Consider the following 57,671-nt stretch of genomic DNA (forward strand, 5'->3'; position numbering starts at 1 on the left):
ACAAAAAACGGATGGGTACAAAGTTACGGCAGCCGTTGCGTGAAACCTCCGGTTATTTATGGTGATGTGTCGAGACCAAACCCAATGACGGTAAAATGGTCCCAATATGCGCAATCCCTGACGCCAAAATGGGTAAAAGGAATGCTTACCGGACCGGTAACCATCTTACAGTGGTCCTTTGTTCGTAACGATCAGCCGCGTTCTGAAACCTGTACGCAGATTGCTTTGGCGATTCGTGATGAAGTGGTGGATTTAGAAAAAGCCGGAATCAAAATCATTCAGATTGATGAGCCTGCGATTCGCGAAGGCCTGCCTTTACGAAAAGAAGAATGGGCTGCCTATCTGGATTGGGCTGTAAAAGCGTTCCGAATTTCTGCCAGCGGTGTAAAGGATGATACGCAGATTCACACCCATATGTGTTACAGCGAATTCAACGATATTATCCAGAATATTGCCGACATGGATGCCGATGTGATCACCATCGAATGTTCACGCTCCCAAATGGAACTTTTAGATGCTTTTGCCGATTTTAAATATCCAAATGAGATCGGACCCGGAGTTTATGACATTCACTCCCCGCGTGTTCCGTCAAGTGAAGAAATGGTAAAACTGCTTGAAAAAGCGGCGAATGTTATTCCGACAGACCAGCTTTGGGTCAATCCGGATTGTGGTTTAAAAACACGTCATTGGGATGAAACCAAAAAAGCACTTATCGAGATGGTAGCTGCTGCCCAGGAAATGAGAGCTGCAGTAGAAAGTGCTGTATAAGTAATGCCTTTTATTTAGATAATTTTGTTTTTTAGTGTCAACGGTGAAGTCGAAAATCTTGTAGTTATGATTTATTTCGGCTTCACTTATGTTGGCATTTTTTTAAGCAAATTATTTGTCAAGCGTTAAACATTTTCCAGAGCGCTTTACTAAAATTTATTTCAATTTTCAATGTATCACAGATTTTGTTACAAATAAATTTTATTTTTATTTTGCAACAGAAAGCGTTGCAAAATTATTTTTTTACTTTTTTGTAACAGTTTCAAAAAAGGATAATGTAGGAGATGTATCAGTGGCAAATTATTTCATGGAACATCGGAGAAAAGGTTTCAAGTAAACATTATTAAGCTTTATTGAATAAGCACCAATGCTTACTTTATACTATTTGTATCTGAATATAAATAGTTAAACTTTTAAAAAACCAGATATTACTTAAACAGCCTCAATTATAACATAAAATAAATCGAATTTTTCAAGTACAATATTAGTAAAACCTGAATTTAATATATTTATCCAGGCAATAAAATCGTTTTAGGACATTCTTATTTAAATAGAAAATTAAAAGAAGTAAGGTTTTATTCAAATGGTTGTAAATATAGAGTACTAATAATTTAAATAAATACAATTATGAAAAATTCGAAATCACTTTTGGCCCTACTGCTTTTTATCAATTTATTTTTTTCATGCGATGACAATAAAGAAAATAGTACAGGAAATGACACGGAGCAATTAGATTATTCAGAAATTAGATTATATACAAAAAATAAAATTGCTGAAATTGACAAAATAGCAATCGATGAAACTGCCCTAAAAAAAGAAATATCTAAATATTTTACTTTAAAAGAATCTAGTGAGAAACTAAATTCCTCAACAAATACGAGTTCGGAATTCAAAATTAATTTAGCCCCACATTATAATGTCAATGAAGCAAACTTTATGTTGCTCTTTTATCAGGATCTTGCCAATAGCTATGATAGTGATATCGATGATTTGATAAAATCGAAGAGAAAAATCCTTAATGGAAAATCTTTTAGCAATGCTTTTAAACAAGAGGCTAACCTTATTTTTGATGTGATTCATGAAGTGTCTGACAAAGTTTATTCCATCACAAAGAAAACAACTAAAAACACTTCTTATTCAAAAAGCAATGGCTTTTGGAGTTGTATGGCCGGTCAGGGTAAAAATATTGGAAGGGGAATAGCAGGCGGGGCTTTAAGTGGTGCGTATACTGGCGCAAAAGCTGGTCTAATAGCTGGTTCATTTACAGTTCCTGGACTAGGAACTGCAACAGGTGTAATTGGAGGTGCTGTGTTTGGGGCAGCAGCAGGGGCGGTTGGAGGTGCAGCAGGAGCAATAACCTGGGCTGCTGCTGATTGTCTTTCAGAAATAAAAAAAATAGAGACTTTTCCAGATGAAAATTTAAAATTAGCGGCAAAGGACATTCGCTTAATTAATTCTTTATTAGAAGTACCGGAAGACTCATCGATAACTTTTAAATTGTAAAAATGAAACTAAATTTAAATAAGTTTAATTTCTCAATATACTGGTGGATTTCTTATATACTTATTGGGACATTAGCCATGTTTTGGGCATACTTCTTTTCTGATAAAGAATTTAGCTGGAATACCATAATAAAACATTCCAACGACCCAAAAATGTATTGGTGCTTACTCTATTCTTTATTTTCAGCAATATTCAACTTTTATTTTGTGACTTTTTGGACAAAACCCACCCCCCCACAAGATCTATCAGAATAGGAATAGTATAATTTAATAGATATTGTTTCCCGTAAAACTTTTTTCAAAACACTTTAACCAGAAAACAAAAAAAGCACCCCAATGGAGTGCTTTTTTTTTGAATAAAGATCGATTAAGATTAGAAGTTTTTAGAAACTCCAATATTAAATGTTTGTCCAAAGTTGAAGTAAAAACTACTAACATCAGGACCGTTATTATCATAGCTTAATGTTTCGTAACCTAATCCTCCAATACTGAAGTTTAATCCGAAACCATCTTTCATATTAATGAAAAGAGCCGGAGTTACACCAACATACATACCATCTGCTTTAGATTTTGAGAAAGCATTTAAAGGACCGTATACTTTAGATTTAACATTTTGGAAACCAGCGCCCATATCTGCAAAAACAGAAAAAGTCTGGCTTAATGGCACTGAGTAACGAACAAATGCACCTGCTTTGAAACCATTATTTTTTATTTCTCTTGCACCGTTGTCATCATTTGATGAAGCTACTGTAAATTCACCCCCAACAGTCCAATTATCATGAAATTGGTAACCTACTCTTGGAGAAAAACTAAATGTATTTGTTTTTTCTTCGCCAAATTGGTCTTCTGTTTTATCAGAAGTGTATCCGATATTACCACCAACTAAGATTGTTCCTTTTTGAGCATTTGCAAAACTGCAGATAGCCAATGCAGCCATCACTAGAATTTTTTTCATTTTGAATTTATTTTAATTTTAGCAATGGTTTAACAATAACAATGCCGTCGTATCTGGGAATTTATATTTTTTTTAAGAGTTCTTTGAAACACAATTTCTAGCAATCGAGCATATTTCTGTTTACTTTTGCAGTAAATAAAAAGTTATGTCGATAGAAGTAAACAGTATATCAAAAAGTTACGGAGCACAAAAAGCCCTTAATGAAATTTCATTTAAAATTGAGAAGGGTGAAATCGTTGGATTTCTTGGTCCGAACGGTGCCGGAAAATCAACTTTGATGAAAATTTTGACTACTTATTTACTTGCCGATGGCGGCTCAGCCCTTGTAAATGGTCATGATGTCATGACAGACACTAAAGCGGTACAACTTTCTATCGGGTATTTACCGGAGCATAATCCGTTGTATCTGGATTTGTATGTTCGTGAGTATTTGGCTTTTAATGCCGATGTTTACCATGTTGAAAAATCAAGAATCGAAGAGGTAATTCAACTGACAGGCCTGTCAGCTGAAAGTCATAAAAAGATCGGACAACTTTCTAAAGGATACCGTCAGCGTGTTGGATTGGCCAATGCTTTACTGCACAATCCCGATGTTTTGATTTTGGACGAACCGACTACCGGTCTGGATCCGAATCAGTTAATGGAAATCCGAAATGTAATTAAAAATGTTGGAAAAGATAAGACCGTTTTTCTGTCAACTCACATCATGCAGGAAGTGGAAGCCATCTGCGACCGTGTCATAATTATTGACAAAGGACAAATTGTGGCCGATAAAAAACTGGATAAGTTAATTTCCGAAAACAAAGAACAGGTTATAGAAGTAGAATTTGATTATCAGGTAGAAGAACAGTTACTGGCCAAACTGGAAAACATCAGTTCTTATAAAAATACGCACGATATGACCTGGGAGCTTACTTTTGTTACTGAAAAAGACATGCGTCCGGCTATTTTTGATTTTGCCAACGAAAATGGTTTAAAAACACTTCAGTTAAATCAGAAAAATAAAAATCTGGAAGCGGTGTTTAGGGAGATTACTAAATAAGTTTGCAGTCGCAGTCTCAGGATTAGTTTACAGTCTCAGTCTCAGGGAGCAGTTTTGAGTACTCATAAAAAGAAGGCTAGTTTAAAATAAACTGGCCTTCTTTTTAAAATTATTTTTTGTTTTAATTATAAATTTAACTCCGAAATAATTGCTTTCATTTCTTCTATTACTATTTTAATATCTTTTTCAGAAGTTCTCCAATTGACAAACGAAGCTCTGATTCCTTTTTTGTTTTGATAAACTGTTGGGGTCATAAACACTTTTCCGCTATCATTTAAATGTGTCAGAAACGAAGCAACTTTTTCCTGATTATGATTGCCTTTCAACGTAAAACAAACGTTATTAAGACGAATTGGTGCTAAGAGTTCAAAATGAACGTCTTCAATAAGCGCATTTCCGAAATGTAATGCCAGATGCACGCTGTTTTCTACAATATCACAAAAACCTTCTTTCCCATAGGCCAATAAAGAAAACCAAACCGGCAAAGCTCTCAGACGTCTTGAATTTTCCGGTAATACATTCAAATAATTGAAATTCTCCAGCGGATTTCCTAAATAGGGTGCATTCGAGTTCTGGAAAGTTTCAATCTGCAAATTCACATGATCGTTTTTTACCAGATAAAAAGCACTTTCATACGGTACGTTAAGCCATTTATGACAATCAATTGTGATACTGTCTGCGTTTTCCCAGCCTTCGACCAAATGTTTGAATTTATCCGAAATAGCTGCAAAACCTCCAAAAGCAGCATCAATATGCCACCAGAAATTGTATTTCCCATTTAGTTTTGAAATCGCTTTAAAATCATCAAAATCTGCTGTATTTACTGTTCCTGCACTTGAAATTAAAACAAAAGGCTTCCCGTTTAATGCTTTTATTTTTTCTTCTAAATCAACAATATCAATAGCTTCCCTATTTCCTTCTATAGTTTTAATAACAGTATAATTCTGGCTTCCAATTCCCAGCATCGCTAATGATTTTACAGCCGAAGAGTGCGGTGTTGCCGTTAAAATATTTAGGATTTCAGAAATTCCGTTCTTAGCAAAATCTTTTCCAAATTGCGCTCCAAACCATTGTCTTGCAATTCCCAGACAGGTAAAATTAGACATCGTGGCTCCTGTTACAAATCCGCCTAAAAATGTTTTGGGCAGATCAAACAATTGTAACAACAGATTGATGGTTTCAAATTCAATTAATGCTGAAACTCCGCCTTGTGCTTTTATCGCCTGCGTGTTCTGGTCATAAACAGAAGCCAGCCAATCCCCGACAATAGATGCCGGAGTCGATCCTCCGGTTACAAATCCCCAGTATCGTGGTCCCGGTGAAGCAACCAGCAATGGCGCCAGTCTCTCGTTAAATTCTTTTAAAGCTGCCAGAGATCCTAAGCCTAATTCATTTAAGGCACGCGTCGGATCAATCGTTTCTTTGTTTGATGTTGGACTATTTTCAAGATTATTAAGAAACCCTAATCCCTGTTGTTTTGTTTTTTCAAGTATATTTTCTAAATCATTTAGATCTTGCTGAAGTACCGAATTCATTATATATTATTTTATGTGCTTAATCAATCGCTAAAGAAATTAGCGGGCGCATACTGCAGATTAAGCGGATTAACACTGATTTTTAATTATAAAAAAGATAGAAATTGAAGACTATTTATTACCATTTGGTTTTCTCGGAAAACCTGGAAATCATCATGGAGCAGATTAAATCGCCGTTTACGTTTAATAAGGTTGCAATCGGATCTACCAGAGTTCCCAGAATCATTGCTACCGGAAGCGCCTGTTCCATGGGCAGGCCGTAAACTGTAATGGCCAGAACCTCGCCGATATAACCTCCGTTTGGTATTCCGCCTTCTACAATAGAAACAATAACCGTAATTCCTAATGCCAACAGAATGGTACTCGGCTCTGTAAAATCTTTTCCGAACATGGCGAAAAGAACCGTAATTTTCAGAATGGAGGACATACTTGAACCATCCTTGTGTAATGGCGCACCAAGCGGAATCACTAAATTCCGGACATGATTCGGGATGTTCATTTTTTCTGCTGCTTCGAGATTTGCCGGGATTGTGGCAATGCTGCTGCAGGTTCCGACAGCCGTTAAAGCCGGAGTGATATTATTACTCCAAAACACAACAAATGCGCGTTTCCCTCCCGCTATAAGAGCGTATATGCTGAAAAAAGTAAAAAAGTAAAAGATACATGCCCCGTAATAAATACCTAAAGGTTTTGCATAAACCCCAAACAACTGCGGGCCAAAAACACCTACCTGATAGGCAAAATATGCCCCCAGACCTATTGGTGCCAGCTTCATAATCATATTCAGCAATTGTTTCATAACTTCATTTCCGGAATCCAGAAAACTTCTGAAACTGCTGCCTTTTTCTCCGGACTGCAAACTGGCGAAGCCGATTAAGAAAGAAAAAATAATAAGCGCCAGCATACTTTTTCGGGACAATAATTCGAAGAAATCATTTACGGTCAGTAATTGTGCTATTTGTTCTCCAATACTTCCGGATTGAACGTTCTCCAGAGGAATCTTAGAAATTATAATACTTTGATGAATCGGAAAGAGATAAACCGCCAAAATCATAATGATTGCTGATATCAGAACAGTTCCGAGGAAAACAAGCATCATAATGGTAAACAATTTTCCTAATTTTTCGGTTTTCTCTAGATTGGCAATGGAGGAAGAAATTGTAAAGAAAATAAGCGGAATAATTGCCGTAAAAAGTAAATTCAAAAAAATATCTCCAAGCGGTTTGATTACCTCAACGCCTTTACCAAATAATAATCCTAAGATACTTCCTGTAATGATACCGCCTAAAAGCAGTAAAATGCTGCTGTAGCTTTTTAGAAAATTGATTTTTTTAACTTCCATAATTTTAAAAAAGTATTAGGATTCAGAAATAGAAACGTGAAATAAAAAATCAATTAAATTACTTAAAAAAAGAGCACTAAAACGAAGACGCTGTTTTTTTTGTTATTTTTCTAATACAATAGTTGTAAAAGCCCTGTCCACCAATTCGCCCATTTTGCTTTTTACTTTTTCGGTTAAAGTTTCCGTATAAACAATTTTGAAAGCTGTTTTTTCGATTAACTGCTGTACTTTTTCGGTGCTGTAAAGGGTAAATTCGTATGCTGTAAACGGAAGCTGCTTCATGAAACTTTCCTCTGCAAATGTTAAGCAGAAATTGCCATCCGGTTTTAAAATCCTGTAGATTTCCAAAAGAAATTTTTCAGGCTCCTGCCAAAAATAAATGGTGTTTACGGTGAAAATCTTATCAAAAAATGAATCCTGAAACGGAATGGCATTTCCATCATAAAGCGAAAAGAAAGCCTGTTTTTGGGAAACATAATTCCGATTGATCTGTCTTGCTTCCTGAAACATTAACTCCGACATTTCGAGTCCGTAATAGGTTAATTTTCCGGCTTGCTGCATTACAAATTCCAGATGGGCGGCGTTTCCATGACCCAGTTCCAGAATTTTATTTTCTGCGGCAATATTGAGATTCTGAATCGAATGACGTGTCATATTGATGTTGGTTTCATGCATCATGTTGGCCATTTCAATTCCCTTTTCTCCTGTGGGATGTTTTAGTTGTGCCGCGATTGCTTGTAATTCTTCTTTTTTCATAATGGTAAAAATTAAATTCCAAATTAATCCAGAAGCTTCATGACCAAATTCCAAGCGGTTTTGTCATTTCGACAAAGGAGAAATCACATAAGAAACTCCTCAAAGAAAATTGTCAATCTTTGTCGAATCCCGAGTGTGATTTCTCCTTCGTCGAAATGACAACTTTGAACTCAAAATCCTAAAAAATACGACTCGCAATCTGGCGAATATTCTCTGATTTCCCCATTGAATAATAATGCAATACCGGAACTCCGGCCGCTTTTAATTCTAAGGACTGCTGAATTGCCCACTCAATTCCGACTTGTTTTATCGCTGCATTATCTTTGCATTTATCGACTTCATGAATTAAATCTTCCGGTAAATCTATTCGGAAAATCTGTGGTAAAATCTGTAAATGCCTTTTAACAGCGATGGGTTTAATTCCCGGAATGATCGGCACCGTAATTCCCATTTCTCTCGCTTTTGCTACAAATTCAAAATATTTTGTATTGTCGAAAAACATTTGCGTTACCACATAATCAGCTCCGGCATCTACTTTTTCTTTCAGTCTTTTTAAATCCGACTGAAGCGATGGCGATTCTAAATGTTTCTCCGGATAACCCGCAACCCCAATACAGAAATCAGCTTTGTTATCGATATCCATTACTTCATGCAGGTATTTTCCCTGATTCAGTAAGCTGATTTGTTTTACCAAATCGATTGCATAATCATTCCCTCCTGCTTTTGGGATAAAATATTGTTCGTCTTTCATGGCATCACCACGCAAAGCCATGATATTATCAATTCCTAAGTAATTACAGTCTACCAGAAGATATTCTGTTTCTTCTTTGGTGAAACCTCCACAAAGCACATGAGGTACGGTATCTACATTGTATTTATGTTTTATAGAAGCGCAAATTCCAAGCGTTCCGGGACGCATACGAGTCAGTTTTTTATCTAATAATCCGTTGCCTTTATCAATGTAGATATATTCTTCGCGTGAAGTGGTTACATCAATAAATGGTGGTTTAAACTCCATTAACGGATCGATATTGTCGTATAATTCCTGAATGCTTTTCCCCTTTTGAGGCGGAATAATTTCAAATGAAAAGAGTGTATTTCCTTTGGCGTTTTCTATATGTTCTGTTACTTTCATTCTTTAAGTTATGAGTTATGAATTATGAGTTTTGAGTTGTTTGTGTAAAAAATCTGAATCAAAAAACGTAAATCAATAATTTATGGTCAATAGTTTTTGGTTGATGGTTGTTGGCTCATTTTGCAACTGAAAAATAGCAACCTCAACTATATTAATTTTTTATAATAGTTAATAAACCCGTTTAATAACTTTTTACAAGTTTGAATCTGTTCAAGTGCAATCTTAAAGTTGCTTTCATCAATATATCTTTGATCCAATGCTAAATAATACTGGGTTTCTAATTCATACAATGACCCTCTTGAAATGTGAAGAAAGTGTATTGTTTCTTTTGATGTTTGTCGTCCGCACCCTTCAGCGATATTTGAAGGTATTGAAATTGCTGCCCTTCTCATTTGATTAGTCAATGCAAACAATTCTTCTTTTGGAAATAGTTTAGATGAATCATATAATAAATTCACCAATTTTCGTGCTTCCAGCCAAACTCCCAATTTACTGTATTCCATTTTTATTAGTTGTTTGTTGATGTTTGATAGTTTTGGTTTATATGCTAAAACTACATTCAATTATAGTTGAAAGTTTGTAGATCCTCAAACCTATCAACCAAAAACCATCAACCATCAACTATTTTTAATCTGCTATATTAGGATTTAACCATTTCATCGCGTAATCTGTGGGAACATTGCGTCGTTTGGCGTAATCGACCACCTGATCTTCTTTTATTTTTCCGAGTCCGAAGTACTTGCTTTTTGGATTTCCGAAATAATATCCCGAAACTGATGAAGCGGGCCACATCGCCATACTTTCGGTTAAGGTTACTCCAATTTCTTTGTCTACATTTAAGAGTTTCCAGATTGTTGGTTTCTCCAGATGATCCGGACATGCCGGATAACCTGGTGCCGGACGGATTCCTTTGTAATTTTCTTCAATCAGATCTTCTGTCGAAAGCGATTCTTCAGCATCATAACCCCAGAAATCCTGACGTACTTTTTCATGTAAATATTCGGCGAAAGCCTCTGCAAAACGATCGGCTAATGCTTTTACCATAATCGAATTGTAATCGTCAAGGTCTTTTTCAAATTCGGCTGCCCATTCGTCTACACCAAAACCGGTTGTCACACAAAAAGCGCCTATGTAATCTGTAATTCCTGAATCTTTTGGTAAAATAAAATCGGACAAAGCGATGTTTGGTGCCCCTTTTGTTTTTTGTGACTGCTGACGAAGTGTTAAAAATTTCTCCAGTACTTTTCCATTTTCATCACGCAATTCGATATCGTCGTCATCAATCTGGTTTGCCGGGAAAATACCGTAAATTCCTTTTGCGGATAATTTTTTCTCTGCCAGAATCACTTTCAGCATTGCCTGAGCATCAGCAAAAAGGGATGTTGCTTCTTTACCGACAACCTCATCCGTTAAAATGGCCGGATATTTACCAAACAATTCCCAGGTTCTGAAAAATGGTGTCCAGTCGATATACGGAACCAAAACGTCCAGTTCTACTTCAACAATTTGTTTGCCTATTACTTTTGGTTTGGTTGGCGTGTATTCATCCCAGTCCAATTGTAATTTATTTTTACGCGCTTGTTCAATCGTCAGGAAGTTTTTATCTCTCGAACGATTTAAAAACGTTTCTCTAAACGCGTCATAATCTGCCCGAATATCGCTTGCATATATTTTACGGTTATGATCTAACAGGTTTCCTGCCACAGTAACAGCTCTGGAAGCATCGTTGACGTGGATTACCGTTTCGCTGTATTGAGGTGCAATTTTCACGGCGGTGTGCGCGCGCGAAGTGGTTGCTCCACCAATCATAATCGGGATTTTAATTCCTTGTTTGTCCAGTTCTTTGGCCAGATAGACCATTTCGTCAAGCGAAGGGGTAATCAATCCGCTTAAACCGATTATGTCTACGTTGTGTTCAATCGCCGCAGCAATAATTTTTTCCGGGGGCACCATAACACCAAGATCTACAATCTCGTAGTTGTTACAAGCCAATACTACCGAGACAATATTTTTTCCAATATCGTGAACGTCACCTTTTACGGTTGCCATCAATATTTTTCCATTTCCTTGTTTGTCACCGGCTTGTTTGCTGGCTTCAATATACGGTAATAAATACGCTACGGCTTTTTTCATTACACGAGCCGATTTCACTACCTGAGGCAGGAACATTTTTCCGCTTCCGAATAAATCTCCTACGACATTCATTCCCGTCATCAAATTGATTTCGATCACTTCAATTGGTTTTGTTGCTGCTAAACGTGCTTCTTCGACATCAATTTCTATAAAAGCATCGACTCCTTTTACCAATGAATGCGTTATACGTTCCTGGACTGTTCCTAAACGCCATTCCTGAATCGCTTTCTCATCACTTTTTACTTCGCCTTTTACGTTCTCAGCAAAGTCCAAAAGTCTTTCCGTTGCGTCATCACGTCTGTTTAAGATTACATCTTCAACGTGTTCTAATAAGTCTTTTGGAATATCATCATAAATCGAAAGCATTTCCGGATTCACGATTCCCATTGTCATTCCGTTCTGAATCGCGTGGTATAAAAACACCGAGTGCATCGCTTCACGAACGTGATCATTTCCTCTAAAAGAGAACGAAACGTTACTCACTCCACCACTAATATGTGCGTGTGGCAAGTTATCACGAACCCATTTTGTCCCTCTGAAAAAGTCCAGCGCATTCAGGCGGTGTTCTTCCATTCCGGTTACAACGGGGAAAATATTCAAATCGAAAATAATATCCTGTGGAGGGAAACCAACTTTATCAACCAGAATATCATACGATCGCTGACAGATTTCAACCCTACGATCAAAATTATCGGCCTGACCTACTTCGTCGAAAGCCATGATAATAGCCGCCGCTCCATAGCGTTTGATTAATTTGGCGTGGTGAATAAAGGCTTCTTCGCCTTCTTTCAAAGAGATCGAGTTGACAACGCTTTTTCCCTGTACTACTTTTAGACCTGCTTCGATGATTTCCCATTTCGAGCTGTCAATCATAATCGGCACTCTCGAAATATCCGGTTCGGATGCAATTAAATTCAGGAATTTTGTCATTGCCTGAACCCCATCCAGCATTCCTTCATCCATATTAATATCGATGATCTGTGCTCCTCCTTCTACCTGCTGTCTTGCAATATCAAGCGCCTCGTCATATTTCTCTTCCTTGATCAAACGAAGGAATTTTCTGGAACCTGTTACATTCGTACGCTCGCCAATGTTTACAAAAACACTTTCGGGTGTAATAATTAAGGGTTCTAATCCTGCTAATACAAGGTCTCTTCTTTTTTCTGCCATTTTTTTTTAAAGTTACTAAGGTCCTAAGTTGCTTAGGTTCTGAGTTTTTTATTTTTATTCCTGCAAGGTTTTCAAAACGTTGTAGGTATTTTTCGTGTGCATGTCCGGTAAAAATCCGTTTAATCTGTGGTAAAAATTTAACGGTTTGTTTTATTAACTTATGATAAAATGTTTGCCACGAATTCCTCTAATTTCAGCTAATTTTTTTCTTGCCACAGATTAAAGGATTATTGCAGATTTTTTTTGTGCGTTTCCGATAAAATCCGTTTAATCTGTGGCAAAAACTTAACGTTTTATTTTATACCAATATTGGCGCTACTCTAGGTTTATAATCTTTCGCAACCTCAGCGATCAATCGAATATGATCCGGAGTTGTTCCGCAACAACCGCCTATAATGTTGATTAAATTGTCATCCAAATATTCTTTGATTAAGGCTTGGGTTTGTTCCGGTGTTTCATCGTATTGTCCGAATGCGTTTGGCAATCCTGCGTTTGGATGTGCCGAAACATTAAACTGTGTATGTTGCGATAATGTTTTTAAATAGGGCTTCAATAAATCGGCTCCAAGAGCGCAATTGAATCCCACACTTAATAACGGAATATGCGATACTGAAATCAAAAAAGCTTCTACCGTTTGCCCGGAAAGCGTTCTTCCGGAAGCATCGGTAATGGTTCCCGAAACCATGATCGGAATATCGATATTGCGTTCGTCTTTTACTTCTTCGATCGCGAAAAGTGCTGCTTTGGCATTTAAAGTATCAAAGATGGTTTCTACCAAAAGTAAATCGCAGCCTCCATCCATTAGGGCTTCTACTTGTTGTTTGTAGGCGATACGTAAATCATCGAACGTTACGGCTCTGTAACCCGGGTCGTTTACATCGGGCGACATACTTGCCGTTCTGTTTGTTGGTCCGATTGAACCGGCTACGAAACGGGGTTTGTCCGGGTTTTTAGCGGTGAATTCGTCGGCTACTTCACGGGCAATTTTAGCCGATTCGTAGTTTAATTCATAAACCAGGTCTTCCAGGAAGTAATCGGCCATACCGATTGTCGTTCCTGAAAAAGTATTGGTTTCTACAATGTCTGCGCCGGCTTCGTAATAAGCAGCGTGGACATCGCGGATGGCTTGTGGTTGTGTTATGGATAGTAAATCGTTGTTTCCTTTTAACGGATGCTGAAAATCTTTGAAACGCTCTCCGCGAAAATCTTCTTCGGAGAAATTATAGCGCTGCAGCATGGTTCCCATTGCTCCGTCAAGGATTAGGATATTTTTTTTTATTGCTTCCTGAATTGTTGTTGACATATTATTTATCTTTTAGCTGCTAAGACGCTAAGGTGCTGAGAGGCTAAGTTTTTATTAAATTATTAATTCCGATTAAAACCTGTCGGGTTTAAAAAAGCGTAAACAATTGATGGCAAAAATGCGCCAATGATTCGCTCGTGATACTGAATTCAGTAAAATAATAGTATAAGTTGTCAGGAAGAGTTTTGAGAAATACGTTTATGTATTTGTGTTATCTATCTTTAATACTAAGAATTAGTATAAAGTAGAATGTAGCACCTTCTTTATGATAAAGGGTTGCTAAGGTTTCATTGGGTCTTTCCCTCCGCCTTTCGTGATAACTTTCAATAATTTTAAGAACAGTGCAAAGGTATGAAATAGCATTGCTACTTGCAAGTTTTTTTTTCCAGACTCTCAGGGGCTGGGGTACTAAGCGCCTAAGGTTAAAATTTGGGGTATGTTTTTTTAAATATAGCGCACGATTTCAACCGTGGAAGACGGATCGTGATTATGCAACGTGACAATGCGTTTTGATATAAATTACGCTGCAGTGGTTGAAACCACTGGCTGTTTATCCTTTTCCCAAAAGCATTGATGTTTAAAAAACGAAAAAACTCAAATCATAAGCTCCAGTGGTTGAAACCACTGGCTGTTTATCCTTTTCCCAAAAACATCGATGTTTAAAAAAACGAAAAAGCCCAAACCATAAGTTTGAGCTTTCTGTATAAAAATCTTAGTGCCTTAGCAACTTAGAACCTTAGTACCTCCAAAACTAAACTATCGCTTTCACAACTGCTTTTGGAGCTTCTTTACGAGTTCCGTCGAAACCGTCGACACCTGAAACTGTGGTATATTTCAATACATATTTTTTTCCCGGATTGATGATTTGGTAGGCCGCCTGACACATTAAAGTGGCTTCGTGGAATCCGCAAAGAATCAATTTTAATTTCCCGGGATACGTATTCACGTCCCCAATAGCGAAGATTCCAGGAATGTTAGTCTGGTAATCTAATGCGTTGTTTACTTTAATGGCATTTTTCTCAATATCTAATCCCCAATCTCCAATTGGACCTAATTTAGGCGTTAATCCGAAAAGTGGAATAAAAAAATCCGTTTCGATTTTACGGTGTGCTCCGTTTTCTTCGATATCTAAAGACTCAACATGTTCAGCACCATTGATTCCGATTACTTCTGCAGGAGTGATTAATTTAATTTTTCCGGCTGTTTTTAGTTCCTGTACTTTTTCTACAGAATCTAAAGCTCCTCTGAATTCATTTCTTCTATGAATTAAGGTTACCTCTGAAGCTACGTTAGAAAGGAAAATACTCCAGTCTAAAGCTGAATCTCCTCCTCCGGCAATTACTACTCTTTTGTCCCTGAATTTCTCCGGGTTTTTGATGAAGTATTTTACTCCTTTGTCTTCATAAAACTCAATATCTTCAATAAGTGGCTTGCGGGGCTCGAAACTTCCTAAACCTCCGGCGATAGCAATTACCGGTGCGTGAAATTTAGTTCCTTTATTTGAGGTTACGATAAAACTTCCGTCTTCTTGTTTTTCGATCGTTTCAGCACGCTCTCCTAAAGTATAACCTGGCTCAAACTGTTTAATTTGTTCCTGAAGGTTATCAATTAAATCTCCTGCTAAAACTTCCGGGAATCCGGGAATATCATAAATCGGTTTTTTCGGGTACAATTCTGAAAGTTGTCCGCCTGCTTGTGGTAAAGCATCTAAAATATGACATTTTAATTTTAATAATCCTGCCTCGAAAACGGCAAATAAACCTGTTGGTCCTGCTCCAATTATAAGTATATCTGTTTTAATCATTATGCTTGTTGTTTATAATCATTCTTAATAATACAAAGAAACGAATAATTTATTCTTCTGACAATGATTTAAGTCATTGATTTCTTTGTGCAATTTTTTACTCTTTATTTTTTAATGAAGCCGTAATTTCGTTCATTCTTTTTACCTTTTCTTCAAAATCACCTTTCAGTGTTTTTCTGTATTCATTGAGGTTTTCAACCATTTGATTGATATCTTCCGGAATCACTTCTTCGAAAAACTCCCGCAATCTTTTGGCGGTTGTAGGTGATTTTCCGTTGGTTGAAATTGCGATTTTTACATTTCCTTTGGTGACGATTCCGCCTAAGTAATAATCACATAAATCCGGCGTGTCGGCAATATTACAAATCAAATAACGCTTTCGGGATAAATCGTATACTCTTTTATTGACTTTTAAATCATCGGTACAAGCGATTACCATGTGACGCTTTTTGAGCATTCTTTTTTTAAACTTCGCTTCGGTCAATTTAATTGACGGGTGCTTTTCGGCTAAAACTTTAATTTCTAAATGAAAGTCCGGCGCTACAACCTCAACATTGGCATTTGGACTCGACTTTAACAAAAAAGAAAGTTTTTCTAATCCAACGTTTCCTCCGCCCACAATCAACACGTTCAGATGGTGAAGTTTTAGGAATATGGGATATAATTCGTTTTGTTCCATTTTAATTTATTTTCATCCAATCAAAATTAGATGATTTTTATTTTATCGAACAATTTCCTGTGATAGAAATTCTTCGTAAAAACCTTTTAGTTTATTGCTTTCCCGTACCACTTCTCCCAAAACAATAATCGCCGGGGAACTTAATTGTTGTTCTTTTACTATATCCAAAATCGAATCTACTCTTCCAATACCAACTTTTTCTTCCGTTGTGGTTCCGTTTTGAATAATCGCTACGGGTAAATTTCCTTTGCCTTCCTTTTGAAACAAATCGACAATTTGAGGCAATTTGTGCATTCCCATCAAAATGACCACTGTCGCAGAGGATTGTGCTGCCAAAGCTACATCTGAGGATAATTTCCTGTCGGAAGTGGTGCCTGTAATGGCCCAGAAACTTTCTGAAACACCTCTTTTTGTAATCGAAATTCCCTGACTCGCCGGAACGGCAACTACAGAAGAAATTCCGGGAACGACAACTGTCGGGATTCCAAAACTTTCAACAAATTCTATTTCTTCGCTTCCACGCCCGAAAATAAAAGGATCTCCGCCTTTTAAACGCACTACATTTCCATACGTTAAAGCATTATCAACAATCAGCTGATTGATTTGATCCTGCGTGTACGCGTGATTTCCTATTTTTTTTCCCACAAAAATTTTGATGGCATTTTTGGGAGCGTGTGCTAATATTTCGTCATTGGCCAGGGCATCGTACAAAACCACATTTGCCTCAGCCAGCGCTTTTACCGCTTGGAGCGTAAGCAAATCCGGATCGCCGGGACCTGCGCCAACTAACGTTACTTTTGGTTTAATATTAAGCATTTGCTAATTCCTGGGCTCTGTATTTTTCTATAATATCAAAAAATGAAATTCCTTGTTGAATGTATTGTTTTGCAAATACTTCTGAAGGTTCATTTTGATTGATTTGATATACTAATTCTCTAAATGATGCAGGCGACAAATCTTTAGAGGTAACCGCTCCATTACTTTTATCTGATACCTCTATAAATGTTGTTGGCAATTTTATTTTTGAACTTGTAATGAAAACATTATCAAACAAATCAACAATTCCGGCGTGATGGTTTGTTTTTTCATTTTCTGAAAGTAATAATGCTTTTGCACCATTTACAAATCCGGCGTAAGCATGATAAATAGCATCTGACCATTTTCCTTCGTCGAATGATTCCTGAGCGAAAGTCAGTTTATCTTTGGCTTCCAGTAATAAAGTAGCAACCAAATCTATGACAACTCCAGCACATTCTCCTACTCCAACTGCTTTTACATAGTTGTCTGCATTCCCCCAATCAATAAAATCAGCTTCGGTTAAATTGGTTACATCTGCAAATGGTTTTAAAATTTCATAGAAATATTTCTCCCCTTTCAGATCGTAATAATTCAGGAATTTTTCTCCGTTGGCATTCGCATCAAAATCATTTAAAATGGTACGCAATGCATCCGGTCCTCTTCGGCTTGGAATTTTAATCACTTTGTCGGCAAAACGTCCTGCTCCGTTTCCTAATTTCCCACCGCCTAATAAAACCTGTAATGCCGGCGCTACCAGCTTTCCGGAGTTGATAGACATTCCCTGAAAACCAATTGCCGACATATTGTGTTGTCCGCAGGCATTCATACAACCACTGATTTTGATTTCAATTTCACGGTTGTTTTTGTACTGAGGATATTCTGCATTGATTACTCTTTCTAATTCTTCAGCTATACCGGTACTACTTGCAATCCCCAAATTACAAGTATCAGTACCCGGACAAGCTGTAATATCCGCTGTCGAATTATAACCTAAATGAACAAAGTCCAATTTGGCTAATTCCTGATAAAAGAAAGGAAGATTCTCTTCTTTTACGTGACGGATTACAATATTTTGACGCAATGAAAAACGCAATTCATTCGCAGCGTAATTTTTAATTAAATCGGCTAACAATCTCGCTTTATCGGTATAGAAATCCCCTAATAAAACTTTAATCCCGATCGCGTAATAGCCTGTTTGTTTCTGAGCGATTACATTCGATTCTTTCCACGCTTCATAAGCGGCTGTATCTTCGATTGTAACTTGCGGCACTTCTAATAATGGTTCCGGAATCGGGCCATCAAAAGCAGTTGTATCAATTTCGTACGTTTCAAAAGCAATTGCTTTTTTCTCTTTTTCAACCAAATCAAGGAAAACATCTCTTCCCATTTCTTTGATCAGGAACTTCATACGTGCTTTCATTCTTTTGGCACGCTCGCCATATCGGTCGAAAATACGGATGATTCCTTCTGCTGTTGGAATAATCTGGTTTACGGGAACAAACTCTGAAAGTAATTCCGCATGGGCCGGCTGGGAACCTAAACCTCCCCCGAACATGATTTTAAATCCTTTTTCACCATTTACAATTTTAGGAATAAATCCTAAATCGTGTAAATAACTCAAAGCGGTATCTTCTTCTGATGATGAGAACGAAATTTTAAACTTACGTCCCATTTCCTGACAAATCGGATTCCTTAACAGGTATTGAAAAAGTCCGTGTGCATAAGGCGAAACGTCAAACGGTTCGTTTACGTCTACACCTGCCAGTTCGCTTCCTGTAATATTTCTAACGGTGTTTCCGCAAGCTTCACGTAACGTAATATCGTCTTTAGCCAGATTTGCCCAAAGTTCCGGAGTTCTGTCTAAACTTACGTAGTGAATCTGAATGTCCTGACGGGTTGTAATGTGCAAACGCCCTGTTGAATATTCATCAGAAACTTTGGTAATACGCACCAATTGTTCGCTCGTCACTTTACCGTATGGCAATTTAATACGAATCATTTGTACACCTTCCTGACGCTGACCGTAAATGCCTCGCGCTAAACGAAGACTACGAAAACGCTCATCATCAATTTTTCCTCCACGGAATAAGTGAATCTTTTTTTCAAGATCGATAATCTCTTTCTGAACTATCGGATTTTCTATTTCTGTTCTAAAACTTTCCATTTCTCTTAGTTTATAGTTTATGGTTGGTTGTTTATGGTTGGTTGTTGGCAGGATAACTATCAACTAAAAACCAAAAACTATCAACTATCTAATAAATCCTACTCCTGCTGTGGTGTTTGTCGCTGTATCAATCAGGATAAACGCTCCGTTTGATTTATTGTCGTTGTAGGCATCAAAATATAAAGGCTTGCTTAATTTGATTGTTACTTCTCCAATTTCGTTGATGGCTAATTGTGTGGCTTCTTTGGTTCCGGAATAGTCCGTTGAGATCGTATTTTTGATACTTTCCACTTTCGCCAAAACGGAGTTGGTATTATGTTGTACAATATATTTGGTACCCGCAACCAGTTTTTTACTATCCATCCAACATACTGTTGTGCTGATTTCTTTGTCAATTTTTGGAAGCTCAGATGACTTTACAATCATATCGCCTCTTGTCACATTGATATCATTTTCTAATTCGATGGTGATAGATGAACCTGCAACGGCTTCATCATATGTTTTATCGAAAAAGTGAATTTTAGATACTTTTGATTCTGTTAAAGAAGGCAAAACTGTAACCGCATCTCCTACTTTTATTGAATTACCGTACAGTTTTCCGGCATATCCTCTAAAATCATGATACTCTTCTGTTTTAGGACGAATTACAGTCTGAACCGGGAAACGGGCTTTTCCGGCTTCAAAAACATCCGAAGAATGCAATCCTTCTAAATGTTCCAGAACCGTCTGACCGTCGTACCAAGTCATGTTTTCTGATTTATCGACTACATTTCCACCGTTAATCGCACTTAACGGAATGTAACTTACGTTTTGTTCTTTGAAAGTACTTTTAGCGTTTAATGCCTGGAAATCGGCTTTGATTTTATTGAAAACTTCTTCCGAATAATCCACTAAATCCATTTTGTTGATCGCTACAATCACCTCTTTTACTCTCAATAAATTATTGATAAAAAAGTGACGGTAAGTTTGCTCAATTACCCCTTTTCTGGCATCGATCAAAATAATAGAAACCTGAGAAGTTGAAGCTCCCGTAACCATGTTTCTGGTATATTCCACATGACCCGGAGTATCGGCAATGATGTAACTTTTCTTTGCAGTCGAAAAATAAATATGCGCTACATCAATCGTGATTCCCTGTTCCCTTTCGGCTACCAAACCATCTGTTGCCAATGAGAAATCAAGATAATCGTATCCTTTTTGTTTGCTGCTTTTTTCGATTGCTTCAATCTTATCCGTAGTCAATGATTTTGTATCGTACAATAATCTTCCGATCAAAGTACTTTTTCCGTCATCTACACTTCCTGCTGTTGCTATTTTTAAAACTTCCATTTTTTTTGTTATTGGTTGTTGGTTGTTAGTTGTTTGCTTCAAGCCGTTAACTAAAACCTTCAAATATTGAAACTACTTTTTATAAATTGGTTGGGCTAAACGATAAAACTATCAACTTAAAACTATCAAGTTAAAACCATCAACTGTCAACTACTAAAAGTATCCCTGTTGTTTTCTTTTCTCCATTGCGGCTTCAGAACGCTTATCATCAATTCTGGCACCTCTTTCAGAAATGGTTGAAGTTCTGATTTCCCCTACTACTTCCTGAATGGTTGCGGCATAAGAATCCACTGCGGCTGTACAAGTCATATCTCCAACGGTTCTGAAGCGAACAATTCGTTCTTCGATTTGTTCGTCTTCTTCCTGGTACACAAAAGGAGAATGTGACCAAATTAAACCGTCTCTCAAAAAAACCTTTCTTTTATGTGAAAAATAGATGGACGGAATTTCGATGTGCTCTTTCTCAATATAGCTCCAGACGTCTAACTCTGTCCAGTTTGAAATTGGAAAAACACGAACGTTCTGACCATTTTCTATTTTTCCATTCAAAATATCAAATAACTCCGGACGTTGATTTTTTTCGTCCCACTGACCGAAATCATCACGAACTGAAAAAATACGCTCTTTTGCTCTTGCTTTTTCTTCATCACGACGCGCTCCACCGATGCAGGCATCAAACTTAAATTCTTCGATGGCATCTAAAAGTGTGATCGTCTGTAAGCTGTTTCTACTGGAATATTTTCCGGTTTCTTCCACTACTTTTCCTTCATCAATAGCATCCTGAACATTACGAACGATCAGCTCTAGCCCTAATTCTTCTACCAATTTATCTCTGAAAGCAATGGTTTCAGGAAAATTGTGTCCCGTATCAACGTGTAAAAGAGGAAACGGAATCTTTGCAGGAAAAAAGGCTTTTTGGGCCAAGCGAACTAGTGTTATAGAATCTTTCCCTCCCGAGAAAAGTAAAACCGGTTTGTCAAATTGCGATATTACTTCTCTGAAAATGTATATGGCTTCACTCTCTAAAGCGTTTGTTTTTAATACTGAACTCATTGTGTTTTTTTGTTTCAGGTTTCAGGTTTCAGGTTTCAGGTTATTTTACCTTGTCTAAAATCTTAAACTCTCGTTATTCTGTTTTTTTGTTTCTTTTTGTTCAACAGGTTAAAAATCCGTTGCTCCAATCTTAATTCTTGATTCTTTACTCTTTGTTCTATTCTCTTTATTCTTTCCTCTATTTTCTCCAGCTGACTACTCTTTCTTTGCCCCATGCAAACCACATTCCTTATGACTCGATTCCCACCACCATCTTCCGGCTCTGATATCTTCTCCAGGAAAAATGGCTCTGGTACAAGGCGCACAGCCAATACTTACGAAACCTTCTTTGTGCAGGGCATTCTGCGGAACATTAAATTCTTTCAGGTGATTTTCTACTTCTTCTAAACTCCATTTTAATAGCGGATTGAATTTTATGATTTCAAAACCTCCGTCATATTCAAACAGATTTAAATCATGTCTGTTTTCGGATTGCTCGGCTCTTAAACCTGTAATCCAGACTGCATTTCCGGATAAAGCTTTTCTTAGCGGAACGACTTTTCGGATAAAACAGCATTCTTTTCTGTTTTCAACCGAATCATAAAAACTGTTCGGGCCTTTGGTCTGAAGTAAATTTTCTACCGCTGCTGCTTCCGGAAAATAAACCTCAATCTGTTTTTTATACTTTTTTAATGTTCTGTGAAAAACATCATATGTTTCCTGAAATAATCTTCCGGTATCCAAGGTAAAAACCGTGATTGCCAAATCATTTTTAAAGATAAAATCAGTAATTACCTGATCTTCCTGTCCAAATGAAGTTGAAAAAATTACTTTCCCCGGATATTCATCAGCCAAAAAAGCCAATGTTTGCTCCAGTGTAAAGTCTTTCGTTTTTTCTAATAATAATTCTGTAACTGTCGTACTCATATTCTCTTTCCCTTCTAAACTTATTTTATAATAATTTAGATAATGTTTTTAAACTCAATAAAATGATTAGTATTCCAACCGCAATCATCATTGGTTTTCTTTTGATTTTATTTATTAAAAATGCTGCTAATGGTGCCGAAATTACGCCTCCCAAAATCAAACCGATAATCACCTGCCATCCGTGGATTCCGCCAAAGAGCATGAAAGTGATACCACTTGCAAATGAAATCGCAAACTCTGCTGCATTTACCGAACCAATAGTGTATCTCGGATTTCTTCCTCTTCCTAATAATGTTGAAGTCACAATTGGCCCCCAGCCACCACCGCCAACTGAATCCATAAAACCTCCAAAAACAGCTAAAACACTTAATTTTTTAGTTTTCTTTTTTATAATGTTTTTTTTCAGGGCCTTTTTGATAATGATAACAGCCAAAATAATCATGTAAACTGCAATAAAAGGCTTGATAACATCGCCATTAATGACATCTGCCAATAAATACGCTCCTGTTATGGAACCTAAAACTCCCGGAATCAGCAAATGTTTTACCAGCTTTTTATTGATGTTCCCAAATCGGTGATGTGAAAGTGCCGATGCTCCCGTTGTAAACATTTCAGACACGTGAACCGCAGTGCTGCTCACAACCGGCGGAACTCCGTAAGCCAGTAAAAATGAAGTGGAAGTTGCTCCGTAACCCATTCCTAAAGTACCGTCTACCAATTGGGCAAAAACACCAATTAAGAAAAAAACCAAAAGCTCCTGATTAAATCCTGCTACAAATCCATTCCAGGTAAATTCCGAATAATGATTATAACCCAGTGTTATCAATAAACCAATTAATAATACAACCGGAATGATAATCCATAATCTCTCTTTTAAAGAAACTTCAGACTTTACTTCAACTGCGTTTATTTCCAATCCTTTCTCCATATTTTTTTTGAAATGTCTTTTTTTTAATCCATTACCCTATCGGCTTAGTAGATTACTATGCAAAAATAGTATTTATTTGTAAATAACAAAATAATATTTGGATTTTTTAATTCAAAAAAGAGCTGAATCTCAAACATTTAAAATAAAACTTACTTTTCTTTATAAATTTGATAACAATTCAGAATCACATAGCCTATTAAAGAACTAAAAAACACAGGCTTAGCAAAGTATTTACGTAATACTTCATATAATGTCTATAAAATCGATAGGATTATAGTGAATTAGTTGTTATTTTTGGCAAAATTTTTATTTATGGATTTTCAAATAGGACTTGTAATCGCGGGTTTATTCGTGGGTTTTATAGTAGGATTGACTGGTGTGGGCGGCGGTTCTCTGATGACTCCGATTTTATTGTGGTTCAACATTCCTCCTACAACAGCAGTTGGTACTGATTTATTGTATGCCGCTTTTACCAAAATGGGCGGTGTATATGTCCATAATAAAAAAAGCAATATTAACTGGAAGATTACAGGCTGGCTTTCTCTTGGAAGTGTCCCGGCTGCCTTACTCACTTTATGGATATTAGAAAGTATCAAAACCGATATTACAACACTAAATGCTTTAATTAAATACAGTTTAGGCTGGGCATTGCTTTTTACTTCTGTAGCGATTTTGTTTAAGAATAGAATTATGAAGTTTTCAAAAAAACATGCCGGCGACAGATTTCACAAAGAGAGTACTACTCAGAATGTACTGACTGTTGCCATTGGTGTACTATTAGGCGCTACGGTAACGCTTACTTCGATTGGTGCGGGTGCATTAGGAACAGTGACTTTATTTTTCCTGTATCCTCTGCTGCCTACTCCTAAATTAGTAGGAACTGAAATCGCGCACGCTGTACCCTTAACGCTTGTGGCAGGAATAGGGCATGCCTCAATGGGAAATCTGGATTTGGTTTTACTTGGACAATTACTATTGGGTTCTCTGCCCGGAATTTACATCGGAAGCATGCTAAGCGGAAAAGTTCCTGATTTATTCCTCAGAAACGCTATTGCCGTAATGTTGTTTATGGTAGGTTATAAATTGATTTTTTAAACCTTTTTATTTTTATTTCTTAGAAAAGTTTTATGAATCTTAGAAAGCAATATCTGCCAACGAATTACTTTCCAGTATTTTAAGTGTATTATCTCTAACCTCAGTCATTAAGCGTCTTGCTGCGCAGTTTGTTTCATCATCGCAATCATCGCATTTTTCATAAAAATTGTGGCTTGCACACGGAAGCAATGCAATCGGACCTTCCAAAATACGGTACACTTTGGCCATACTGATATCTTTCGGATCTTTAATTAAGTAATACCCGCCGCCTTTTCCTTTTTTAGCACCAAGAAAACCGGAGTTTCTTAGCAGCAACAAAATACTTTCCAGGAATTTAATTGAAATATGTTCGCTCTTTGCAATTTCAGCAATTTGTACAGGTTCGTTATTCTCGCGTCTTGCTAAATAAGTTAAAGCTTTGATTCCGTATTTTGTTTTCTTTGAAAGCACTTTTAAATATTTTAGATTTTAGAGTGTTGATTTTAGATTTTTATCCAAATCATCAAACTGTATATTTTAAGTAACAAAAATATGCTTTTTATATGAGAATAATAAAAATATGAAATTTAAATTCTACTTTACCTATCAAATTACTTCTTTAACTCCAATTAAATTCAAATCCTGTAATTTCATTTCATCCTCTAAGACATCTTTTTCAACTACATATGTATTAGAAAGAGAATCATGCCACATTCTTCCTGATTCTCCTAAAAAGGATAAAGCATCAAAAGGAATAAAACGACATAATGTTCTTTTGAAAATAATACCAAAACCAGGTTTTAATCCATATTCATTAATTACAATACTACCTGTCATTATTTTACCTAAAGTTCTGCCGGAAAAACTCTCAAAAATAAAATAGTAAACCATTGCAAAAGAAAGATACGTTCCTACGAAGCCAAGATGAATCAGAATTTCTCCCCACATTCTATATATATCCAATTGTAAAATATTACCCGTAATTACAACAATCAATGTAACAAGGAATATAGTAATAAGAATAAAAGCAAAATCAATAATACAGTTAAAGAAGCGATCACGATCAGAAGTTAGTAATTTCTTTTCAAGAATATCTATAAAAGCACTCCCGTTTTGATCTTTATTTTTTAATCTAATAATTTTCATTTTTTTATGCTTCTATTTCCTGAACACCAATTAAGTTAAATTCATGGAATATTTTTACTTCTTCATCTAAAGCTTTTTTATTCACTACATAAGTATCAGACATTGAATCATGCCATCCTCTTCCTGAACTTCCTAAAAACGAAAGCCCGTCAAAAGGAATTATTCTGCATAAACTTCTTTTAAGAATAGTCCCAAAATCAGGTTTTTCACCATTTTCATCCACTACAATTGTACCTGTGATTAGTTTAGCCAGAGATCTTCCAAACAAACCTTCGGTAACGGTGTAATAAATAATCGTGAAAAGAATAAAAAGTATTCTTCCTTCTAAATCACCAATGTTACCCATCCGGTTCACGAATCCGTTCAACCCTAAAAGAGCTCCGAAAAATCCTAAAAAAGCAGCCAAAAGAAAGAGTAAGGCGAGAATAAAAATATTATCCAAAAGATAATTAAGAAATCTTTGTCCGCCTGAAACTAATAATTTGTCATCAAGAATGTAAGTAGCGTTACTCATGTTTGGTTTGGTTTTAAGTTTGTGATTACTAATACTATTTAAATTTTAGCCCAAACAAAAATATACTTTTTAGCCAAACCACAATAAAAAGAATAACGATTTTTAACCGTAATTAAATTACAGCCAAAAATCGTTATTTATAATTTGCTTTATGGATTTCTAACAATCTAAAATCAGAAATCTAAAGTCTGAAATTTATTTAAGAAAGCGCCTGCTCTAAATCGGCTATTACATCCTTTACGGTTTCTAAACCTACGGAAACACGCACTAAACCTTGTGTAATACCAACCGCCAGTTGATCTTCTTCAGACAACTTGCTGTGTGTTGTTGAAGCCGGATGCGTAACAATTGATCGGGTATCTCCAATGTTAGCAGAAAGTGAGCAGAGTTTTATTTTATCTAAAAACTTTCGTCCGGCTTCTATTCCGCCTTTGATTTCAAACGCAATAATATTACCTCCTAAAAGCATCTGCTTTTTGGCGATTTCATATTGGGGATGTGATTTCAAAAACGGATATTTGACACTACTCACATTCGGATGCGCTTCTAAAAATTGCGCTACTTTTAAAGCATTTTCGCAGTGTTTTTCTACACGAATGGCGAGAGTTTCCAAACTTTTAGATAAAATCCACGCATTAAACGGAGACAAAGCCGGACCTGTATTTCTTGAAAATAAATAAATCTGTCGGATCAAATCTTCGCTTCCTACTGTCACTCCGCCTAAAACACGACCCTGGCCGTCAATTAATTTGGTTGCTGAATGCACTACCAAATGCGCTCCAAACTTAATTGGCTGCTGCAGATAAGGTGTTGCAAAACAGTTATCAATAATTAAAATCAGATTGTGTTTTTTGGCAATGTCTCCCAACAATTGCAGATCAATTATATCTACACCGGGATTTGTAGGGGACTCCGCGTATAATATTTTAGTATTAGGCTTAATGAAACTCTCTATCGTTTCCGGTTTGTTGATCTCAAAATACGAAGTTTCGATATTCCATTTTGGGAAATACGTCATAAACAACGCATGCGTCGAACCAAACACACTGCTCGCAGATACAATATGATCGCCTGCATTTAGCAAGGCTGCAAAAGTGGAATAAACGGCTGCCATTCCGGTAGCAAAGGCATATCCGGCTTCAGCACCTTCCATTTTGCATATTTTATCTACAAATTCAGTCGTATTCGGGTTACTGAAACGGCTGTAAATATTCCTCTCTTTTTCTTCTGTAAATGAAGCTCTCATATCTTCTGCATCTTCAAATACAAAGCTTGACGATAAGTATAAGGGCACCGAATGCTCCAGATACTGAGATCTTTCTAATTGTGTTCTTATGGCCTGTGTTTCAAAACCAAATTCTTGTTCGTTCATTTTTTTTTTGTTTAACATGAATTGCGCTAATGAGTACAAATCATCACTTTTTAAATTTCACAAAGATTCACTAAGGAATTTGATGCGAATTTTCATTATTTGAGAATTATCTAATTCTCTAATTTCCTAATTCTGTATCATTCAGTACAACTTTGTATTGTATTGTAGCAGTTGGTTCAACCGTTTTGGCTACTGAACAGTATTTCTCGAAAGAAAGCTGTGCAGCACGATGTGCCTTTTCCGGATTGATGTCACCTTCTAAGTAGAAAACCACATTGATTTCCTTAAAAGGTTTTGCTTCGTCTATCTGAACACGAAGTCCTTCTACCTCAGCATTAAAAGAGGTTATTTCCTGACGTTGTTTCTTTAAAATCGAAATCATATCGATAGCACTGCATCCTGCAACGCCCATTAGAACAAGCTCCATTGGACTTGCGCCTAAATCGCTTCCTCCAAATTCGGCTCTGCTGTCCACATCGACTACATGACCCCGTTCATTTTTTAATTTAAAATGAAATGCGTCATTTACTCTGTTTAAGGTTACTTTCATTTTTTTGTTTTTTGTTGTGTTTTTTGTTTTTTGAATTCCAAAATGGGAACTCAGGAATATTTTAAATTTAGAAATGTGCTATTTCTTTTTAGCTTTTGTTTTAGCTTTTACTTTTGTTTCCTGCGTTTTAGCTTTAACTACTTCTTTTTTATTACAATTGCTTTTTTCATAAAGCTCAATAATACGATTGGCTAAAGTATTTTTTTTGAAATTTTCAGCATTTACAGCTTCTAAAAAAGCCGGACAATCTTTAAACTGAAGGCTTGAAATATTTCTTACCGCTTTATCCATTCCTACATTTACAGACATCATTGCCGACAACATATAGACAAAATAAACACCATCCTCTTTTTCCTTTCCCATATAAAGCATGGTACCTCCTCCGGATCCCGTTGAAGTACCGTTAACAGGATTATACCTGAAAGTGGATTGAAGCGCGTCTACCGTAAGTTTAATGCCATTAGCATAAATTACGTACAACCAGGATTTATCACTGCTTTTCTTAACGCCTTTCTCTCCTTTGTCCTGAAGAACAAATAATCTTTCTGCCTGATATTTATTCCCATCCTTATCCACATACTCGACTTTTTTAAGCTCTTCACTCAAAATTTTCTCTGTATCTCCCTTTTCAGTAAGCCTGAATTTAACTTTAGAACTATTTATTTCAACGAGCTCTGCAAATCCTTTTTTAACCGTTCCGTTTTCAAAAGTTAAAACAGCTTCATAATATTTTGCCTGCATCGTAAAAGATATCAGACATAAAAGGAGATAGATTTTTTTCATTATTTTTTTAGGTTGATTTATTTGGGGCATGGAGAATTTGAAAATTTCAAATTCTTTATTTTTTTAATTTTTAAAATTTACTTTAACTTCTCAACTGTAGAAATCTAAAATCACTACTCCTTGTCTGATAATCTCAAAATATCTCCGAAAACGCCTCTCGCTGTAACCGCAGAGCCTGCACCTGCTCCCTGAATTACGATTGGTCGGTCTCCGTACGATTCTGTATAGATTTCAAAGAAAGAATCAGAACCTTTCAATCCGCCTAAAGCAGTGTCTGAAGGAACTGAAACTAATTTTACCTCCAGAATTCCTTTGTCGTTTTGCAAATCACCCGACAATTCTCCGATATATCGTAATACGTGATTTGGTTTTTGATCCGCTTTTATCTTTTCGTAAATTAGATCGAATTCTTTTAATTTAGTCAGGAAATCGGAAACATTTCCGTCTCTTAAATGTTCCGGAATAAGGTTCTGAATTGAGATTTCTTCAAACTCATTTTGCAAATCCAGTTCCCTTGCCAAAATCAATAATTTTCTTCCTACGTCATTTCCGCATAAATCTTCACGCGGATCCGGTTCTGTATAACCGTTATCAATTGCTTCCTGTAAAATCTGGCTAAACGGAACGCCTTTTGCAGAGAAATTATTGAATAAGTAACTCAGGGTTCCGGAGAAAACTCCTTTTATTTTCGTAATATTTTCACCCGAAAGGTGTAATAGTTTTATGGTGTCAATTAAAGGCAATCCTGCGCCAACATTGGTTTCATAGAGATAATTTTTTTGATTGTCCGACAAAGATTTTCTCAGTTCCTTATAGAAACCATAGCTTAGTGTATTCGCCACTTTATTGGATGAAATAAGGTCAAAACTACTTTCAATCAGTGAAATATAATTTTCTACAAAAGTGGCACTTGCCGTATTATCAATTGCAATTAAGTTTTCTAAATGGTGCTCATCTGCATAGGCAATCACATCTTTTATAGTGTAGGCAACTCCCTTATTCTGAATCTCATTTTTCCAATCTGAAGTTACGCCTTTTTTGTTTAAAATTACTTTTTTGGAATTGGCAATAGCGAAAACATTAAGTTTAATTCCTTTGCGTTTTTCAATTGCTGTTGTTGATTCTAATATCTGATTGATTAAAGTTCCCCCCACTAATCCGTGACCAAAAATCGCAATATTTATTTTTTTGGAAACTCCGAAAATTTCTCCGTGAATTACACTTAGCGCTCTGTTCAATTCTGATTTCTTAACCACCAAACTCACGTTTTTACCGGTAACGGTGTTGTTGAAGAGTATCGGAACAATTTTATTCTTGATTAAAGCGGTGTAGGGTTTATGAAACGTACTTAAATCCTGTCCGATAATCGAAATAACCGAAACGTTGTCCGTTACCGTAATTTGATTTACGTCTTTGGAATAAAAGTCATTTTCGAACTCTTTTTCTAATTCAACCATTGCCAATGTAGCTTTATCAGTGGCCACAACCAGACCGATTCCTCTTTCTGAAGAACCCTGAGAAATGATACTTACACTGATATTATGATCGCCCATTACTTTAAAAATTCGGGCATCAACACCTGCTTTCCCCAATAATCCGCGGCCTTCAAGATTTACCAGCGAAACATTTTCAAGAACAGAAAGTGTTTTAATTCCTTCTTTCGTAGCATCAGAAGTAATTAATGTACCTCTGTTTTCGTGATTAAACGTATTTAAAATTCGCAACGGAATATTTTTCTCCAGTAACGGAATTATCGTTTTAGCATGAAGGATTGTTGCTCCGAAATTAGCCAGCTCGTTGGCTTCGTTGAAAGACAAATATTCGATTTTTTTTGCGTCGGCAACCAAATCCGGGTTTGCGGTGTAAATTCCGTCAACGTGTGTGAAGTTCTGAAGCTCTTCGGCATTTAAATAATTAGCAATTAACGAAGCCGTATAATTACTTCCGTTTCTTCCTAAAGTGGTGGTATCGTTATTGTTGTTTGAACCAATAAATCCAGTTACAATATTTACGGTTTCTCCGTTATGCTGTTTGAAATAATTGACCACATTTTTCTTGGAAAGCTGTTCTAAAGGCTGTGCATCACCAAATTTTGAATCCGTTTTCAATAATTCCCTAGTGTCTACAAAATTGGCAGGAATCCCTTTTTCAATCAAAATTGCAGTCAGTAATTTAGCCGAAAGCAATTCACCTTTAGATAAAATCTGATCTTTGATTTTGTTACTGTAATCACCAATTAGGCTGACTCCTTCAAAAAGTTTATCCAGCACATTAAATTCTTCCGAAAAATCAACCTGTGGATAATCTGAAATCTGATAGGTTTTAAAACTTTCTAATAACGGCTTGTAATTTCCATTTTTAGAGGCAATTGTTAAAATATCTTCTAATTCATCAGTAGCATTTCCGCGGGCAGAAACCACAACGGCAATTTTCTCGCCCTGATTTATTTTATCTGTAATAATCGAAACAACTTTGTTAAGTCCTTCTCCGTTTGATAGTGATCTGCCGCCAAATTTTAATATTTTCATTTTATCTTTTTATTGTTTCTGCCTTAAAAATATCGGCAAGTAAATGGTCTAATTGTTTGTACTCGATTAAGAAAGCGTCATGTCCGTGTACGGAATCTATTTCGCTGTAATAAACATTGTCTTTGATTTTTTTTAATTCCTGATACGTTTCCCGATTTTCTTTTGCCGTAAAAAACAAATCTGAATTGATTCCGATAATATGAATATCAGCATTTGTTTTAGACAACAATGTCTCAAAATCGGCACTGTTTCTGGTAATATCTATGGTTTTGAGCAATTGATTCATCAGTTTATAGGATGATAATTGGTATCTCTTTTGCAATTTTTCTCCGTGATGTGCCAGCCAGCTTTCTATATTAAAGATTGAAAGACTGGTATTGACAGTGCGTTGAAATTTTTCTTTGAAGGATTCCGGAGACCTGTAACACAGCATTGCATGAATTCGGGCATCTTCTATGGGTCTTGAGGAATTGTTCAGGATTTGTTCCTGTAAATAACAATTCGCAATCATCCAGTCTGTCGATTTCCAGTCTGTTGCAATAGGTATTAAATTTTGAGTAATGTCAGGTTCAAGTGCCAGCATCTCCCAGGCAATTCCACCTCCCACGGAACCTCCGATGATGGTATGCACCTGTTCTATTTTTAGAAATTCAAGTCCTTTTATAAAAATTGCGGCAACATCCCTGGTGGTAAAATCCTGATACTTTTCAATGACAAAGGAATCAGCTCCGTTACCCGGAACATTAAATGCTAATACGGTGTAAAGATTAGTATCTATGGTTTTATCAGGTCCGATTAAGTCATTCCACCATCCATTTTCACCGGTAACCTCAGCATTTCCTGTCAGGGCATGATTAACCAAAACAACGGGTGCGCTGTGTAAGGACAAGCCGGCAATGGTAAAACTTAAGGGTAACGAATGGTAAACCGCACCATTTTCTGTGGTGAAATTTTGAATGTCTATAGGGTTTGGTATATTTTCCAATTTCAAATCTGTTGTATTATTGATTTGTATGAGGAAATATTAGAAAGAAAGTCTGGACGGAACCAGACAAATTCTTGTTGTTATCTTTCCACGTTTGGCGTGGTAGAATGCAGCACCTTCTTCGAATTAACGAAGGGTTGCTAAGGATTCATCGGGTCTAATCCCTCGTCCTTTCTTTATAACATTTCAATACGTGTCTGAACTTAACGGTGCAAATTAACTACTATTTTCTTAAACAAGCAAATTTATCTGAATTGATTCTTCAAATTCCTGAATATAATTCAATCTAAAACTATGGTACGCAAAAAATCACCGAACGTTGCGCCCAGTAAAATTAAGCAGGATTACCCCTATCTGATGATGCTTTTCGATTTAAATGAAAAGTGTTTCATTTTCTTTAGAATACATCAAAAACAATAATGAATTTGGTGCTTTTTTTTCTGCGTTTTTATCTGTTTCCGTAATTCCGAAGCTTGGATGAGCCAATTCATTTACCGGCGGCGGCGGATTGTTTCTTTTTTCTCTCAGGTTTTTCAATGCAGAAAATTTCTTTGTCAGGTAGTTTAATGTGCTCATAGTATTTAAGTTTAAGTAAGTTATCGTTTTATCTTTATTATTTGTTTATTTAATTGTTACCCTGTCAAAAGGAATAAAAAAACCCTTTTGGGTCACAATACCAAAAGGGTTTAAGTTTTTTACAACTTGTATATTCTTTTAGTATCAACAGACGCATGCACAAATACGTGCGACGCTAAACATCTTGTTCATCTGTAGGGACTTATTCATCTGTGAATTATTTGTTATTTTAAAAAATTTCTGCATCTGTATAAATTTAAAAAGCCTCTCAAAAATTTCGGGAGGCTTTGCTATATTTTTATTGTTTTACAATTTTAAGCAATAGACTTCCCAACGGTTTTAACCGAAATGGCACAAAACATTTTGTAGACATTTAAATTCATTTGATTTAGTAGCTTTTGGGTTTAACAAATATGCAAATATTATTTTAATTACACAAATAAAAATGAAGAATTTAATTACAAAAAACGTTAAAAAACACTCTTTTAACGTTAAAAAACATCTTACAAAAAAATAATTTCAATATAACTAAGTTAAAACCTACAATTAAACACTTTTGTCTTTCTAATTTATCTTCTCAAATCAGTTAATCAAAGAACTTTTTTTTCTTATTTACTCATTAAGAATACTTTACAGCCAAACTGCTTCTTTATTTTTAATCTTCTCCGCTACTTTCAAAATGTCACTAATAATTCCGCGGGAGATTGCCTGCTTACAAGCTGATGCACTTTTGATTACAATTGGGACGTCCGCGTAAGACTGCGTGAAGATTTCAAAAATCGTGTCAGAACCTTTTAATTGTCCTATGGCCGATGTGACCGGTTCGGAGATCAATTTCACTTCAAGCGTATTTTTCTGAACATCAAATTCCCCCACATATCGAAGCACATGATTATCAGCCTGGGTAATTTTGGCAATCTTGAAGGATCTGTCAATCGCTTCTTTATTCAGCGTACCGTTTTTCTCCAGGTATTCTTCTTTTATCAATGAATTGATTTTAATGTCAGAAAGCTCAAAATCTTTTCCAATTTCCCTCGTTAAGATCAATAATTTTCTTGCCGTATCATTTCCCGATAAATCTTCCTTGAAAGTAGAACGCATGAAACCTAAAAGACTGGCATCTTTTAAGATTGAAGAAAAAGAAGTTTCATCTGACGAAAACCGATTAAAGACATAACTCAGGTTGTCTGAAAAAACGCCTCTTATCTTAGTGATTTTTTCTCCTGAAGAATACAAGTCCCTTAGCGTCTGTAAAACCGGAAATCCGGTATCAACCGAAGTTTCATACAAAAACTCTTTATCGTACTTTTTCAGATTCTGCCTTATTTCTTTATAAAGTTCGATTGGTAAAGTATTGGCTTTTTTATTTACCGCAACAATATTAAAACCGTTCTGAATTAAGGTGTTATAATGACTGATCAATTCATCACTCGCTGTGGCATCAACGGCAATTAAGTTTTCGAATTCATTTTCTTTGGCAAATTCAACAATATCCTCGACTCTAAAAGGCACTGCCAGTTGAACAAAATTGGTTTCCCATGCATATCCTACGCCTTCTTTCTCGAAAAAAGCAACGGTTGAATTGGTGATAATCGGAAAATGAAAATCAATGTTTCTGTTCTGAAGAAAAAACTCCTGACTTTCGATAATCTGATTGATTAAAGTGCTCCCGATATTACCAATTCCAAAAAGGATAATATTTATTCTAAGCTTTGACATAATTTTAATTTTTAAAAACCATTTTTAGGTTAAGTAAACTATTATAATTTCAGTTAAGTAAAGCAAGCCCAATTTTAAATGACTTATAATACTTATGGTTTAAAATTTTATTTTTCAAACCTTTATAATGAATGTTTTTCATAAAAAATCACCTCTAGCAAAACTCACATTGCTAAAGGCAATTTTTCAAACAAAAAACAAAAAAACCTAATTTTTAATGCTGTATTGCGATTGCGTAACGCTTGCAAAAACAGTTTGCAGATCGGCAATTAAATCCTCGATATCCTCGATTCCGACAGAAAGACGAACCAAATCTTTAGAAACTCCTGTTTCCAGTTGTTCCGCATCTGTCAATTGCTGATGTGTGGTGCTTGCCGGATGAATAATCAGTGATTTGGTATCGCCGATATTCGCCAGAAGAGAGAATAATTTAGTTTCGTCCACCACTTTTTTAGCGGCATCAAAACCGCCTTTTAATCCGAAAGTGATAATTCCGCTTTGTCCCTCAGGAAGATATTTCTGGGCCAGATCAAAATATTTGTTTGATTTCAGACCCGGATAATTTACCCAGACTACTTCTTCCTGTTTCTCTAGCCATTCGGCCAGAGCCAAAGCATTTTCGCTGTGTTTCTTAATTCGGATTGGCAATGTTTCTAATCCCTGAATGATCTGAAAGGCATTGAACGGACTCAAAGCAGAACCAAAATCACGTAAACCTTCTATTCTTGCTTTTGCAATGAAAGCTGCATTTCCCAGAGCTTCATGGTACACCAAACCATGATATCCTGCTGAAGGTTCCGTAAATTCAGGAAATTTTCCGTTGGACCAGTCAAAAGTTCCGGCATCAATGATAGCACCTCCTAATGAAGTTCCGTTTCCTGAAATATATTTGGTCAGAGAATGAATGACGATATTTGCTCCGTATTCGATTGGTTTCAATAAATAAGGAGTAGCAACTGTATTGTCTACAATAAAAGGCACTTGGAAGGCTTTGGCTTCTGCCGAAATCGCTTTAAGATCCAATACATCTAATTTTGGATTCCCTAAGGATTCTACAAAGAAAGCTCTTGTGTTTTCTTTTGCTGATTTGGTGAAGTTTTTTGCATCAGACGGATCCACAAACGTCGTTGTGATTCCTAATCTCGGCAAAGTCACTTTCAATAAGTTGTATGTTCCGCCATATAAACTGTTTGATGCTACAATATGATCGCCTGCTTTCAGCAAGGTCAGGAAAGTGGTTGCAATTGCCGATGCGCCGGAAGCGGTAACAACAGCTGCAATTCCGCCTTCTAACGCTGCCAGTCGTTGTTCCAGAATATCATTTGTAGGATTGTTTAATCGGGTGTAGATAAATCCGGATTCGGCAAGTCCAAATAAATTGGCTGCATGATCTGAATTGTTAAAGACATAAGAAGATGTCTGATAAATGGGCACCGCTCTTGTTCCCCCGTTTTTAGTAACATCGTGTCCTGCGTGTAGTGCGTTTGTTGCAAATTTTGGTGTGCTCATGATTTCTTATTTTTTATATTGTTAAATGGTATGTTGAATTGTGATTGGCTTATTTTAATTGGAAAGTTTTTTTTCTCCAAGTTCATAAATTTGAAACAGTAAAGACTTCCGGCCTCTTAAAGAAGACTCTTCCTTGCGTAGCGTTCTTTCTGTTTGTGTACCTGCTATCGAATTGATGCTGCTTTGAGACGCTGTATCCGACAACCATTGTATTGTTTTTGAATATTTATTTGTTGTTTTCATGATTTTGATTTTAAAAATGTTGAAATAAAAAACCCTTTTGGCTGGCTGACCAAAAGGGTTTATAGTTGTAACTATAACAAAGATTTATCTTTCACTTTTGGCAACAGCAGATCGGGGCGCATTTACGCATCATACAACATATTATCATTTTGTCTGCAATTGTTTTCATTTTATAAAATTGTATTAATTTAAAACACTTTATTTTTTAATTCTACTAATTTGATAGAGTAAATATAATAACTATTTTCTAACTACCAAACAGAAACCTATAATTTAACATTTAAAAAGAATTCAGCGTTGAAAATTTTTCTGAAATTCTTTGTAAATCCCTTTCAGATCAGGCTTTGCTGTATTTTGACCTGAAAGGGATTTTTTTATTTAAAATTTAAAACTCAAACGCGCGAAACCAAATCTTCCGTTTAACCCGAATTGCGAAACTGCTCTGGAGTATGCAAACTGATTGGCATTCGTTAAATCTGTACTCGGAGCCGGTGAAAATGTTGGGGTTGTGTTCGTAAAGGCCGGTGTTGACGGATTATTTCTGTCCGGATAAACATCACCTATATTATTAACACCAAGTGTCACTCTGAATTTTTCACTGATCTGATATCCGAAAGATAAATCAGTTACAATTTTTGCGCTGTATTCCGGATGCTCGTACACGGAAGAAAACCCGTCTAAGTTTACATCTGTCGCCCCCGGATCAGTCACTTTTCCGAAATAACTGTTTCTTAAATAAATATCCAGTTTTTTGATATTGAAAGTCGTTGTTAAATTGGCTTTCAGTTTCGGAATTGCTTCTTCCAGATACACTCTGCTGGACTCCGGAAAAAAGGAGTATTTAAAAGGTTCTCCGCCGGCATTAATAATAGACTGCGGAACATTTAAATCGCCTACTCTTTTAGTTTCATTATAACTGATTGCAAAATCATTTCTAATAGTGAAATCCTGAATCACATCATATTTCTGAGAAATCACGACATCTACTCCTTTTGTTTCAGAGTTGATTCCGTTGGTCCAGAAAGAAGCTCTTTCCACACCTTTTAAATCAAATGCTTCCTGAAATAATGTTAAGGCTTCTGCCTGCTCCGGTGATGTTGCCCCTCCAATTTGTGCGTCTGTTGGTCTTGAATACTGACCCGTTAAAACTACCCTGTCGTCGATTCTTGTAAAATAAGCATCAGTAGCAATCGTAATATTGGCCGATGGAATTTTGAATGTAAATCCTGTACTTACGCTTTTGGATTTTTCCGGTTTTAAATTTTCCACACCGATACTTTTTGCCGCATCAGAGTCATTTGTAAAATAACCTACCTGATAAGGGGAACCATTTATAAACTGAGTAGAACTGGATTCGAAATATTTTTGCTGCAGGGATGGCGCTCTGAATCCGGTTTGCCCTGAAACTCTCCAATTGATAAAATCATTTAGTTTTAAAAGAGACGCTAATTTAAAAATCACCATATTTCCAAAATCTGAATAGTTTTCAAAACGTGCTGCTCCGTTTAAAAGCCAGTTTTCTGTCGGGTTTAGTTCTAAATCGACATAAGCGGCAACACTCTTTCTGTCTTTTTCCTTAGCATCTGCGGGCTGAAAACCTGAAAATCCCTGTGCTCCTGCGCCACGCTTGTTTCCAAAGAAATCGGTCACAATTAAGGGTGAAGTCGTTGGCAATGCTCCGGAAACAAAATTCCCGTTGACGTCGTACAATCCATAAGAGGCTTGTTCTCCGGCTTTAATCTGATAATTTTCATATCTGAATTCGCCTCCAAAAGCAACATTCAAACCATTCAGTACATCCAGTTTTTTAGTAAAATCCAGGTTAGTGGTACTTTGCAAAAACGAAACCTTACCGGCATCAAAACTAGTGGGTGATGCCGTTCCTAACGTTGCATTTATGGTATTGTTTACGCCATATTTAAAAGAGTTTGTCCCAAGATTTGAGCTGATATCCGTATCAAATCCGAATAACTGAGTGGTGATTCCTACTGCCGCGGAAGCGTCTAAAATGTCTGATTCTATTTCCGGCAAAAATCCGTTGGAATACACTTGCGTGAAAGTTCCTGAACCATTTGGAAGTCTGTTGAAAGCATACGATTTTCCGTTTCTATAGGAAACTCCCCCAAAAGAATAAAGGGATGTCAGATCTGTTAAAGGATATTTTCCATTATAATACAATTGTCCCGTAGCCAGTTCTGACTGACCAACGCTCATATTATAATCGCTTCTTTGCTGACCTCTGTAATTAAGTTCGTTATTGGTAACATCAAAATTTAATGCCGTCTGAATCTGAGCAATTGTAGATGCAGAAGCAATAGCCGTCTGCTGTGCCGGTGTAAAATAGCTAACCTGTGGGGCATATTGCTGCAAAGTACTTATAATCTGAGCCGAATTGGGTGTCGTATTAATATTGCTGAACAAGGAATTCACCTGAACTCCGTTCTGAGCCGCTCTGTTTTCAACAGCATTGTAAGCATTAAAAATAGCATTATTCCTAATTCCGGCGCGGCTTGTTGCCTGTCTGGTAACGGCACTTCCCGTAAAATTCAGGTAACTTCCTGCTTTACCCAAAGAGGTTCCGTAATTTAAATCCAATTGCAAAGATTGCCCGTCGCTTCCGCCTTCAAAATTATTGGAACCGGATGACAGATTAGCTCCGTACTGGATATCGCCTGAAACATATTTTGCGTTCTTTTTCAGTACAATATTAATCACTCCGGCAATGGCATCTGAACCATATTGTGCGGCAGCTCCGTCTCTTAAAACTTCAATTCGCTCGATCGCATACGATGGAATTGCATTTAAATCCGTACCCACGGAACCTCTTCCCGGAGATCCGTTTATGTTTACCAAAGCACTGGTATGCCTTCTTTTCCCGTTGACCAGAATTAAAACCTGATCCGGTCCCAAACCTCTTAATTGTGCCGGATCAACGTGATCTGTTCCATCTGCAGTAGAAGTTGGATTACTGGTGAAAGAGGGTGCTACATAATTTAATATTTGCGTCACGCTTGTTTGTGGGGCACCTTTGGTTATTTCTGAAATGTTGAATATATCAACAGGAACAGGCACATCTGTTTTTACCCTGTTTTTACTTCTGGAACCTACGATTGTTACTTCAGACAATTCGTTGTTCTGCAAACTATCCGTTTCTGTTTTACTGTTCTGAGCGTACAATCCGGAGAAGGTAGCTAAGCCAAAAAGTACTAGTAATTTATTTTTCATCTTATTTAATTTGGATATGATTATTCTGGTTTATAATTGGATTTAATTCTTAATTTATTTCAGTTTAGAGCAAAAAAAAACCTCTGCAGCTGGCAGAGGTTCTTGTTTTATATCTTAAAAATAATCTACAATAATCTCTATGCGGAAGCTTCCGGCATCATACAAGACATGTTTTTGGAGATTGATTTCATATTTTCTTTTCTTTTGATTGGGCAAATTTGAGAACTTTTTTTGGAACCGCCAAAGAAAAGTCAAAAATATTTCTACTACCCTATCAAATTAGTATGATATGTTAAATTTATACTTAATAAAATAAAAAAAACATAACTTTAATTTGCAAATCAAAATGGTTTTATAACTTTGCACGCGAATACAGAGGAAAAATTTGAACTGATTGCAACCTCTTCATAATGAAATGGTTCGTTATGAATACTGAAACGTTTTTATTTCAGTAGTAAAAAATGCTAAAGCAGAAACTCTCCTTTAGCCTTTTTTAGCAATTTTTTTACCTCGCTTAATTTTAATTTAATAAATTATTATGGCTTATTTATTTACGTCAGAATCTGTTAGTGAAGGGCATCCAGACAAAGTTGCAGATCAAATTTCGGATGCATTAATTGACAACTTTCTGGCATTTGATGCTAATTCAAAAGTAGCATGTGAAACTTTAGTGACAACGGGTCAGGTAATTTTGGCCGGTGAGGTAAAATCGAATACCTATCTTGATGTTCAGCAAATTGCTCGTGATGTAATCCGTAAAATCGGTTACACTAAAAGTGAATACATGTTTGAAGCGAATTCTTGTGGAATTCTTTCGGCCATTCACGAACAATCTGCCGATATTAATCAGGGTGTTGACAGAGCTAAGCCAGAAGAGCAAGGTGCAGGAGATCAGGGAATGATGTTTGGTTATGCAACTAACGAAACCGAAAATTACATGCCACTGGCACTTGATTTATCTCATAAACTATTACAGGAACTTGCGATCTTAAGACGCGAAAACAAAGAAATCACTTATTTACGTCCTGATGCAAAATCTCAGGTTACTCTAGAATATAGTGATGACAATAAACCAACTCGTATTGATGCGATTGTAATTTCAACTCAACACGATGATTTTGAGGAAGAAGCTACAATGCTGGCTAAAATCAAAAAAGATATTATCGAGATTTTGATTCCGAGAATCATTGCCAAAAATCCGGCTCACGCTCATTTATTCAATGATAAAATTCAGTATCACATTAACCCGACAGGAAAATTCGTAATTGGAGGACCTCACGGAGATACTGGTTTGACAGGAAGAAAAATCATTGTTGATACATACGGTGGAAAAGGTGCTCACGGTGGTGGCGCTTTCTCCGGAAAAGACCCGAGTAAAGTAGACAGAAGTGCTGCTTATGCTACACGTCATATCGCTAAAAACTTAGTGGCTGCAGGTGTTGCTGACGAAATCTTAGTACAGGTTTCTTACGCAATTGGAGTGGCTGAACCAATGGGAATCTTTATTGATACTTACGGAACTTCTAAAGTAAACCTAACAAACGGTGAAATCGCTAAAAAAGTAGAGGCTATCTTTGATATGCGTCCTTACTTTATTGAGCAGCGTTTGAAATTAAGAAATCCTATTTACAGCGAAACTGCTGCTTACGGACACATGGGACGTCAACCGGAAGTGGTAACGAAAACTTTTTCTGCTCCGGGAGGACATGTAAAAACAGTTACTGTTGAGTTATTTACCTGGGAAAAACTTGATTTCGTAGATAAAGTAAAAGCTGAATTTGGATTGTAAATTTAGATTATTAGACTGAATTATATTGTTAGACTGACTTAGATTTTTTTGACAACTACTTTTCTTAAACATAAAAAAGCCCGATTTCTAAAATTAGAAATCGGGCTTTTATTTTATGTATCTCGTCCTAAAAAAAGCCTTTGAAATAGTTCAAAGGCTTTTTTATTTTAATTGGTTCTGTTTTTAATACGTTCCGTTTTGCATTTTTTCCAGTACTGCTTTCATGTCATTTAATGTATCCGGTTCATAAACTGTAGCGGAATATTGTAATGCTTTTTTCTGTAACTCTATCGCTTTCTCTTTCTGCCCGTCTTTGTAATACAACTGCGCCAGCGTATCTAAATAATACGGATTGTTTTTGGTTACGGCAAGGCTGTATTCTGACCACAAAATAGCCGTTTTAATAAAAGCCGCATTTGCAGGTTTCTCTACCACAGACCAGGCCGCTGTATTGGCTAAGTTAGAATGATATTCCTTAAATGAATTCCATCCGTTATAAGAATACTCGGAATTAGCATCGATTGTTGCAAACAACTGATCTAAGGTCTCGATTACATTTCCTTTCTCCGTAGACAAATAGGTATTAAAATAAGTATTGAATTCTTTTAAGAAAGCAGTATTATCCGCACTTTCATCACTATCCTGACTCAGGTAAGCAAAATAATTTTTATAACATTCAAATCCGCCTTTTCCGATTGCAATTAACTTTTTATAGATTGAAATTATCTTATCCTGATTTGCCGTTCCTTCAACACCTTCCTGCGAAACATAACTGTTTATTTGCAAGGCAGATGAAATATCACCGCTTAAGTTCGTAACGCTTACAGCCGGTGCAGTTGCATCAACAACTTCTGATCTGGCTTTTTCAATAGCATCATAATGTTTGATTAAATAATCTATAGAAAGAAAATCGGTATCATTTAACACTCTGTCTTCTTTGAAAAACTGTTTAGAAAAGCCCTGGTTTTTAATTTCTTTCAAAATTGTTTCTACCAGAAGCATGTTGGGTTTTGTATCTTTCTGATGGGCTTCTATCAATTTTTTCCAGGTCTGCGACACCTCTTTTTTATCTAAAGCAGTTTTTGGCAGTTTAAAATCGACTGTATTATTTTCTGCCGCAACAGCCACTTCATAATCTGATTCGTAGTCATACGGCAATTCAAGCACTGCAGCTCTGTTAAATGCAGCAATCAGATCGACATCTGTTGCTTTTTTATTTTTTACTACTTTATTAAAAGTATTAAAGGCGTTCACACGCTGTACTTTTTTACAAAACTCATCATAGTAATTGAATTTGGCTTTTTGATCGTTTAAAGTAGATTTTGCACTTGTCAAAACATCTCCTTCTCCATTTAAAACAATGACACTCGGGTTGTCATTAATTTTATTTGCCTTAAGCCATTTTTTATCATCGGCAGTAGCCAGATAATAATTAAATATATCATACTGAGGATCATAAACATCGTACATATTGTAACCCACCTGTACTTCCTGCTCTTTTACAAAAGCATCAAAATCAGCTTTTGCAGATGGATTTTTACTATCTGTATAAACCACCAGAAATTTTGTCTTTGCATTTTTAGTTGCAGCAATTGCTTCTTTTAAGCTGCTCTCAATTTTAAATTTAAAATTAATTTTAGGAGAAGCATAAGCACTGTCAACAGTAACTGCTGAGCTGTCAGCAACAGTACCAAAATCATCCCCTAATAAAATTTCTTTTCCTGGATAAGTCCAGTTTGAAATAGTTTGTTTTTCAATTGGCAGAACTTTTGAAGCAATGACTTCCGGAGTTTCTTTTTCATTTAAAAACACCAATGGATTTTTCCCTTTCTGTTCTGAAATTTTAAGTTCATTTGTTTTCCTGTCAAAAATCCCTGTAATGTTTAAATCCCCTAAAACATCAAGTTCATATTTAATAGTCACTTCTGAAACATCTTTTGGCAAAGCATATTTATATAGCCTCGATTCCGAGTCATAACCTTCATAAACCAAATACAAATAATCAGTTTTCTCAATCTCAAATTCCAAATCCGGATTTATCCAATCGGGATCTACTTTTGTTTTAAGGTCTGAAACTTTCTGATACTGAACTGGCTCAGAACCCTTTTGTGTTCCTATATAAAGTGAATAATAAGACGGTTCTAAAAATTTAATCTTAATTTTTTTTGCTTTTTTATCATTCTTAAACGCAAGGTTAAAAGAATCATCTGTTTTTACCTCCTGAGAAAACAACAACGAATCACCTTTAATCTTGTATTCGCCGGAATAAAACACCAGCTCGTACTTATTATTGTCCAATAAATTTAACTTGATTTTTTGTCCTTTGTTTGTTGAGATATAAGTCCCTTTTTCAATACTATTTGTTTGAGAAAAAGAAACAGATATTAAACAAAAAAACGCGAAGAAACTCGATATAAAATTGCGCATGCTTACCTTTTTTGGTTGTTAATACTAAGCACAAAGATATTTGATTCTGATCACAAATGAAGCAACTAATTTTTAATTTTTAGTAATCAAAATACTATAAGTTGTATTTCATCGAAAAAATGATGTAACGTGGCTGTACAGTGTATTGTGACACTCTTGTAGAAAACTGAGAAAAACTGTCATCGTTAAGATACCTTGTATTTAAGAGATTTGTCGCCGCAATTTTATATTCCCACTTGCTGTCTTTTTTCTGATAAATTAAACTGGCACTTAAAAAATCATATTCATTATCAACCGTTTTGCCTGAATTATAATAATGATAAAACTCATACTCGGAAACAAATGAAAAGCTTTCCAAAAAGTAATAATCTAATCGTGCAAAAGGTTTGTCTGTATAGAATGTCGAACCACTGTATTGATTGATTAAGGCATTATATCCAAATTCGATGTTCGGCAGGTTCTTATAATTTGTTGAGGCTTTTATGGTATAACTTTGACTAAAACTTTCAGTTGTGGCCGATTGATTATTTTGGATATTATTGAATTTAGACCAATTTAAACTGGCATTTACAGAAGCTTTATAGTTTTTGAGAAAGGATCTTCCGTAATTTCCCATCCCAGAAAAAGTTTCATCGGCAAGGTTAGAATTGTAAGGCGTAGAAGATTGGTTGATTCCTGTAAAATCTGCTTCTGTTTTTATGGCATCTACTTTTTTAGTGTAGGTGGCATTGGCGAAAATATTTTCAAAATTAAACATATTGTATTTAAAATACCGCAGGGAATGGACCTGCGAAGTCGCATTTTCCAGATAACGATTTCCGCGAAACAAACTGCTGTAGTCGGATATTACATAACCCGCAGCCAATTGGTTGATATCGGTAAAATCATTGGATAGTGCAAAATTGTACGTTAACGATTCTGATTTTTTGATTTGGTATAAAGCAAAAAAGTCCGGCAGTACTTTTGCGAAATTTTGCGAATAACCGGTCCCTGACTGCGTATTTTTCATTCCGTACGAATGCACACTAACACCCGGTGTGAGGGTAAATTTTCCGGCTAAAATTTTATAGTGAAATCCCAGGAATACATCATTAAAATTATAATTGACCTGATTGTTATTTTCGGCATTGTTCAGGTCATTTTTAGCTCCGTTATCTAACATTTGAAAAATATGGGAGTTAAAATCCTGATACGAATAGGTATTCCCGAAAGTAATATTGACATTACTTTTGGGCGTAACCATATAGTAATAATCCAGCTTAGCATCTATTTTGTTGGTTTTCACAAAACGATCCTGATTCAGATCATTTCTGGTTTGATTTGGATCATAACCTGACAAAACAAAGGGGCGGGATTGCAGGTTCGCGTTATAGAATGGATTTTCTTCCTGATACAAATGCTGCATTTCAAAGGCAAAAATATTTTTATCACTTTGCGTATAATACAAACTCAAATTCTGATTAACTGAAGTCGGATCCTGTTTTTTACGGGTTAAAATTGTTTCTGTCGCAGCAATAGTATTTACAACCGATTCGCGCAGCAACTCAGTATCTTCATCCTGTTTAGATAATTTAGTCAGGATATCATAATCAAACTGGAGTTTTGTATTGGGTTTATAACTGGAGCTTAATTTAAAAAGTCCCAAATCATTTTTCTGATGGGTTACTTCGTCTCGCTTTTGCTGATCTCCGGAGTCTAAAATCGTAGTCTGTGATTTCGTTTCCAGATCTGTTTTTGAGGAAGAAAGTATTCCAAAACCGCTGATATTCCATTCTTTGGTAACGGAATAGGCAAAATTGGTAGCACCAAATTTCGTTTCAATTTCTTTAGCGCGATTGTTTCTTAAAATCGAAATACCCAAATCATTTGATGAAACATTAAAATTACTGCCGCCTTTTTTCATCATATTCTTAAACCCTCCGCTGAACTTAAAATAGTCCTGGGCCGTAAGTGGTAATTCTCCGATATTATTAAAATTGGTGATTACGTTAATGCTGTATTTCGGACTGTAATAAAACAATTTCGGATTAATAATATACCGGCTGTCCAGTTCTCCAACGCCGGTTCCTGCTGTCATATCACCAAACCAAAAGTTCTTTTTACCTTCTTTCAGTTTAATATTCATCGCAACATTGTCCTGATCATTTTCCAGGCCTTTCAAAGCTCCGACTTCGTTATAATTTCGTAAAACCTGCACTTTATCAATGGCATCCGCAGGAATATTTTTGACGCCCAATTTGGTATCTCCGTCAAAAAAATCTTTGCCTTCCACCATTAATTTCGTGACTTTCTTGCCTTCTACTTCTATTTCGCCATCGGCATTTACCTCAACACCCGGCAGTTTTTTAAGAATATCTTCGAGTTTTTTTTCCGTTCCGGATTTAAACGAATCGGCATTGTATACAATGGTATCACCTTTTATGGAAACGGGCATTTCGCGCACAATTTCAACGCCTTCGAGTTCAATTCCCGATCCGTCGAGTACAATATTCTGTGCTATATTTGCAGTTTGCGTTGAAATTGCAATTTCTTTCGATTTCATTCCAAGGTAACTTACCTTAATAACATAAGAACTATTAGGTTTCAGCGTTAACTGAAACTTGCCCTTATCGTTGGTAATCCCGTAGGAATCCATTGCTTTTGTTACCGAATTGACAGCCATAATATTGGCCATTTCCAGCGGATTTTTCTGCTCGTCCTGAATAAAACCATCAAGACGAACGCTTTGAGAAAAAGAAATACAGGTAAACAGAAAGGTGCAGAAACAAAGTATTTTGTTCATTAAAATAAAATTAGAATAAGTAATTTACGGGAAATATCTATCTTCCTCCCATTATTGCAGGTCCTGAGCTGCGTCCGCGGTTCATCTCCCTGAATTCCTCCATTTTTTTAATTACTGTTTCATCATATTCTTTTTGAGAAACTACTTTACCTTTTGTGGATGCTTTTATGGTTACTTTGTCTTTAGCGTTCAAAACAATTTTAGAACATAAAATGGTGGTTCTTCCGTCATTTACTTCCAAAATCAGACCTGGTAATCCCCAGTAATTTTCCGGCCCCTGGTTTACGGGAATTTCCGGCGAATACCAGGCTGTTACTATAATTTCTTTTGGCATTTCGAAATTATCTTCGAAATTGGTTTTCGTTTCTCCGGAAGTCTTTTTTACGTCGTCCTTTTTATCTTCAGGCTTTTTTTCGTCGTTATTTTTAGGCCTGAAATTTCTAAAATCCGTTTTACTGGCTTCTTTCACAGCCGTTGCTCTATAACAGGTATAACCGCCAATTTGTTTGGTTTCAGGTTCCAGTTTCCAGTTTAACTTGGGTAAAGAATCTATTACCAGGAATTCTTTCCCCATAAACTCTTTATCAACTGTATAGGATTTTGTTTTTACATCCTTATAAAAAATTCCTCCGCCTCCCATGAAAGAATTCATCATGACACGCATTCCGCCGCCTTGCTGTCCGGGAGCTTCCAGTTTTTCTTCTTCTTTATAAACAGAAGCTGATTTATCAAAGCTTAAGATAAAGGTTTTTTCGAGCATTTTTTTCATTCGCTCTTCTATGTTTTTTTGCATTTCGGGTGTCATATCCCTATTTCCGCGCATCCCTTCAATTTTAGGTGCCTGGGTTTTTGACTCGTAAACAGCCATTCCCTGAAAATCTTTCTGTGCGTGCAATTGGGTAAAAGCAAGCATCAAAAATAAATAATAGGATATATTTTTCATTGGTTTTTATATAAAGTTAGATAATCTTACAAACGTACATTCAAATGTATCATTAATTTTAAAAAGGTGAAAATTAAATATATAAACACCTGTAAGCTGTCTACAGAATGAACTATTAATTAGACCGTTAGAAATCATAAAGGTTTAAAGGCAAAATCCTGTCTGCTTTAACGGTTTCTATTATAGTTTTTGTAATTTGGCTGTTTACAAATCCAAACATCATGAGCAGAACGGTGCGTCCTTTTTTATTTATTCTTTTTATTGCCTGTTGCTCCCTGGTTGCTTTTGCACAAAATCAAAAAACAAAAACTGACATTATTTCTCATATTAAGACTGATGCAGATGTTTTTTTGGGATATGATTCTTTTGGATATTGCTATCTGATCAAAAACAATGTTTTCAGTAAAGTCAAAGAAAATGAAACATTTGAATATAAAAGTGTTTCCCTCGGAAATATCACTAAAGTCGATTTGCAAAACCCGCTTAAAATCGTATTATTTTATGAAGACTTTAATAGCGTTGTCTTACTAGACAATCAATTGAATAAAATTACAGAGATTAATTTTTCCCAAAACAATATCCCAATCGTAGTTACGTTTATTGGTATGTCGACACAAAATCAGCTTTGGATTTATAATTCCTTAAACCAGCAGATTGGGCTTTTTGATTATCTGAAAAATGAATATAAAACAGTATCTACTCCCCTGACAGAAACCATTAAATATTATCAAACCGATTTTAATACTTTTTATTGGATTGACAGGAAAAACAACTGGTTCGCGTGCGACATTTTTGGAAAAACAACCGCTTTAGGAAAAATACCTGATTTTGATACAATAGAAATTATGAACACCCATCAATATATTTTCAGCAAAGGTGATTTTTTGTTTTTTAAAGACATTTCTGATACAAATTCAAATACAATTTCTCAAATAGAAATTTTAGAAAAAACCTTTGATAAATTCTGTTACAAAGACCAAATTTTATCTATTTTTACATCTAAAGAAATCACAAATTATAAAATCGTAACACCGTAATGCACATAGCAATAGCAGGAAATATAGGCGCAGGAAAAACAACTTTAACTAAATTATTAGCAAAGCATTTTAAATGGGAACCTCATTATGAAGATGTAGTTGATAACCCGTATCTGGACGATTTCTATCATCAAATGGAGCGTTGGTCCTTTAATTTACAGATTTATTTCCTGAATAGCCGTTTCCGTCAGGTGCTACAGATTCGTGAAAGCGGAAAGAAAATCGTTCAGGACAGAACCATTTATGAAGACGCCCATATTTTTGCTCCCAACTTATATTCGATGGGATTGATGACAAGCCGTGATTTCGAAAATTATACTTCTTTATTCGAATTGATGGAATCTTTGGTGAAAGCTCCTGATTTATTAATTTATTTAAGAAGCTCCATTCCGAATCTGGTGGGTCAGATTCATAAACGCGGACGTGAGTACGAAAATTCCATTTCAATCGAATATCTGAGCCGACTGAACGAAAGATACGAAGCCTGGATTCAGACGTATGCCAAAGGAAAACTCCTGATTATTGATGTTGACAATATCAATTTTGTGGATAATCCGGAAGACTTAGGAAACATCATTAACAGAATTGATGCCGAATTGAACGGATTGTTTTAGAAACACCAGTTTATACGAAATAAAGAATGCCCCTTAAAAATTTTAAGGGGCATTCTTGTTTTTAAGGACATTATCTAAAATTTTTAATTTTGACAAAGTTCTTAAATTGTAATTAATTTCTTATATTTATGCCCAATTTTAAAAATTGGTAAAATGAAGATCAACGCCATTAGAACAGAAAAAGAGTATGATCTGGCATTAGAAAGAGTGAATGCTATTTTTGATGCTAAGCCTGACACTAATGAATCAAAGGAATTAGAAGAATTAGTAACTCTCATCGAAAAATATGAGAAAACTCATTATCCAATTCCAGAACCCAATCAAGATCAATAAAAAAATGCCTCTAAAAAATTAGAGGCATTTTTTATGGATAATTAGCACCAATTTTATTTTGCTGCTTCAATTTTTGCTTTTACTTCAGCTTCAGTACCTTCATAAACCTCAGTTGTTGTTTTACCGTTCTCCGTTTTGGTCACAGTTCCGACAGTAACACCATTTACGGTGGAGAGATTTACTTCCAGACGGTTTTTTTCATATTTTGTGGTATCAAAACAATCTGTTTTTTGATGTATGTATTTTCCGTTTGCATCATAATGGGCCAGACATTTTGCTGTTTCTTCAGCGGTACAGCCTTTTTCTTTACACATTTTAATGCATTCTTCTTTGGTCATTCCTGACAAATCTCCACATTTGGAAACACCTCCGGCATGCATTTCGGTTTTGGCACAACAGGAAGCTTTTCCAGTCATAGCCGAAGCAGCATGGCCTTCTCCTAAAATAGGTGCAATTACCAAACCAATTAAACAGGTCAATTTGATCAAAATGTTCATTGAGGGTCCTGATGTATCTTTAAACGGATCTCCAACCGTATCACCCGTTACAGCTGCTTTGTGTGCATCTGAACCTTTGTACGTCATTTCACCGTTAATCAGGACACCTGCTTCAAAAGATTTTTTAGCATTGTCCCAGGCTCCTCCTGCATTGTTTTGAAAAACGGCCCAAAGTACACCGGAAACGGTAACACCGGCCATATATCCTCCTAACATTTCAGCGATTAACTGATTATTGTCTGCGTAAACCAATTTTCCTAATAATACAATTGCAATCGGAAAACCAATGGTCAAAATTCCCGGCAGCATCATTTCGCGTAAAGCTGCTTTTGTTGAAATCTCAACACATTTGCCATATTCCGGTTTGCCGGTTCCTTCCATAATTCCCGGAATCTCCTTAAACTGACGACGAACTTCGTACACCATATCCATCGCTGCTTTCCCTACAGAATTCATCGCCAAAGCGGAGAAAACTACAGGAATCATTCCACCGACAAATAACATGGCTAAAACAGGCGCTTTGAAAATATTGATTCCGTCAATTCCTGTAAAGGTTACATACGCAGCAAATAAGGCCAGGGAAGTTAACGCTGCAGAGGCAATCGCAAATCCTTTTCCGGTTGCTGCTGTTGTATTTCCTACTGAATCTAAAATATCTGTTCTGGTACGGACTTCTTTTGGCAATTCGCTCATTTCTGCAATTCCTCCCGCATTATCTGAAATTGGTCCGAAAGCATCAATTGCCAATTGCATTGCCGTAGTGGCCATCATTGCCGAAGCTGCTAAAGCCACACCATAAAAACCTGCTAAAGCATAAGAAATCCAGATTGCTGCTGCGAATAGTAATACGGTTGGAAAAGTGGAAATCATTCCGGTCGCTAAACCTGCAATAACATTGGTCCCTGCTCCTGTTGAGGATTTCTGAACAATAGCCATAACCGGTTTTGTCCCTAATCCTGTATAATATTCCGTAACGGATGAAATTGCTCCACCCACTACCAAACCTACCAAAGTGGCATAGAAAACACGCATTGAAGAAATCTGTTGTGCTCCTTCTCCGAAGAACTCCATTGTCATTACTTCGGGTAGCATATATCTTACCAAAAAGAAACAGGCAATTGCCGTTAACACAATCGAAACCCAGTTTCCTATGTTTAATGCTTTTTGCACTTGTGCTTCTTTGGCATTGTCATCTGATATTTTTACCAGTGTGGTTCCGATAATCGAAAATAAAATTCCGAAACCGGCAATCGCCATTGGTAATAAAATTGGGCCAATTCCTCCAAAAGCATCCTGGATATTTCCACCCATATCTTTGATGACGTAGTTTCCTAATACCATCGCCGCTAAAACTGTTGCTACATACGAGCCAAATAAATCGGCTCCCATACCTGCAACATCTCCAACATTATCTCCTACGTTATCTGCTATTGTTGCCGGATTACGGGGATCATCTTCCGGAATTCCGGCCTCGACTTTACCTACTAAATCGGCACCAACATCGGCCGCTTTCGTGTAAATTCCACCACCAACTCTCGCAAACAATGCGATAGATTCAGCGCCTAACGAAAATCCTGCTAATGTTTCCAGAACTTTAGTCATATCTTCAGAGGAGGTCCAGACACCATTCATGAAGATCTGGAAGAAAACAATAAAGAAACCTGTCAACCCTAAAACTGCTAGACCTGCAACACCAAGTCCCATAACGGTTCCGCCTCCAAAAGAAACTTTTAAAGCTTGCGGTAAACTGGTGCGGGCTGCCTGCGTCGTTCTGACATTCGTTTTTGTGGCAATTTTCATTCCCATATTTCCCGCTAAAGCCGAAAAAAAAGCGCCAAAGATGAACGCTACTACTATTAAAATATGTGTGGTGGGAACAATAAATGAAATTCCTGCTAAAACTACACTGGCTGCGATTACGAAAAAAGTCAACAATCGATATTCTGCTTTTAAAAAGGCGAGAGCCCCTTCGTAAATGTGATCTGAAATCTCTTTCATTTTGCCGTCTCCGGCATCTTGTTTTAAAACCCAAGTCCTTTTTATTCCCATGAAAAGTAATCCTATAATTGCCATAACAATTGGCAAGTAAATCATAAATGCATTCATAATATTTTAATGGTTTTGGTTAATAGTCAATAAACTAACTAAAACGAATTTAAACAAAAAAGCAATACTCCTGACGGAGTATTGCTTTTTTTATAAAATAAGAGGCTTAAAATTATTTAATACTAAATAATCCCTCTGGTTTGTTTTCAATATCGTTAAAACGCTTTGTACATTCAGCAATAATAGCAAATGCTTCGTTTACGTCTCCCCAGCCTTCAACATCAACTTTTTTGTTTTCAAGATCTTTGTAAACCTGAAAGAAGTGCTCGATTTCTTTTACCAGGTGTGGATTCATATCTGATAAATCAGTCAATGAATTCCAGATTGGATCTGAAACGGGTACACAAATAATTTTTTCGTCCGGTCCTTTATCATCTGCCATGTGGAAAACACCAATTGGTTTTACTTCCATAACACATCCCGGGAAAGTTGGTTCGTTTACCAAAACCAATACATCAAGAGGGTCACCGTCAAGAGCTAAAGTTTCCGGAATAAATCCGTAATCAGCCGGGTACATCATTGAGGAGAATAACATTCTGTCAAAACGCATTCTTTTAATTTCAAAATCGTACTCGTATTTATTTCTGCTTCCTCTTGGTATTTCGATTAATACATCGAAAGTTGTTAGTTTGTCTGCGGTCATTTTTGTTTTTTATTATATCTTTAATTTCGGTTGCAAAAGTAACTAAAGAATCTATTTTTACAATAAAAAAACAGGTTAAATTATCTGCATTACCTTTTAAAAAACAAGCATTTAATAGATAATTTTACGATTTCGCTTATTTAAGTAATAATGCCAAAGCAAATAGGTTGCATAAGAGCGATACGGACTCCATTGTTCTGCATGAATTTCCATTTCTGCTTTGTCGTGAATATCCAGTAATTCTTTGATGGTATTGATGACTGCAATATCCCCAAGCGGAATCAAATCCGGCTCCTGAAGACAAAACATCAGGTAAATATCAATCGTCCAGTTGCCTATTCCCTTTAATTTAATGAGTTCTTCCCTGACTTGTTGTGCTGATTTTGTCGCTAAGCTTTCAATATCCAGTTCTTTGTTCAGAACGGCATCAGCTAAGATTTTAATATATTTTGTTTTTTGACGGCTTACACCAAGGCTTCTAAATGCTTCGTCTGAAAGAATTGCCATGTTTTCCGGATTGCAGGTTGTGTAAGCTTTTATTTTTAAGAATGTGGCTTTCGCCGAATCAATAGAAACCTGCTGCTCGAGTATTAGCAATACCAAAGTTTCAAAACCCTGCGGGCGTTTTGGAATTTGTGGTAATCCATACTTTTTGATGATTTCCTGAAATATTGGATTTTTAGTGGATAGAAAATCGATGGCTTCCTGCATAAGTTATTTTAAGTCTTTACCAAAATTAAATAAAAATCCCGCAGAGGGGGATTTTTATTTGGCTCGCAGATTTGGCAGATTAAGCTGTTTTAAAATTAATCACGCAAAGACGCAGAGTTGCCAAGTTTTTTGTACGCAGATTATTTAAAGCTTAAAATACAGATATAAGAAAATTAGAAACAGTACTAAAAAAATCCGCTTAATCTGCCAAATCTGCGAGAAATTAAGCTGTTTTAAAATTAATCACGCAAAGACGCAGAGTCGCCAAGTTTTTTGTACGCAGATTATTTAATGCTTAAAATACAGATATAAGAAAATTAGAAACAGTACTAAAAAAATCTGCTTAATCTGCCAAATCTGCGAGAAATAATAAAAGTGTCTTTTTAAGATATCTTTCTTATTAAATCGAAAAAACGCCAAACTGCAAGAAAATAAAACTTGCGACTTGGCGTCTTTGTATGATTATTAAAATCGGTTTATTCGATAACAAAGAAGTTCTAGAAATAGAATCCGAACGATCCTTTTACTGCAAATTTAGCAGCATCGGGAGTGTTTAAATAACTACCTCTCCAGGAGAAATCAATTCGGAATACTTTGAAGATATTTCCGATTCCTGCGTTATATTCCCAGTATACATTTTCCGGTGCCACATAAGGCTGGTCTGATGCATTTATTGCCCTGTTGGCATTAGAAATGGTTCCATAAACTCCTTTTACCCCCACAAACTCTCTCCAGTTTAGTTTTCTCATAAATGGAATTCTGGCGAACAATCTTCCTCCAAAATCATGGTTCCATTGTAACGTAGTATATTGATCTGTAATGAATTCGTAGAAATTTAGGTTACTAAAGGTATTTTCTATCGTAAAATAAGTCTGGTTTCCCGGAATTACGCTCATTAACCCTAACGGAATAGTCCCAAAAGTTTTTCCTGTTTCAAGAATAATATTTGATCTTCCTAATGGTCCGATAACAATTGGCTGTTTATAAAACAACTGTATTTTTTCGTAAGCAAAATCGCTGTCCATAACTCCTTTAAGACCATAACTGAAATTAACGAAGAAATGGCTGAACGGACTATCTACCAAATCGCGTTCTACTCCAAAACCAATTGTTTTTCGTTTCGGCATAAGTTCAAACTGAACATTGGCTTCGAACTGTTTTACGCCACTTGCAACGACTCCTGAAGGATTTGCTGTAGTTGGCAGCGTAGTATAATAATCTAAACTAAACGTTGGCGATGCCGATGCCAGTGTCCGGTAGGAAATACCAGCCTGCACAACAAAGTTTTTAATTGGCTCCATTTCTACAGAAACATTGCTCAGATTAATATTGGTTAGTTTTCCGTTACTTCCCGTTGTAAACAAGGCAGAAGAAGCAAAACTTCGCCCTAAAATATCATTTGTTGTCGTTAAACTCGCGCCAATCTGTTCAATGTCACGCCTGTTTCCTCCGGAGATAATAACGCGTTTTTGCTTATCGACCATCCATTTTCCGGATGCTCCGTATTTGAATTTATGATCATCAAACCCATAAGCCGTATACGCTTGTAAACGCCATGGATCATTTGGCCCAAAATAAGTTCGTCCTCCTACGCGTAAACGCAGACCTTCAACTTCATTGTAACCAAATGTGGAAAAAATAGGCCCGTAATCAAAGTTTTTAAATTCGACATAACCACTTCCCAAAATAGAAACCAGACTGTACAGCTGCTTAAACTTTTTTACCGTTTGCAGCGTATCAAGCATCTTGTAAATGCCTGCTTCGTCTTTGTTTAGTTTTTCGAAACGGTTCTCCTCCCAAAATTCAGGCGGTCGGTCATAGACTGCGTTATCAATAAAATTGACTTCTTCTTTATAAAATTTTTCCGGTTTCGGGATATTAAATTTATGATTTCTGAACAGTGTCGTTCGCTTACCGTAAACTCCTTTTGATTTTTCTTTTTTATTCAGAGCAAAATCAGACATCATATAATCACGTGTCAATAGAAAAACAGAGTCATTTTCTACATCAAACTCCTGCTCAATATAAATATCTTTTACCCAGTTGATATTGGCGCTTTTAGTAACACCCATATTTATTTTCTTGATGGCAAAAGTGGTATCGTTGACCCAAAAATCTCCTTTAAAGGTCAATTCGTTTTTACGTCTTGGATAAAATACAATGTTATAACACCATTTTTTGTCAATAAACGCACTGTCTTTCAATACATAATTGTAAACATCAATTCCTGTTCTTGAAAGCGGGCTTGTAAAACTTTTATCGAAGAATTTAAGGTGATTGTCGTAAATATTATAATCTGAGTAAAGATCTTTAACGAAAGCCAGAATTTGCTGGTTTCCATTAAATCCGGATGTTTTACTTCCTGTGATATTCTCTTTGGTCTTTTTAAGTTTATTGTCGCCATAAACATCATACACAGATTCGTTGATGAAAATTGGCAGATATGTTTTTCCGGTAACATCAGAAGTATCAACATGATCAAATACAAACTCCATTCCTTTGAAGAGTTTATTTTTCATGAAAGCACTGTCAATCGTATTCATATCGAATTCGACTTTTTCGTACTTCTGCATTTGATATTGATTGAATTGGTACAAACCGTTTTTACGCTTTCGCTCCCATATTTTCCTCAAAATATCTAAGGCAGGATTGTTTTTCTTTGATGTTTTTCCGGTAAAAATAACGACTTCATTCAATGCCTCGGCTTCGCCTAAAACAATTTTAAAATCATAATTCACCGCTTTTTCCAAAGGAACTTCCTTATCTGAAAACCCTGCAGACGTCACCAGTAAAGCGGTATAAGTAGTAGGTGATTCCAGATAAAAACGACCGTCCTCATTCGAAACAATTCCTGTATTAGAGCCTTTAAAAACCACATTAGCAAAGGGAATCGGCTGATTGGATTTATCCAAAACAATTCCACTCACTTTAGTTTGTGCAGTAACCCTATTTGCAAATGCAAATACAAAAAAGAGGCTAAGTAAAATTATTCTTTTCATAATCCGGCAAAAAAAAAACTTCATCAATTAATATGACTGATGAAGTTTTATAAGTATTGTTTATTGAACTATTTGTACATTACTTTTTTTACTGCTTTTACTACATCAGCTGCGTTTGGCAACCAGTCTTTTAGTAAAACAGGAGAGTAAGGTGCAGGCGTATCCGCAGTTGTAATACGCTGAATTGGCGCATCAAGAAAATCAAAAGCCTGTTCCTGAACAATATAGGTGATTTCAGAAGAAATACTTGCAAATGGCCAGGCTTCTTCTAAAATTACTAAACGGTTTGTTTTTTTAACAGAAGTAAGAATAGCATCTTTATCCATAGGACGAACTGTTCTTAAATCGATAATTTCACATGAAATTCCTTCTTTCGCTAATTCATCAGCAGCAATAAAAGCTTCTTTGATGATTTTTCCGAAAGAAACAATAGTAACATCTTTTCCTTCACGTTTCACATCAGCAACTCCTAACGGAATTGTGTATTCTCCGTCCGGCACTTCACCTTTGTCACCATACATTTGCTCAGATTCCATAAAAATTACAGGATCATTATCACGAATAGCTGATTTTAAAAGTCCTTTTGCATCATAAGGAGTTGAAGGCACTACAACTTTAAGACCCGGAGTGTTGGCAAACCAGTTTTCTAAAGCCTGAGAGTGCGTTGCTCCTAATTGTCCTGCAGAAGCAGTTGGTCCGCGGAAAACGATAGGCACATTAAATTGCCCACCAGTCATCTGACGCATTTTAGCAGCGTTATTTATAATTTGATCAATACCAACTAAACAGAAGTTGAAAGTCATATATTCTACGATAGGACGACAACCATTCATAGCTGATCCTACTGCGATTCCTGTAAAACCAAGCTCTGCAATCGGAGTATCGATTACTCTTTTTTCGCCAAACTCAGCAAGCATTCCTTTTGAAGCTTTGTAAGCCCCGTTATATTCTGCAACTTCTTCGCCCATTAAATATATGGATTCATCGTGACGCATTTCTTCGCTCATCGCTTCGCAAATGGCCTCTCTAAATTGTATTGTTCTCATATTTATATTGTATGTTGAATTTTCTGAAGAGCAAAAATAAATATTTTAAATAACTTAAAAGCATAAATTGAATTTAAAATCACACTAACTTCCCTATCCCTTTAGCTTTTAACTTTTAAAAATATATTATGCTGTTTACGAAATCGATGTAATTTCCCTTTTTTTTATTCCGCTGTCCTTTTTACACAAACTTTGGTGTATTTGTTTCTTTTTAACAT

At 36.2% G+C, this 57,671-nt stretch carries 45 protein-coding genes and 2 riboswitches (1 of these 47 cut by a window edge); of the genes, 8 read left to right on the forward strand and 37 right to left on the reverse strand.

All coding sequences use genetic code 11. From position 1 onward, the window contains the following. On the forward strand, positions 1 to 768 hold the end of the coding sequence (gene metE, locus HAV12_RS21345) for a 5-methyltetrahydropteroyltriglutamate--homocysteine S-methyltransferase (protein ID WP_171571374.1). 1,551 nt of this gene lie to the left of the window's left edge; the window shows 768 of its 2,319 coding nt (coding positions 1,552–2,319); its start codon lies beyond the left edge, outside the window; the stop codon is at positions 766 to 768. 627 nt (positions 769 to 1,395) lie between these two features. Beyond that, the gene (locus tag HAV12_RS21350) at positions 1,396 to 2,271 is read left to right on the forward strand and encodes a hypothetical protein (RefSeq protein WP_171571375.1); all 876 of its coding nucleotides are present in this window, start codon (positions 1,396 to 1,398) and stop codon (positions 2,269 to 2,271) included. 372 nt (positions 2,272 to 2,643) lie between these two features. Here the strand turns inward: HAV12_RS21350 and HAV12_RS21355 are convergent, their stop codons facing one another. After that, positions 2,644 to 3,225 (reverse strand): outer membrane beta-barrel protein, encoded by a 582-nt coding sequence (locus HAV12_RS21355; protein WP_171571376.1) that lies wholly within the window; start codon positions 3,223 to 3,225, stop codon positions 2,644 to 2,646. 145 nt (positions 3,226 to 3,370) lie between these two features. Between HAV12_RS21355 and gldA the strand changes: the two genes are divergently transcribed. After that, a complete protein-coding gene (gene gldA / locus HAV12_RS21360) occupies positions 3,371 to 4,267 on the forward strand; it encodes a gliding motility-associated ABC transporter ATP-binding subunit GldA (RefSeq protein ID WP_171571377.1) in 897 nt (298 codons plus the stop codon). 125 nt (positions 4,268 to 4,392) lie between these two features. Here the strand turns inward: gldA and HAV12_RS21365 are convergent, their stop codons facing one another. The 15 genes from HAV12_RS21365 to HAV12_RS21435 form a co-directional block, all read right to left on the reverse strand. Then, positions 4,393 to 5,802, reverse strand: coding sequence for a pyridoxal-dependent decarboxylase (locus tag HAV12_RS21365; protein ID WP_171571378.1), 1,410 nt, complete (start codon positions 5,800 to 5,802; stop codon positions 4,393 to 4,395). Between the two features lie 118 nt (positions 5,803 to 5,920). Then, complete coding sequence (locus tag HAV12_RS21370) at positions 5,921 to 7,144, reverse strand: dicarboxylate/amino acid:cation symporter (protein WP_171571379.1); 1,224 nt, start codon at positions 7,142 to 7,144, stop codon at positions 5,921 to 5,923. 102 nt (positions 7,145 to 7,246) lie between these two features. Continuing rightward, complete coding sequence (locus tag HAV12_RS21375; RefSeq protein ID WP_171571380.1) at positions 7,247 to 7,900, reverse strand: class I SAM-dependent methyltransferase; 654 nt, start codon at positions 7,898 to 7,900, stop codon at positions 7,247 to 7,249. 178 nt (positions 7,901 to 8,078) lie between these two features. Continuing rightward, the gene (gene metF, locus HAV12_RS21380; protein WP_132031910.1) at positions 8,079 to 9,035 is read right to left on the reverse strand and encodes a methylenetetrahydrofolate reductase [NAD(P)H]; all 957 of its coding nucleotides are present in this window, start codon (positions 9,033 to 9,035) and stop codon (positions 8,079 to 8,081) included. 146 nt (positions 9,036 to 9,181) lie between these two features. Next, positions 9,182 to 9,598 (reverse strand): four helix bundle protein, encoded by a 417-nt coding sequence (locus tag HAV12_RS21385; RefSeq protein ID WP_240345206.1) that lies wholly within the window; start codon positions 9,596 to 9,598, stop codon positions 9,182 to 9,184. Positions 9,599 to 9,662: 64 nt separating this feature from the next. Next, positions 9,663 to 12,338 (reverse strand): methionine synthase, encoded by a 2,676-nt coding sequence (gene metH, locus HAV12_RS21390; protein WP_171571382.1) that lies wholly within the window; start codon positions 12,336 to 12,338, stop codon positions 9,663 to 9,665. Between the two features lie 298 nt (positions 12,339 to 12,636). After that, a complete protein-coding gene (locus tag HAV12_RS21395; RefSeq protein ID WP_171571383.1) occupies positions 12,637 to 13,641 on the reverse strand; it encodes a homocysteine S-methyltransferase family protein in 1,005 nt (334 codons plus the stop codon). 208 nt (positions 13,642 to 13,849) lie between these two features. Beyond that, a riboswitch (SAM riboswitch) is annotated at positions 13,850 to 13,964 on the reverse strand. A 428-nt stretch (positions 13,965 to 14,392) separates the two neighbouring features. Further along, the gene (locus HAV12_RS21400; RefSeq protein WP_127337832.1) at positions 14,393 to 15,445 is read right to left on the reverse strand and encodes an NAD(P)/FAD-dependent oxidoreductase; all 1,053 of its coding nucleotides are present in this window, start codon (positions 15,443 to 15,445) and stop codon (positions 14,393 to 14,395) included. 97 nt (positions 15,446 to 15,542) lie between these two features. After that, complete coding sequence (locus tag HAV12_RS21405) at positions 15,543 to 16,124, reverse strand: bifunctional precorrin-2 dehydrogenase/sirohydrochlorin ferrochelatase (protein ID WP_171571384.1); 582 nt, start codon at positions 16,122 to 16,124, stop codon at positions 15,543 to 15,545. Between the two features lie 42 nt (positions 16,125 to 16,166). Then, on the reverse strand, positions 16,167 to 16,940 hold the full coding sequence (cobA, locus tag HAV12_RS21410; RefSeq protein ID WP_171571385.1) for a uroporphyrinogen-III C-methyltransferase: 774 nt from the start codon (positions 16,938 to 16,940) through the stop codon (positions 16,167 to 16,169). Continuing rightward, entirely contained in the window at positions 16,933 to 19,086 is a 2,154-nt protein-coding gene (locus HAV12_RS21415; protein ID WP_171571386.1) for a nitrite/sulfite reductase, read from the reverse strand. The genes cobA and HAV12_RS21415 overlap by 8 nt, the downstream gene beginning before the upstream one ends. An 84-nt stretch (positions 19,087 to 19,170) precedes the next feature. Next, positions 19,171 to 20,415, reverse strand: a complete 1,245-nt coding sequence (locus HAV12_RS21420) for a sulfate adenylyltransferase subunit 1 (protein WP_171571387.1) — start codon at positions 20,413 to 20,415, stop codon at positions 19,171 to 19,173. A gap of 153 nt (positions 20,416 to 20,568) precedes the next feature. Then, positions 20,569 to 21,468 (reverse strand): sulfate adenylyltransferase subunit CysD, encoded by a 900-nt coding sequence (gene cysD, locus HAV12_RS21425; RefSeq protein WP_127337837.1) that lies wholly within the window; start codon positions 21,466 to 21,468, stop codon positions 20,569 to 20,571. Between the two features lie 195 nt (positions 21,469 to 21,663). Continuing rightward, complete coding sequence (locus tag HAV12_RS21430) at positions 21,664 to 22,374, reverse strand: phosphoadenylyl-sulfate reductase (protein WP_171571388.1); 711 nt, start codon at positions 22,372 to 22,374, stop codon at positions 21,664 to 21,666. Between the two features lie 25 nt (positions 22,375 to 22,399). Further along, the gene (locus HAV12_RS21435; RefSeq protein ID WP_171571389.1) at positions 22,400 to 23,302 is read right to left on the reverse strand and encodes a sulfite exporter TauE/SafE family protein; all 903 of its coding nucleotides are present in this window, start codon (positions 23,300 to 23,302) and stop codon (positions 22,400 to 22,402) included. Positions 23,303 to 23,614: 312 nt separating this feature from the next. Here HAV12_RS21435 and HAV12_RS21440 point away from each other — a divergent pair, with 312 nt between their 5' ends. Further along, positions 23,615 to 24,397 (forward strand): sulfite exporter TauE/SafE family protein, encoded by a 783-nt coding sequence (locus HAV12_RS21440; RefSeq protein WP_171571390.1) that lies wholly within the window; start codon positions 23,615 to 23,617, stop codon positions 24,395 to 24,397. 39 nt (positions 24,398 to 24,436) lie between these two features. On the opposite strand, the gene HAV12_RS21445 is transcribed toward HAV12_RS21440, so the two are convergent. The 13 genes from HAV12_RS21445 to HAV12_RS21505 form a co-directional block, all read right to left on the reverse strand. Next, entirely contained in the window at positions 24,437 to 24,847 is a 411-nt protein-coding gene (locus tag HAV12_RS21445) for an Rrf2 family transcriptional regulator (protein ID WP_171571391.1), read from the reverse strand. Between the two features lie 135 nt (positions 24,848 to 24,982). Beyond that, on the reverse strand, positions 24,983 to 25,522 hold the full coding sequence (locus HAV12_RS21450) for an RDD family protein (RefSeq protein WP_171571392.1): 540 nt from the start codon (positions 25,520 to 25,522) through the stop codon (positions 24,983 to 24,985). Between the two features lie 4 nt (positions 25,523 to 25,526). Continuing rightward, on the reverse strand, positions 25,527 to 26,036 hold the full coding sequence (locus HAV12_RS21455; protein WP_171571393.1) for an RDD family protein: 510 nt from the start codon (positions 26,034 to 26,036) through the stop codon (positions 25,527 to 25,529). A 199-nt stretch (positions 26,037 to 26,235) separates the two neighbouring features. After that, positions 26,236 to 27,408, reverse strand: coding sequence for a PLP-dependent aspartate aminotransferase family protein (locus tag HAV12_RS21460; RefSeq protein ID WP_171571394.1), 1,173 nt, complete (start codon positions 27,406 to 27,408; stop codon positions 26,236 to 26,238). 118 nt (positions 27,409 to 27,526) lie between these two features. Continuing rightward, positions 27,527 to 27,958 (reverse strand): OsmC family protein, encoded by a 432-nt coding sequence (locus tag HAV12_RS21465; RefSeq protein ID WP_171571395.1) that lies wholly within the window; start codon positions 27,956 to 27,958, stop codon positions 27,527 to 27,529. A gap of 78 nt (positions 27,959 to 28,036) precedes the next feature. Continuing rightward, on the reverse strand, positions 28,037 to 28,741 hold the full coding sequence (locus tag HAV12_RS21470; RefSeq protein ID WP_171571396.1) for a hypothetical protein: 705 nt from the start codon (positions 28,739 to 28,741) through the stop codon (positions 28,037 to 28,039). Positions 28,742 to 28,854: 113 nt separating this feature from the next. Further along, complete coding sequence (thrA, locus tag HAV12_RS21475) at positions 28,855 to 31,269, reverse strand: bifunctional aspartate kinase/homoserine dehydrogenase I (protein WP_171571397.1); 2,415 nt, start codon at positions 31,267 to 31,269, stop codon at positions 28,855 to 28,857. Position 31,270: 1 nt separating this feature from the next. Next, a complete protein-coding gene (locus HAV12_RS21480) occupies positions 31,271 to 32,254 on the reverse strand; it encodes an alpha/beta fold hydrolase (protein WP_240345207.1) in 984 nt (327 codons plus the stop codon). Positions 32,255 to 32,331: 77 nt separating this feature from the next. Then, positions 32,332 to 32,439: riboswitch (SAM riboswitch) on the reverse strand. Between the two features lie 187 nt (positions 32,440 to 32,626). Beyond that, the gene (locus HAV12_RS21485; protein WP_132031946.1) at positions 32,627 to 32,830 is read right to left on the reverse strand and encodes a hypothetical protein; all 204 of its coding nucleotides are present in this window, start codon (positions 32,828 to 32,830) and stop codon (positions 32,627 to 32,629) included. Positions 32,831 to 33,460: 630 nt separating this feature from the next. Then, the gene (locus HAV12_RS21490; protein WP_171571399.1) at positions 33,461 to 34,549 is read right to left on the reverse strand and encodes an aspartate kinase; all 1,089 of its coding nucleotides are present in this window, start codon (positions 34,547 to 34,549) and stop codon (positions 33,461 to 33,463) included. A gap of 207 nt (positions 34,550 to 34,756) precedes the next feature. Further along, on the reverse strand, positions 34,757 to 36,058 hold the full coding sequence (locus HAV12_RS21495) for an O-acetylhomoserine aminocarboxypropyltransferase/cysteine synthase family protein (RefSeq protein ID WP_171571400.1): 1,302 nt from the start codon (positions 36,056 to 36,058) through the stop codon (positions 34,757 to 34,759). A 54-nt stretch (positions 36,059 to 36,112) separates the two neighbouring features. Further along, on the reverse strand, positions 36,113 to 36,301 hold the full coding sequence (locus HAV12_RS21500) for a hypothetical protein (protein ID WP_171571401.1): 189 nt from the start codon (positions 36,299 to 36,301) through the stop codon (positions 36,113 to 36,115). A gap of 378 nt (positions 36,302 to 36,679) precedes the next feature. Beyond that, complete coding sequence (locus HAV12_RS21505) at positions 36,680 to 39,526, reverse strand: TonB-dependent siderophore receptor (protein WP_171571402.1); 2,847 nt, start codon at positions 39,524 to 39,526, stop codon at positions 36,680 to 36,682. A 538-nt stretch (positions 39,527 to 40,064) separates the two neighbouring features. Here HAV12_RS21505 and metK point away from each other — a divergent pair. Then, positions 40,065 to 41,315, forward strand: a complete 1,251-nt coding sequence (gene metK / locus HAV12_RS21510; RefSeq protein WP_132031957.1) for a methionine adenosyltransferase — start codon at positions 40,065 to 40,067, stop codon at positions 41,313 to 41,315. A 183-nt stretch (positions 41,316 to 41,498) separates the two neighbouring features. Here the strand turns inward: metK and HAV12_RS21515 are convergent, their stop codons facing one another. The 3 genes from HAV12_RS21515 to HAV12_RS21525 form a co-directional block, all read right to left on the reverse strand. After that, a complete protein-coding gene (locus HAV12_RS21515; protein WP_171571403.1) occupies positions 41,499 to 43,742 on the reverse strand; it encodes a CDC27 family protein in 2,244 nt (747 codons plus the stop codon). Between the two features lie 94 nt (positions 43,743 to 43,836). Continuing rightward, on the reverse strand, positions 43,837 to 46,524 hold the full coding sequence (locus tag HAV12_RS21520; protein WP_171571404.1) for a carboxypeptidase-like regulatory domain-containing protein: 2,688 nt from the start codon (positions 46,522 to 46,524) through the stop codon (positions 43,837 to 43,839). Positions 46,525 to 46,561: 37 nt separating this feature from the next. Further along, positions 46,562 to 47,467 carry a GLPGLI family protein gene (locus HAV12_RS21525; protein WP_171571405.1) on the reverse strand — a complete coding sequence of 302 codons (906 nt, stop codon included), beginning with the start codon at positions 47,465 to 47,467 and terminating at the stop codon, positions 46,562 to 46,564. 221 nt (positions 47,468 to 47,688) lie between these two features. On the opposite strand from HAV12_RS21525, the gene HAV12_RS21530 reads away from it, so the two are divergent. The 3 genes from HAV12_RS21530 to HAV12_RS21540 all read left to right on the forward strand — a co-directional run bounded on the left by HAV12_RS21530 (position 47,689) and on the right by HAV12_RS21540 (position 49,451). Continuing rightward, the gene (locus HAV12_RS21530) at positions 47,689 to 48,504 is read left to right on the forward strand and encodes a hypothetical protein (RefSeq protein WP_171571406.1); all 816 of its coding nucleotides are present in this window, start codon (positions 47,689 to 47,691) and stop codon (positions 48,502 to 48,504) included. Next, positions 48,504 to 49,118 (forward strand): deoxynucleoside kinase, encoded by a 615-nt coding sequence (locus tag HAV12_RS21535; protein ID WP_132031969.1) that lies wholly within the window; start codon positions 48,504 to 48,506, stop codon positions 49,116 to 49,118. The genes HAV12_RS21530 and HAV12_RS21535 overlap by 1 nt, the downstream gene beginning before the upstream one ends. Positions 49,119 to 49,271: 153 nt before the next feature. Beyond that, a complete protein-coding gene (locus tag HAV12_RS21540; protein WP_171571407.1) occupies positions 49,272 to 49,451 on the forward strand; it encodes a transcriptional regulator in 180 nt (59 codons plus the stop codon). Positions 49,452 to 49,504: 53 nt separating this feature from the next. Here HAV12_RS21540 and HAV12_RS21545 read toward each other — a convergent pair whose 3' ends face one another. From HAV12_RS21545 to HAV12_RS21565, 5 genes are all read right to left on the reverse strand, one after another. Then, positions 49,505 to 52,054: a sodium-translocating pyrophosphatase gene (locus tag HAV12_RS21545; RefSeq protein ID WP_171571408.1), complete on the reverse strand. Its 2,550-nt coding sequence runs from the start codon at positions 52,052 to 52,054 to the stop codon at positions 49,505 to 49,507. Positions 52,055 to 52,166: 112 nt separating this feature from the next. Then, positions 52,167 to 52,697: an inorganic diphosphatase gene (locus HAV12_RS21550; protein ID WP_055097158.1), complete on the reverse strand. Its 531-nt coding sequence runs from the start codon at positions 52,695 to 52,697 to the stop codon at positions 52,167 to 52,169. A gap of 111 nt (positions 52,698 to 52,808) precedes the next feature. After that, complete coding sequence (locus HAV12_RS21555; protein WP_171571409.1) at positions 52,809 to 53,408, reverse strand: DNA-3-methyladenine glycosylase; 600 nt, start codon at positions 53,406 to 53,408, stop codon at positions 52,809 to 52,811. A gap of 497 nt (positions 53,409 to 53,905) precedes the next feature. Next, positions 53,906 to 56,407, reverse strand: a complete 2,502-nt coding sequence (locus HAV12_RS21560) for a DUF5686 family protein (protein WP_171571410.1) — start codon at positions 56,405 to 56,407, stop codon at positions 53,906 to 53,908. Between the two features lie 68 nt (positions 56,408 to 56,475). Further along, on the reverse strand, positions 56,476 to 57,453 hold the full coding sequence (locus HAV12_RS21565; protein WP_127337862.1) for a pyruvate dehydrogenase complex E1 component subunit beta: 978 nt from the start codon (positions 57,451 to 57,453) through the stop codon (positions 56,476 to 56,478). Positions 57,454 to 57,671: the final 218 nt, after the last annotated feature.

This window comes from Flavobacterium sp. CLA17, from assembly GCF_013112255.2.
In the GTDB taxonomy this organism is placed as follows: domain Bacteria; phylum Bacteroidota; class Bacteroidia; order Flavobacteriales; family Flavobacteriaceae; genus Flavobacterium; species Flavobacterium circumlabens.

What these genes read in the sequence shown, in the direction of transcription:
- HAV12_RS21545 (WP_171571408.1), bottom strand. Translation starts at nt 52,054, where the DNA reads ATGAATGCATTTATGATTTACTTGCCAATTGTTATGGCAATTATAGGA.
- HAV12_RS21370 (WP_171571379.1), bottom strand. Translation starts at nt 7,144, where the DNA reads ATGGAAGTTAAAAAAATCAATTTTCTAAAAAGCTACAGCAGCATTTTA.
- HAV12_RS21525 (WP_171571405.1), bottom strand. Translation starts at nt 47,467, where the DNA reads ATGAAAAATATATCCTATTATTTATTTTTGATGCTTGCTTTTACCCAA.
- HAV12_RS21565 (WP_127337862.1), bottom strand. Translation starts at nt 57,453, where the DNA reads ATGAGAACAATACAATTTAGAGAGGCCATTTGCGAAGCGATGAGCGAA.
- HAV12_RS21550 (WP_055097158.1), bottom strand. Translation starts at nt 52,697, where the DNA reads ATGACCGCAGACAAACTAACAACTTTCGATGTATTAATCGAAATACCA.
- HAV12_RS21400 (WP_127337832.1), bottom strand. Translation starts at nt 15,445, where the DNA reads ATGATTAAAACAGATATACTTATAATTGGAGCAGGACCAACAGGTTTA.
- HAV12_RS21560 (WP_171571410.1), bottom strand. Translation starts at nt 56,407, where the DNA reads ATGAAAAGAATAATTTTACTTAGCCTCTTTTTTGTATTTGCATTTGCA.
- HAV12_RS21505 (WP_171571402.1), bottom strand. Translation starts at nt 39,526, where the DNA reads ATGAAAAATAAATTACTAGTACTTTTTGGCTTAGCTACCTTCTCCGGA.
- metF (WP_132031910.1), bottom strand. Translation starts at nt 9,035, where the DNA reads ATGAAAGTAACAGAACATATAGAAAACGCCAAAGGAAATACACTCTTT.
- HAV12_RS21540 (WP_171571407.1), top strand. Translation starts at nt 49,272, where the DNA reads ATGAAGATCAACGCCATTAGAACAGAAAAAGAGTATGATCTGGCATTA.
- HAV12_RS21520 (WP_171571404.1), bottom strand. Translation starts at nt 46,524, where the DNA reads ATGAACAAAATACTTTGTTTCTGCACCTTTCTGTTTACCTGTATTTCT.
- HAV12_RS21415 (WP_171571386.1), bottom strand. Translation starts at nt 19,086, where the DNA reads ATGGAAAGTTTTAGAACAGAAATAGAAAATCCGATAGTTCAGAAAGAG.
- cysD (WP_127337837.1), bottom strand. Translation starts at nt 21,468, where the DNA reads ATGAGTTCAGTATTAAAAACAAACGCTTTAGAGAGTGAAGCCATATAC.
- HAV12_RS21515 (WP_171571403.1), bottom strand. Translation starts at nt 43,742, where the DNA reads ATGCGCAATTTTATATCGAGTTTCTTCGCGTTTTTTTGTTTAATATCT.
- HAV12_RS21535 (WP_132031969.1), top strand. Translation starts at nt 48,504, where the DNA reads ATGCACATAGCAATAGCAGGAAATATAGGCGCAGGAAAAACAACTTTA.
- HAV12_RS21430 (WP_171571388.1), bottom strand. Translation starts at nt 22,374, where the DNA reads ATGAGTACGACAGTTACAGAATTATTATTAGAAAAAACGAAAGACTTT.
- HAV12_RS21460 (WP_171571394.1), bottom strand. Translation starts at nt 27,408, where the DNA reads ATGAACGAACAAGAATTTGGTTTTGAAACACAGGCCATAAGAACACAA.
- gldA (WP_171571377.1), top strand. Translation starts at nt 3,371, where the DNA reads ATGTCGATAGAAGTAAACAGTATATCAAAAAGTTACGGAGCACAAAAA.
- HAV12_RS21350 (WP_171571375.1), top strand. Translation starts at nt 1,396, where the DNA reads ATGAAAAATTCGAAATCACTTTTGGCCCTACTGCTTTTTATCAATTTA.
- HAV12_RS21365 (WP_171571378.1), bottom strand. Translation starts at nt 5,802, where the DNA reads ATGAATTCGGTACTTCAGCAAGATCTAAATGATTTAGAAAATATACTT.
- HAV12_RS21485 (WP_132031946.1), bottom strand. Translation starts at nt 32,830, where the DNA reads ATGAGCACATTAAACTACCTGACAAAGAAATTTTCTGCATTGAAAAAC.
- HAV12_RS21490 (WP_171571399.1), bottom strand. Translation starts at nt 34,549, where the DNA reads ATGTCAAAGCTTAGAATAAATATTATCCTTTTTGGAATTGGTAATATC.
- HAV12_RS21440 (WP_171571390.1), top strand. Translation starts at nt 23,615, where the DNA reads ATGGATTTTCAAATAGGACTTGTAATCGCGGGTTTATTCGTGGGTTTT.
- HAV12_RS21530 (WP_171571406.1), top strand. Translation starts at nt 47,689, where the DNA reads ATGAGCAGAACGGTGCGTCCTTTTTTATTTATTCTTTTTATTGCCTGT.
- HAV12_RS21500 (WP_171571401.1), bottom strand. Translation starts at nt 36,301, where the DNA reads ATGAAAACAACAAATAAATATTCAAAAACAATACAATGGTTGTCGGAT.
- cobA (WP_171571385.1), bottom strand. Translation starts at nt 16,940, where the DNA reads ATGCTTAATATTAAACCAAAAGTAACGTTAGTTGGCGCAGGTCCCGGC.
- metH (WP_171571382.1), bottom strand. Translation starts at nt 12,338, where the DNA reads ATGGCAGAAAAAAGAAGAGACCTTGTATTAGCAGGATTAGAACCCTTA.
- metK (WP_132031957.1), top strand. Translation starts at nt 40,065, where the DNA reads ATGGCTTATTTATTTACGTCAGAATCTGTTAGTGAAGGGCATCCAGAC.
- HAV12_RS21555 (WP_171571409.1), bottom strand. Translation starts at nt 53,408, where the DNA reads ATGCAGGAAGCCATCGATTTTCTATCCACTAAAAATCCAATATTTCAG.
- HAV12_RS21455 (WP_171571393.1), bottom strand. Translation starts at nt 26,036, where the DNA reads ATGAGTAACGCTACTTACATTCTTGATGACAAATTATTAGTTTCAGGC.
- HAV12_RS21355 (WP_171571376.1), bottom strand. Translation starts at nt 3,225, where the DNA reads ATGAAAAAAATTCTAGTGATGGCTGCATTGGCTATCTGCAGTTTTGCA.
- thrA (WP_171571397.1), bottom strand. Translation starts at nt 31,269, where the DNA reads ATGAAAATATTAAAATTTGGCGGCAGATCACTATCAAACGGAGAAGGA.
- HAV12_RS21435 (WP_171571389.1), bottom strand. Translation starts at nt 23,302, where the DNA reads ATGGAGAAAGGATTGGAAATAAACGCAGTTGAAGTAAAGTCTGAAGTT.
- HAV12_RS21450 (WP_171571392.1), bottom strand. Translation starts at nt 25,522, where the DNA reads ATGAAAATTATTAGATTAAAAAATAAAGATCAAAACGGGAGTGCTTTT.
- HAV12_RS21395 (WP_171571383.1), bottom strand. Translation starts at nt 13,641, where the DNA reads ATGTCAACAACAATTCAGGAAGCAATAAAAAAAAATATCCTAATCCTT.
- HAV12_RS21375 (WP_171571380.1), bottom strand. Translation starts at nt 7,900, where the DNA reads ATGAAAAAAGAAGAATTACAAGCAATCGCGGCACAACTAAAACATCCC.
- HAV12_RS21495 (WP_171571400.1), bottom strand. Translation starts at nt 36,058, where the DNA reads ATGAGCACACCAAAATTTGCAACAAACGCACTACACGCAGGACACGAT.
- HAV12_RS21420 (WP_171571387.1), bottom strand. Translation starts at nt 20,415, where the DNA reads ATGGAAGTTTTAAAAATAGCAACAGCAGGAAGTGTAGATGACGGAAAA.
- HAV12_RS21405 (WP_171571384.1), bottom strand. Translation starts at nt 16,124, where the DNA reads ATGGAACAAAACGAATTATATCCCATATTCCTAAAACTTCACCATCTG.
- HAV12_RS21465 (WP_171571395.1), bottom strand. Translation starts at nt 27,958, where the DNA reads ATGAAAGTAACCTTAAACAGAGTAAATGACGCATTTCATTTTAAATTA.
- HAV12_RS21470 (WP_171571396.1), bottom strand. Translation starts at nt 28,741, where the DNA reads ATGAAAAAAATCTATCTCCTTTTATGTCTGATATCTTTTACGATGCAG.